The 57,671-nt window shown below is 38.6% G+C and carries 58 protein-coding genes and 1 riboswitch (1 of these 59 running past the window's edge); of the genes, 35 read left to right on the top strand and 23 right to left on the bottom strand.

Annotated elements, in window-relative coordinates:
* Nucleotides 1–75: the 3' end of a hypothetical protein gene (locus tag KMW37_RS21740; protein ID WP_215226750.1), read on the top strand. Its footprint begins 81 nt before the window's first position; the window shows 75 of its 156 coding nt (coding positions 82–156); its start codon lies beyond the left edge, outside the window; it ends in the stop codon at nucleotides 73–75.
* Nucleotides 76–300: 225 nt separating this feature from the next.
* Here KMW37_RS21740 and rplT read toward each other — a convergent pair whose 3' ends face one another.
* From rplT to KMW37_RS21700, 8 genes are all read right to left on the bottom strand, one after another.
* Entirely contained in the window at nucleotides 301–645 is a 345-nt protein-coding gene (gene rplT, locus KMW37_RS21735) for a 50S ribosomal protein L20 (protein ID WP_186757920.1), read from the bottom strand.
* Between the two features lie 106 nt (nucleotides 646–751).
* Nucleotides 752–946 (bottom strand): 50S ribosomal protein L35, encoded by a 195-nt coding sequence (gene rpmI / locus KMW37_RS21730; protein ID WP_192010205.1) that lies wholly within the window; start codon nucleotides 944–946, stop codon nucleotides 752–754.
* A 22-nt stretch (nucleotides 947–968) separates the two neighbouring features.
* Nucleotides 969–1,520 (bottom strand): translation initiation factor IF-3, encoded by a 552-nt coding sequence (gene infC / locus KMW37_RS21725; RefSeq protein WP_186757922.1) that lies wholly within the window; start codon nucleotides 1,518–1,520, stop codon nucleotides 969–971.
* A gap of 88 nt (nucleotides 1,521–1,608) precedes the next feature.
* Entirely contained in the window at nucleotides 1,609–3,558 is a 1,950-nt protein-coding gene (gene thrS / locus KMW37_RS21720; protein WP_215226749.1) for a threonine--tRNA ligase, read from the bottom strand.
* Nucleotides 3,559–3,736: 178 nt separating this feature from the next.
* Nucleotides 3,737–4,435 carry a TrmH family RNA methyltransferase gene (locus KMW37_RS21715; protein WP_215226748.1) on the bottom strand — a complete coding sequence of 233 codons (699 nt, stop codon included), beginning with the start codon at nucleotides 4,433–4,435 and terminating at the stop codon, nucleotides 3,737–3,739.
* A gap of 1 nt (nucleotide 4,436) precedes the next feature.
* Nucleotides 4,437–7,055: a DNA gyrase/topoisomerase IV subunit A gene (locus KMW37_RS21710; RefSeq protein ID WP_215226747.1), complete on the bottom strand. Its 2,619-nt coding sequence runs from the start codon at nucleotides 7,053–7,055 to the stop codon at nucleotides 4,437–4,439.
* 59 nt (nucleotides 7,056–7,114) lie between these two features.
* Nucleotides 7,115–9,019 carry a DNA topoisomerase IV subunit B gene (locus KMW37_RS21705; RefSeq protein ID WP_215226746.1) on the bottom strand — a complete coding sequence of 635 codons (1,905 nt, stop codon included), beginning with the start codon at nucleotides 9,017–9,019 and terminating at the stop codon, nucleotides 7,115–7,117.
* Nucleotides 9,020–9,045: 26 nt separating this feature from the next.
* The gene (locus KMW37_RS21700; protein WP_215226745.1) at nucleotides 9,046–9,540 is read right to left on the bottom strand and encodes a DNA topoisomerase IV; all 495 of its coding nucleotides are present in this window, start codon (nucleotides 9,538–9,540) and stop codon (nucleotides 9,046–9,048) included.
* Between the two features lie 303 nt (nucleotides 9,541–9,843).
* On the opposite strand from KMW37_RS21700, the gene KMW37_RS21695 reads away from it, so the two are divergent.
* Nucleotides 9,844–10,239: a magnesium transporter CorA family protein gene (locus tag KMW37_RS21695; protein ID WP_215226744.1), complete on the top strand. Its 396-nt coding sequence runs from the start codon at nucleotides 9,844–9,846 to the stop codon at nucleotides 10,237–10,239.
* Nucleotides 10,240–10,246: 7 nt separating this feature from the next.
* Here KMW37_RS21695 and KMW37_RS21690 read toward each other — a convergent pair whose 3' ends face one another.
* On the bottom strand, nucleotides 10,247–11,164 hold the full coding sequence (locus KMW37_RS21690; RefSeq protein ID WP_215226743.1) for an ROK family protein: 918 nt from the start codon (nucleotides 11,162–11,164) through the stop codon (nucleotides 10,247–10,249).
* A 49-nt stretch (nucleotides 11,165–11,213) separates the two neighbouring features.
* Nucleotides 11,214–11,702, bottom strand: a complete 489-nt coding sequence (locus tag KMW37_RS21685) for a YkgJ family cysteine cluster protein (protein WP_215226742.1) — start codon at nucleotides 11,700–11,702, stop codon at nucleotides 11,214–11,216.
* Between the two features lie 108 nt (nucleotides 11,703–11,810).
* On the opposite strand from KMW37_RS21685, the gene KMW37_RS21680 reads away from it, so the two are divergent.
* Nucleotides 11,811–12,170, top strand: a complete 360-nt coding sequence (locus tag KMW37_RS21680) for an arsenate reductase family protein (protein ID WP_186757931.1) — start codon at nucleotides 11,811–11,813, stop codon at nucleotides 12,168–12,170.
* On the opposite strand, the gene KMW37_RS21675 is transcribed toward KMW37_RS21680, so the two are convergent.
* Nucleotides 12,167–12,997 carry a CvfB family protein gene (locus tag KMW37_RS21675; protein ID WP_215226763.1) on the bottom strand — a complete coding sequence of 277 codons (831 nt, stop codon included), beginning with the start codon at nucleotides 12,995–12,997 and terminating at the stop codon, nucleotides 12,167–12,169. The two genes, KMW37_RS21680 and KMW37_RS21675, sit on opposite strands and share 4 nt — an antisense overlap.
* A 179-nt stretch (nucleotides 12,998–13,176) precedes the next feature.
* Between KMW37_RS21675 and KMW37_RS21670 the strand changes: the two genes are divergently transcribed.
* Both KMW37_RS21670 and KMW37_RS21665 read left to right on the top strand, forming a co-directional pair.
* Nucleotides 13,177–14,067 (top strand): 3-hydroxyacyl-CoA dehydrogenase family protein, encoded by an 891-nt coding sequence (locus KMW37_RS21670; RefSeq protein WP_215226741.1) that lies wholly within the window; start codon nucleotides 13,177–13,179, stop codon nucleotides 14,065–14,067.
* A 28-nt stretch (nucleotides 14,068–14,095) separates the two neighbouring features.
* The gene (locus KMW37_RS21665; protein WP_215226740.1) at nucleotides 14,096–14,713 is read left to right on the top strand and encodes a deoxynucleoside kinase; all 618 of its coding nucleotides are present in this window, start codon (nucleotides 14,096–14,098) and stop codon (nucleotides 14,711–14,713) included.
* 5 nt (nucleotides 14,714–14,718) lie between these two features.
* Here the strand turns inward: KMW37_RS21665 and KMW37_RS21660 are convergent, their stop codons facing one another.
* Nucleotides 14,719–15,363, bottom strand: coding sequence for a DUF7255 family protein (locus KMW37_RS21660; RefSeq protein ID WP_215226739.1), 645 nt, complete (start codon nucleotides 15,361–15,363; stop codon nucleotides 14,719–14,721).
* 316 nt (nucleotides 15,364–15,679) lie between these two features.
* Between KMW37_RS21660 and KMW37_RS21655 the strand changes: the two genes are divergently transcribed.
* The 3 genes from KMW37_RS21655 to KMW37_RS21645 all read left to right on the top strand — a co-directional run bounded on the left by KMW37_RS21655 (nucleotide 15,680) and on the right by KMW37_RS21645 (nucleotide 19,237).
* Entirely contained in the window at nucleotides 15,680–16,048 is a 369-nt protein-coding gene (locus tag KMW37_RS21655) for an Hpt domain-containing protein (protein WP_246581600.1), read from the top strand.
* 78 nt (nucleotides 16,049–16,126) lie between these two features.
* Nucleotides 16,127–18,490, top strand: coding sequence for a S9 family peptidase (locus KMW37_RS21650; RefSeq protein ID WP_215226738.1), 2,364 nt, complete (start codon nucleotides 16,127–16,129; stop codon nucleotides 18,488–18,490).
* 207 nt (nucleotides 18,491–18,697) lie between these two features.
* On the top strand, nucleotides 18,698–19,237 hold the full coding sequence (locus KMW37_RS21645) for an SRPBCC family protein (RefSeq protein WP_215226737.1): 540 nt from the start codon (nucleotides 18,698–18,700) through the stop codon (nucleotides 19,235–19,237).
* A gap of 48 nt (nucleotides 19,238–19,285) precedes the next feature.
* Here KMW37_RS21645 and KMW37_RS21640 read toward each other — a convergent pair whose 3' ends face one another.
* The 6 genes from KMW37_RS21640 to KMW37_RS21615 form a co-directional block, all read right to left on the bottom strand.
* Nucleotides 19,286–21,091: an OmpA family protein gene (locus KMW37_RS21640; RefSeq protein ID WP_215226736.1), complete on the bottom strand. Its 1,806-nt coding sequence runs from the start codon at nucleotides 21,089–21,091 to the stop codon at nucleotides 19,286–19,288.
* Nucleotide 21,092: 1 nt separating this feature from the next.
* Complete coding sequence (locus tag KMW37_RS21635; protein ID WP_215226735.1) at nucleotides 21,093–22,064, bottom strand: deoxyhypusine synthase family protein; 972 nt, start codon at nucleotides 22,062–22,064, stop codon at nucleotides 21,093–21,095.
* Between the two features lie 104 nt (nucleotides 22,065–22,168).
* Entirely contained in the window at nucleotides 22,169–22,807 is a 639-nt protein-coding gene (locus tag KMW37_RS21630) for an OmpH family outer membrane protein (RefSeq protein ID WP_215226734.1), read from the bottom strand.
* Nucleotides 22,808–22,932: 125 nt separating this feature from the next.
* Nucleotides 22,933–23,835 (bottom strand): histone deacetylase family protein, encoded by a 903-nt coding sequence (locus KMW37_RS21625; protein WP_215226733.1) that lies wholly within the window; start codon nucleotides 23,833–23,835, stop codon nucleotides 22,933–22,935.
* Between the two features lie 72 nt (nucleotides 23,836–23,907).
* Nucleotides 23,908–24,471 carry a hypothetical protein gene (locus tag KMW37_RS21620; protein WP_215226732.1) on the bottom strand — a complete coding sequence of 188 codons (564 nt, stop codon included), beginning with the start codon at nucleotides 24,469–24,471 and terminating at the stop codon, nucleotides 23,908–23,910.
* Nucleotides 24,472–24,667: 196 nt separating this feature from the next.
* Nucleotides 24,668–25,030 carry a phage holin family protein gene (locus KMW37_RS21615; RefSeq protein WP_215226731.1) on the bottom strand — a complete coding sequence of 121 codons (363 nt, stop codon included), beginning with the start codon at nucleotides 25,028–25,030 and terminating at the stop codon, nucleotides 24,668–24,670.
* 378 nt (nucleotides 25,031–25,408) lie between these two features.
* Here KMW37_RS21615 and KMW37_RS21610 point away from each other — a divergent pair, with 378 nt between their 5' ends.
* The 9 genes from KMW37_RS21610 (at nucleotide 25,409) to KMW37_RS21570 (ending at nucleotide 35,384) form a co-directional block, all read left to right on the top strand.
* The gene (locus tag KMW37_RS21610) at nucleotides 25,409–26,158 is read left to right on the top strand and encodes an acyl-CoA desaturase (protein ID WP_215226730.1); all 750 of its coding nucleotides are present in this window, start codon (nucleotides 25,409–25,411) and stop codon (nucleotides 26,156–26,158) included.
* Between the two features lie 198 nt (nucleotides 26,159–26,356).
* Complete coding sequence (locus tag KMW37_RS21605) at nucleotides 26,357–26,725, top strand: BlaI/MecI/CopY family transcriptional regulator (RefSeq protein ID WP_215226729.1); 369 nt, start codon at nucleotides 26,357–26,359, stop codon at nucleotides 26,723–26,725.
* 131 nt (nucleotides 26,726–26,856) lie between these two features.
* On the top strand, nucleotides 26,857–29,178 hold the full coding sequence (locus KMW37_RS21600; RefSeq protein WP_246581599.1) for a M56 family metallopeptidase: 2,322 nt from the start codon (nucleotides 26,857–26,859) through the stop codon (nucleotides 29,176–29,178).
* 101 nt (nucleotides 29,179–29,279) lie between these two features.
* Nucleotides 29,280–29,399 carry a 30S ribosomal protein THX gene (locus KMW37_RS21595; protein WP_215226727.1) on the top strand — a complete coding sequence of 40 codons (120 nt, stop codon included), beginning with the start codon at nucleotides 29,280–29,282 and terminating at the stop codon, nucleotides 29,397–29,399.
* Nucleotides 29,400–29,627: 228 nt separating this feature from the next.
* Nucleotides 29,628–30,653 (top strand): hypothetical protein, encoded by a 1,026-nt coding sequence (locus tag KMW37_RS21590; RefSeq protein WP_215226726.1) that lies wholly within the window; start codon nucleotides 29,628–29,630, stop codon nucleotides 30,651–30,653.
* A gap of 401 nt (nucleotides 30,654–31,054) precedes the next feature.
* Nucleotides 31,055–31,164, top strand: a riboswitch (SAM riboswitch).
* A 199-nt stretch (nucleotides 31,165–31,363) separates the two neighbouring features.
* Nucleotides 31,364–32,671: an O-acetylhomoserine aminocarboxypropyltransferase/cysteine synthase family protein gene (locus KMW37_RS21585; RefSeq protein WP_215226725.1), complete on the top strand. Its 1,308-nt coding sequence runs from the start codon at nucleotides 31,364–31,366 to the stop codon at nucleotides 32,669–32,671.
* A gap of 4 nt (nucleotides 32,672–32,675) precedes the next feature.
* Nucleotides 32,676–33,731, top strand: coding sequence for a homoserine O-acetyltransferase MetX (gene metX / locus KMW37_RS21580; protein WP_215226724.1), 1,056 nt, complete (start codon nucleotides 32,676–32,678; stop codon nucleotides 33,729–33,731).
* On the top strand, nucleotides 33,724–34,950 hold the full coding sequence (locus KMW37_RS21575; RefSeq protein ID WP_215226723.1) for a homoserine dehydrogenase: 1,227 nt from the start codon (nucleotides 33,724–33,726) through the stop codon (nucleotides 34,948–34,950). The genes metX and KMW37_RS21575 overlap by 8 nt, the downstream gene beginning before the upstream one ends.
* 44 nt (nucleotides 34,951–34,994) lie before the next feature.
* A complete protein-coding gene (locus tag KMW37_RS21570) occupies nucleotides 34,995–35,384 on the top strand; it encodes a VOC family protein (protein ID WP_215226722.1) in 390 nt (129 codons plus the stop codon).
* Between the two features lie 598 nt (nucleotides 35,385–35,982).
* Here KMW37_RS21570 and KMW37_RS21565 read toward each other — a convergent pair.
* Nucleotides 35,983–37,413 carry an alanine/glycine:cation symporter family protein gene (locus KMW37_RS21565; RefSeq protein WP_215226721.1) on the bottom strand — a complete coding sequence of 477 codons (1,431 nt, stop codon included), beginning with the start codon at nucleotides 37,411–37,413 and terminating at the stop codon, nucleotides 35,983–35,985.
* Nucleotides 37,414–37,786: 373 nt separating this feature from the next.
* Between KMW37_RS21565 and KMW37_RS21560 the strand changes: the two genes are divergently transcribed.
* The 9 genes from KMW37_RS21560 to KMW37_RS21520 all read left to right on the top strand — a co-directional run bounded on the left by KMW37_RS21560 (nucleotide 37,787) and on the right by KMW37_RS21520 (nucleotide 45,163).
* Nucleotides 37,787–38,680, top strand: a complete 894-nt coding sequence (locus tag KMW37_RS21560) for a cell division protein FtsX (RefSeq protein WP_215226720.1) — start codon at nucleotides 37,787–37,789, stop codon at nucleotides 38,678–38,680.
* A gap of 1 nt (nucleotide 38,681) precedes the next feature.
* On the top strand, nucleotides 38,682–38,888 hold the full coding sequence (locus KMW37_RS21555; RefSeq protein ID WP_215226719.1) for a DUF3098 domain-containing protein: 207 nt from the start codon (nucleotides 38,682–38,684) through the stop codon (nucleotides 38,886–38,888).
* 8 nt (nucleotides 38,889–38,896) lie between these two features.
* The gene (locus KMW37_RS21550) at nucleotides 38,897–39,694 is read left to right on the top strand and encodes an undecaprenyl-diphosphate phosphatase (protein ID WP_215226718.1); all 798 of its coding nucleotides are present in this window, start codon (nucleotides 38,897–38,899) and stop codon (nucleotides 39,692–39,694) included.
* A gap of 1 nt (nucleotide 39,695) precedes the next feature.
* Nucleotides 39,696–40,379, top strand: coding sequence for a tRNA pseudouridine(55) synthase TruB (gene truB, locus KMW37_RS21545; protein ID WP_215226717.1), 684 nt, complete (start codon nucleotides 39,696–39,698; stop codon nucleotides 40,377–40,379).
* Nucleotides 40,376–41,308 (top strand): bifunctional riboflavin kinase/FAD synthetase, encoded by a 933-nt coding sequence (locus KMW37_RS21540; protein ID WP_215226716.1) that lies wholly within the window; start codon nucleotides 40,376–40,378, stop codon nucleotides 41,306–41,308. The genes truB and KMW37_RS21540 overlap by 4 nt, the downstream gene beginning before the upstream one ends.
* Before the next feature lie 12 nt (nucleotides 41,309–41,320).
* Nucleotides 41,321–42,016, top strand: a complete 696-nt coding sequence (locus KMW37_RS21535; RefSeq protein WP_215226715.1) for a CoA transferase subunit A — start codon at nucleotides 41,321–41,323, stop codon at nucleotides 42,014–42,016.
* A 30-nt stretch (nucleotides 42,017–42,046) separates the two neighbouring features.
* Nucleotides 42,047–42,703 (top strand): 3-oxoacid CoA-transferase subunit B, encoded by a 657-nt coding sequence (locus KMW37_RS21530; RefSeq protein WP_215226714.1) that lies wholly within the window; start codon nucleotides 42,047–42,049, stop codon nucleotides 42,701–42,703.
* A 222-nt stretch (nucleotides 42,704–42,925) separates the two neighbouring features.
* Nucleotides 42,926–44,044, top strand: a complete 1,119-nt coding sequence (gene xerA / locus KMW37_RS21525; RefSeq protein ID WP_246581598.1) for a site-specific tyrosine recombinase/integron integrase — start codon at nucleotides 42,926–42,928, stop codon at nucleotides 44,042–44,044.
* A gap of 105 nt (nucleotides 44,045–44,149) precedes the next feature.
* Nucleotides 44,150–45,163 carry a leucine-rich repeat domain-containing protein gene (locus tag KMW37_RS21520; protein WP_215226713.1) on the top strand — a complete coding sequence of 338 codons (1,014 nt, stop codon included), beginning with the start codon at nucleotides 44,150–44,152 and terminating at the stop codon, nucleotides 45,161–45,163.
* A gap of 91 nt (nucleotides 45,164–45,254) precedes the next feature.
* Here KMW37_RS21520 and KMW37_RS21515 read toward each other — a convergent pair whose 3' ends face one another.
* The 3 genes from KMW37_RS21515 to KMW37_RS21510 all read right to left on the bottom strand — a co-directional run bounded on the left by KMW37_RS21515 (nucleotide 45,255) and on the right by KMW37_RS21510 (nucleotide 46,970).
* Complete coding sequence (locus KMW37_RS21515; protein WP_317195599.1) at nucleotides 45,255–46,295, bottom strand: reverse transcriptase domain-containing protein; 1,041 nt, start codon at nucleotides 46,293–46,295, stop codon at nucleotides 45,255–45,257.
* 34 nt (nucleotides 46,296–46,329) lie between these two features.
* Entirely contained in the window at nucleotides 46,330–46,566 is a 237-nt protein-coding gene (locus tag KMW37_RS22490) for a hypothetical protein (RefSeq protein WP_246581597.1), read from the bottom strand.
* Between the two features lie 149 nt (nucleotides 46,567–46,715).
* A complete protein-coding gene (locus KMW37_RS21510; RefSeq protein ID WP_215226712.1) occupies nucleotides 46,716–46,970 on the bottom strand; it encodes a hypothetical protein in 255 nt (84 codons plus the stop codon).
* Between the two features lie 306 nt (nucleotides 46,971–47,276).
* Between KMW37_RS21510 and KMW37_RS21505 the strand changes: the two genes are divergently transcribed.
* The 7 genes from KMW37_RS21505 to KMW37_RS21475 all read left to right on the top strand — a co-directional run bounded on the left by KMW37_RS21505 (nucleotide 47,277) and on the right by KMW37_RS21475 (nucleotide 54,090).
* Nucleotides 47,277–47,738, top strand: coding sequence for a RidA family protein (locus KMW37_RS21505; protein WP_215226711.1), 462 nt, complete (start codon nucleotides 47,277–47,279; stop codon nucleotides 47,736–47,738).
* Nucleotides 47,739–48,357: 619 nt separating this feature from the next.
* A complete protein-coding gene (locus tag KMW37_RS21500; protein ID WP_215226710.1) occupies nucleotides 48,358–49,524 on the top strand; it encodes a hypothetical protein in 1,167 nt (388 codons plus the stop codon).
* A gap of 517 nt (nucleotides 49,525–50,041) precedes the next feature.
* Nucleotides 50,042–50,506, top strand: coding sequence for an SRPBCC family protein (locus tag KMW37_RS21495; protein ID WP_215226709.1), 465 nt, complete (start codon nucleotides 50,042–50,044; stop codon nucleotides 50,504–50,506).
* Nucleotides 50,507–50,670: 164 nt separating this feature from the next.
* Nucleotides 50,671–52,206 (top strand): poly(ethylene terephthalate) hydrolase family protein, encoded by a 1,536-nt coding sequence (locus tag KMW37_RS21490; protein WP_215226708.1) that lies wholly within the window; start codon nucleotides 50,671–50,673, stop codon nucleotides 52,204–52,206.
* Between the two features lie 245 nt (nucleotides 52,207–52,451).
* Nucleotides 52,452–53,027, top strand: coding sequence for a helix-turn-helix domain-containing protein (locus tag KMW37_RS21485; RefSeq protein ID WP_215226707.1), 576 nt, complete (start codon nucleotides 52,452–52,454; stop codon nucleotides 53,025–53,027).
* A gap of 349 nt (nucleotides 53,028–53,376) precedes the next feature.
* The gene (locus KMW37_RS21480; RefSeq protein ID WP_215226706.1) at nucleotides 53,377–53,856 is read left to right on the top strand and encodes a DUF2975 domain-containing protein; all 480 of its coding nucleotides are present in this window, start codon (nucleotides 53,377–53,379) and stop codon (nucleotides 53,854–53,856) included.
* 3 nt (nucleotides 53,857–53,859) lie between these two features.
* Nucleotides 53,860–54,090, top strand: coding sequence for a helix-turn-helix domain-containing protein (locus KMW37_RS21475; RefSeq protein WP_215226705.1), 231 nt, complete (start codon nucleotides 53,860–53,862; stop codon nucleotides 54,088–54,090).
* Between the two features lie 53 nt (nucleotides 54,091–54,143).
* On the opposite strand, the gene KMW37_RS21470 is transcribed toward KMW37_RS21475, so the two are convergent.
* Nucleotides 54,144–54,539, bottom strand: coding sequence for a gamma-glutamylcyclotransferase family protein (locus KMW37_RS21470; RefSeq protein ID WP_215226704.1), 396 nt, complete (start codon nucleotides 54,537–54,539; stop codon nucleotides 54,144–54,146).
* A 465-nt stretch (nucleotides 54,540–55,004) separates the two neighbouring features.
* Here KMW37_RS21470 and KMW37_RS21465 point away from each other — a divergent pair, with 465 nt between their 5' ends.
* Together KMW37_RS21465 and KMW37_RS21460 are read left to right on the top strand one after the other, a co-directional pair.
* Entirely contained in the window at nucleotides 55,005–56,060 is a 1,056-nt protein-coding gene (locus KMW37_RS21465; protein ID WP_215226703.1) for a uroporphyrinogen decarboxylase/cobalamine-independent methonine synthase family protein, read from the top strand.
* A gap of 178 nt (nucleotides 56,061–56,238) precedes the next feature.
* Nucleotides 56,239–57,471, top strand: coding sequence for an FAD binding domain-containing protein (locus tag KMW37_RS21460; protein WP_215226702.1), 1,233 nt, complete (start codon nucleotides 56,239–56,241; stop codon nucleotides 57,469–57,471).
* The last annotated feature ends 200 nt before the right edge of the window (nucleotides 57,472–57,671 follow it).

Raw genomic sequence — 57,671 nt, 5'->3', positions numbered from 1 at the left:
AGTGGCGCTTATTTGGGCAAATTAACAACCAAATACAGCCTTACTCGAACCAGTATAGACAAGCGCACTTCCTAACAACCAGACTTCTAAACAAAAATTAGAAGTACCAAGATAACAAATCCCAATACCTACATCTAAATCCAAAAGAGACCACCCCTCCTGTTTTAGACAAATATTTCACGCTGCGCTTTTTGTAATATAATGAAATTTAAGAAATTGACCTGCTAGTAAACAGAAAATATTAACAAACAAAAAGCCCCTCAAATGAGGGGCTTTTATAATAGAGTAAGTTAGTGCTCCTTACTTTACTTTTTCAACAACAGCTTTGAATGCCTCTGGATGATTCATAGCAAGGTCAGCCAAAACTTTTCTGTTTAGCTCAACTTCTGCTTTCTTGAGCAGACCCATGAATTGTGAATAAGAAATGCCATGTTCTCTGGCACCGGCATTGATACGCTGGATCCAAAGCTTTCTGAATTCTCTCTTCTTAGCTTTTCTATCCCTGTAAGCGTATTGTAAACCTTTTTCGTACTTGTTTTTTGCTACAGTCCATACATTGCTACCTCTTCCGAAATAACCTCTTGTAGCTTTTAATACTTTTTTTCTTCTTGCTCTTGACGCTACCGCGTTTACTGATCTAGGCATAATTAATTAATTTTTTGACTCTTGGTGTCTGTGGACTTTTACCCTCAGAACTTGACAAACCAAGCATCTGGTGAATAAATAACCTTTAAATTGATTTTGTCGAAAATTAAATTCTCAACATGTCTTTTACTCTGTTCACATCTGACTCATGAACTTCACCCATTTTAGTAAGATTTCTCTTTCTTTTGGTTTCCTTCTTAGTCAGGATGTGGCTTTTGTAAGCATGTTTCCTTCTAATTTTTCCAGATCCAGTTAATTTGAATCTCTTTTTTGCACTTGATTTAGTTTTTACTTTAGGCATAACACTGTATTATTTGTTGAAATTATTTCTTACTGGTTTTGGGAGCAACAAACATATTCATTCTTTTACCTTCCATTTTAGGAAGTTGCTCCACATGACCGTATTCTTCCAAAGCCTGCGCGAATTTCAATAACAGCATCTCTCCTCTTTCCTTAAAGACGATTGACCTACCCACAAAGTGTACATAGGCTTTCACCTTCGCTCCATCTTTTAAGAAATTGATGGCATGCTTTAATTTAAAGGCGAAATCATGATCGTCCGTATTAGGTCCGAATCGAATCTCTTTCAGAACAGTTTTAGCAGCATTGGCTTTAATTTCCTTCTGCTTCTTTTTCTGCTCGTATTTGAACTTCGCATAATCAATCACCTTACATACAGGTGGATTAGCATTAGGAGAAATTTCTACGAGATCAAGGTCCTGCTCCTTGGCGATCTTAATAGCTGCATCCGTAGGAAGGACGGCATTTCCTCCTTCTACAAAGTCCCCAACTACCCTCACTTCTCGCGCTCGGATTTTTTGATTTACTTTATAAGGTTCCTCTTGTCTCGGTCTAAACGGTTTTCTTCCTCTCAAAATAGTTATATTGATTAAATGAATTTGACTGCAAATATCGGATATTTTTTTAATTATTAAAACACCCCATCTTTTTTAGCTTTTATTTTTATTTACTCAGGGATTCCGAAATAATATTTTTGAAGTACTTCACAAACTCTTCCGGAGTAAAACTACCCAAGTCACCTTCACCGTGCTTACGCACAGAAACTTTGCCTTCTGCTTCTTCTTTTTCACCTACAATAAGCATAAAAGGCACTTTTTTAACTTCTGAGTCTCTAATCTTTCTACCAATTTTCTCATCTCTGTTATCAATAGAGCCAGAGATATCATTCTCATCAAGTAACTGATGAATCGTATTGGCATACTCAATAAATTTCTCGGAAATCGGTAAAATATTAATTTGCTCTGGTGACAACCACAGTGGAAAATTACCCGCACAGTGCTCAATAAGCACCGCTACAAATCTTTCCAAGGAGCCAAAAGGAGCCCTGTGGATCATCACTGGACGGTGCTTCTGGTTATCTGAACCTACATATTCCAACTGGAATCTATCAGGCAATTGATAATCTACCTGAATAGTCCCCAACTGCCAACTTCTTCCCAAGGCATCTTTTACCATAAAGTCCAGCTTTGGACCATAAAAAGCCGCCTCACCTAGTTCAGTCACTGTATCAAGGCCTTTCTCTTCAGCAGCTTCTACAATGGCAGCTTCTGCTTTGTTCCAAGCATCATCACCACCGATATATTTCTCTTTGTTCTCAGGATCTCTTAGTGAAATTTGAGCAGTATAGTCATCAAAGCCCAAAGCCTTAAATACATAAAGTACCAAGTCAATAACCTTGATGAACTCTTCTTTCACCTGATCTGGACGACAGAAAATATGCGCATCATCCTGAGTAAATCCTCTTACCCTAGTCAAACCATGCAATTCACCACTTTGCTCATACCTATATACTGTACCAAACTCTGCATAACGAATTGGCAAGTCTTTATAAGATCTAGGCTTATGCTTATATATCTCACAATGGTGAGGACAGTTCATTGGTTTCAGTAGGAATTCCTCTCCCTCATGAGGAGTAGCTATTGGCTGGAAGGAATCCTTACCATATTTTTCATAATGCCCAGAAGTTTCATAAAGAGCCTTATGGCCAATATGCGGTGTCACCACTTGTTGATATCCTGATTTGTCCTGGGCTTTCTTCAAAAAGCTCACCAAACGCTCTCTCAACAAAGTACCTTTTGGCAACCAAAGAGGTAAGCCCATACCTACTTTCTCGGAGAAAGTAAATAATTCCAGCTCCCTACCAAGCTTTCTATGGTCACGCTTTTTTGCTTCTTCAAGCATCTTAAGGTACTCTGTAAGCTCCTTGGCTTTTGGAAAAGAAACTCCATATATCCTGGTGAGCATTTTATTCTTCTCATCTCCTTTCCAATAGGCTCCAGCTACATTAAGCAGCTTAACAGCTTTGATAAAACCAGTGTTAGGAATATGAGGTCCACGACAAAGGTCTACAAAGTTCCCTTGCTCATAGAATGTAATTGTACCATCTTCTAACCTATCGATTAGATCTAGCTTATATTCATCACCTTTTTCTTCGAAATAGGCAATGGCATCGCTTTTGGATATATCCTTTCTAATATATTCATTTTTTTGGCGGGCAAGCTCAACCATTTTTTTCTCAATGGTTTCCAACTCTGTACCATCTATCTGCTTGTCACCAAAATCCACATCGTAGTAAAAACCCGTTTCAATGGATGGCCCGATTCCAAATTTCACGCCTGGATACAATGCCTCTAGCGCTTCTGCCAAAAGGTGGGCAGATGAATGCCAAAAAGTAGATTTTCCATCTTTGTCATTCCAAGTCAATAATGCTACCTCTGCATCATTGTTAATCGGTCTGATGGCATCCCAAACCTCTCCATTTACTTTAGCTGCAAGGACGTTCCTAGCTAATCCCTCACTGATACTAAGCGCGATTTGTAAGCCGGTAGTTCCTTTTTCGTACTCTCTCACTGACCCATCAGGCAGTGTAATGTTAATTAAGTTATTAGACATTTAACTCTTCTAAAATTGAATTGAACATAGCACCTTTACAAACAGGTGCTTTAAGTATGCAAATATGCAAATTCAGCATGGGATTGAAAAATTTTCAACTTAAAGAATAGGATATTTGGTTACAATACAAATAATAGCCTTTATCTCCCACTTAGTCAATCAAAAACACACTACCTTTTCACCTCTTTTCATCGGATTGATAAAATTGTTTTATATGAATATCAGAATTCTTCACCACGCTTTTATACCACTCCAACCTCAAAACTTCTTTTTCAGCTTCATCAAGATAAAAATCAGATGGGCGGTCTTTGGCTATCTTTTGGTGCAAATCATAAAGGCAAACAGAAGCACTAACGGAAATATTAAAACTTTCTGTAAAACCGGTCATGGGAATATGGACCAAACCGTCACTTTTCTCAATAACTTCATCACTCACCCCGGCATGCTCATTCCCAAATACCAAGGCAATTTTTTCATCCGTTTTCACCTTACTTAAAGGCGTGCTCTTGCCATGTGGAGAAGTGGCCAAAATTTTATATCCCTTTTCTCTCAATGCTGAAAAACAGCTATCCACAGCTGAAATGGAAGGGCTTTCCTCATAACGATGGAGGTCTACCCATTGGGAGGCCCCTCTCACCACATAGGGATTTATATTATAAGTATTTTCCTTTTCTATGATATGGATATCCTGCACACCAAAACAATCACAGGTTCTAATCACAGCACTTGCATTGTGAGGTTTGTAAATGTCCTCCAATACAATAGTAAAAAACCTAGACCTTAAGGCCAAGACTTCTTCCATCTTGGCCTTTTTATGGTCTGTTATATATTGTTCCAAATAGGCCATCAATGCCTTATCAGGATGCTCAGTCCCCATATTAAAATAAACCTAATTGCTCCTTATCATCATTCTCCTCATCCCCTTTTACGTTTAAATCAACTGTAGAACCTACCTCTAACCCCTCGTCCTCATTCGACTTTTCAACTTTTTCCTCTGCTTTTTTTACAGGAACCAATAATTTAATATCCTTGATCGGATGAGAAGAAAGCTTATTTCCCACAGACTTCCATCCTTTTACATCAATCAACATATCCAAATCATATTCCACCTGCTCTACTTCATTGCCCTTCTTAAGACTTACTTTTACCTGTGGTTGCTTATCCAGAGAAACTACTTTGAGATAGGACTTTTTATGATCTGATATAAAGACAAATTTCTTATTGACCGTACTGGTCTCTATCAAAAATCGCTTTACATAGTAATTCTTACTTGCTCCATCATAATAAATGGCGGAAACTACTTTTTCTGGATCAAATTTCTCAATTGACAATAGTGTGTTGGTATCGTACCTATTGGTCAACTCATAGGAAGTCACTTCATAACTACCATCATTATAAAAAGCAATGATCTTATCATCACCAAGGAAATTACCAATCAGCTTACCTCTCTCATCTGTATTCAATCTGCCTACTGCTTCATCAAAATAAACATCAAGGCCGCCCAAGGTCGACACCCCTTCCATTTTCAACTGGATTTTTCTTACAGGGTATCTGGTCAGGATATTCCCTCCAGCTCCCCTTCCCTTGATATCTATATCTTTAAAGTCAAAATCAAATACCTTCACCCTTGCCTTGCTGCCTTGCGTCAAATAAGCTGTAATGATTTCAGCCTCTCCATTGCTGTTGGCAGTAAAGTATAGCACTTTGGATCCTTTGGTCCCTTTGGTAAGCACGTATTCTCTATCCCTGGTAACACTTAATATTTGGAATCGCTTCACCATTGCCCTTCCTGAACCACCATCTAGATAGATCATATTATAGACCATCCTTTCATCTCCCTTTCTGAAGACACCAACATGGATGATATCCTTTCCAACAAACACCTTATCCTGTATTTTGGTCACTACACAGGTGCCATCCTTTTTGAAGGCTATAATATCGTCAAGATCGGAACAGTCACATACAAATTCATCCTTTTTAAGGCCATGTCCTATAAAACCATCTTGTCTATTTACATACAGCTTGGCATTATTTGCAGCTACTACAGTCGCCTCGATGGTATCGAAAGTTCGAATTTCAGTTTTTCTCTCTCTTCCTTTACCATACTTCTTCAACAGGTTCTTATAATATTCAATGGCAAATTCAGTCAAGTGCTCCAAGTTATGGTTCACCTCTTTAAGCTCTTCTTCCAACTTCCTCATTAACTCATCGGCCTTGAAGGTATCAAACTTAGAAATTCGCTTGATTTTGATCTCCGTAAGCCTTATAATATCCTCCTGGGTGATATCTCTATAAAATTCAGGCTTATATGGATCCAGCCCTCTGTCTATGGTTTCCAAAACAGAATCCCAGGTCTCGCACTCTTCAATATCCCTATAGATCCTATTTTCGATAAATATTTTTTCAAGAGAAGAGAACAGTAATTTCTCCATCAATTCTCCCCTACGGATCTCCAGTTCTTGCTTAAGCAAATCCTTGGTTTGAATGGTATTCGTTTTCAGGATATCATTGACAGTCAAGAACACTGGTTTATCATCAATGATCACACAGGCATTTGGAGAAATGGACACTTCACAATCCGTAAATGCATACAATGCATCAATGGTCATGTCTGGAGATTGTCCGGAAGCCAAGAAAACTTGTATTTCTACATCTTTAGCGGTGTTATCCACCACCTTTTTGATCTTTATCTTTCCCTTATCATTGGCCTTAATGATAGAGTCAATGATAGAATTGGTGGTTGTACCAAAAGGAATATCTTTTATCAAAAGGCTCTTGCCATCTCCTTCTTCAATCTTAGCCCTAACTTTAATCTTCCCCCCCCTTAAACCTTCATTATATTCCGAAAAATCAGCTAAACCACCAGTTGGGAAATCTGGCAGAACATTGGTTTTCTTACCCTTCAATACATCTATGGATGCATGAATAAGTTCACAAAAGTTATGAGGCAAAATCTTGGTAGACAAACCTACTGCAATCCCTTCAACCCCCTGAGCAAGCAATAAAGGGAACTTAACGGGCAAGGTCAATGGCTCCCTTTTTCTTCCATCATAAGAAAGTTGCCAATCTGTGGTCTGCGGATTAAAGACTACCTCCAGTGCAAACTTAGAAAGCCTTGCCTCAATATACCTGGCAGCTGCAGCACCATCACCTGTCCTGATATCTCCCCAGTTTCCCTGAGTCTCTATCAATAGGTCCTTTTGTCCCAAATTGACAATGGCATCACTGATGGATGCATCCCCATGAGGGTGGTATTGCATGGTTTGACCGATAATATTGGCTACTTTATTGAAGCGGCCATCATCCATTTCTTTCATCGCATGTAGGATCCTACGCTGTACTGGCTTAAAACCATCTTCAATTGCAGGTACTGCACGCTCCAAAATCACATAAGAAGCATAATCGAGAAACCATTCTTTGTACATTCCGGTCACTGGAACCGAATTGTGAAGGGCTTCTCCATTTTCTTCCTGACCATTATTTTCTATATCACTCATATTCTAATCTAGCAATTTAGTAAAAGGGTGTTTTAACAGATTTAGTTGAAAAATGCCAATCAGGCCGCTTCTATCTCCTTCTCATCAACAGGCTTAGGACTGTCTTTTTCATCAACCACATCCTTTTCCACCTTCAAATTATCAATGATAAATGTCTGTCTTTTCGGGGTATTCTTGCCCATAAAGAAAGATAGCAAATCTGCTATTTTGGTTTCTTTCCTGAGGATAATAGGTTCCAAACGAATATCCTCACCTATAAATCCACCGAACTCTTCCGGTGAAATCTCCCCTAATCCCTTAAATCGGGTGATTTCTGGTTTATTGCCTAATTTGGCTATGGCATTCCTACGCTCTTCATCTGAATAGCAATAAATAGTCTCTTTTTTGTTCCTAACCCTGAAAAGAGGCGTTTCCAGAATATACAAATGCCCATTCTTCACCAAATCAGGGAAAAACTGTAGAAAATAAGTCATGATCAGCAACCTGATGTGCATTCCATCCACATCGGCATCTGTAGCTATCACAATTTTCCTGTAGCGAAGCCCTTCTATACTATCTTCAATATTAAGGGCGTGCTGAAGCAGGTTGAATTCCTCGTTTTCATATACCACCTTCTTGGTCATTCCGTAACAGTTCAGCGGCTTACCTCTAAGTGAAAATACGGCTTGCGTCTGTACGTCTCTTGATTTTGTTATGGAACCCGAAGCTGAATCACCCTCGGTGATGAAAAGCATGGTATCATTTTTGGCTTCCTCGTTCGCCTTCTTATCATCATAATGGACACGGCAATCCCTCAATTTCTTATTATGAAGATTTGCTTTTTTTGCCCGCTCATTGGCCAATTTCTTAATACCGGAAATTTCTTTTCTTTCCCTTTCTGACTGCAATATCCTTTTAAGTAGTGCATTGGCAGTATCAGGGTTTTTATGCAGATAATTATCAAGTTCTACCTTGATAAAGTCATTGACAAAAGTCCTTAATGTAGGTCCGTCAGGTCCCACACTTTGAGAGCCCAACTTGGTTTTGGTTTGGGATTCAAAAACTGGTTCCTGCACCCTTACTGCAATTGCACCTACAATACTCTGCCTGATATCCGATGCATCGTAATCCTTTTTGAAAAACTCTCTAATGGCTTTTACCAAGGCCTCTCTGAAGGCAGCCAAGTGTGTACCACCTTGGGTAGTAAATTGCCCGTTTACAAATGAATAGTACTCCTCCCCATATTGATTGGAATGGGTCAAAGCCATTTCTATATCATTTCCTTTTAAATGGATAATTGGATACCTGCTGCTATCTTCATCAATCTTTCTGTCTAATAGATCATGAAGTCCTCTGTCAGAAAAATATTTCTTTCCGTTATAATTGATATTTAAACCGGCATTAAGAAAGGCATAGTTCCAAATCTGGTTTTCGAGATATTCAGGAATGAAATGGTAATTTTTAAATACGGTAGGGTCAGGAGAAAAAACGATTTTTGTACCATTCCTCTCAGATGTTTTCACCACTTCTCTATCTTCAACCAGTTCCCCTTTATTGAATTCAGCCACTTTGGTTTGGCCATCCCTATAGGATTGCACTTTAAAATATTCAGACAAGGCATTCACGGCCTTGGTACCCACACCATTTAGTCCAACTGACTTCTGGAACGCCCCAGAATCATACTTACCTCCTGTATTAATTTTGGAAACGCAGTCTATCACCTTGCCCAATGGTATTCCTCGACCATAATCCCTTACCTCTACCCTATGCTCACTGATCTTGATATCAATGGTCCTTCCATGGCCCATCATATGTTCATCGATACTGTTATCAAGGATTTCTTTTACCAAAACGTAAATCCCATCATCCTGAGCACTACCATCTCCTAACTTACCAATATACATCCCCGGACGGAGTCTGATATGCTCTTTCCAATCAAGAGACTTGATGCTATCTTCGGTGTATTGTACGTTTTTTTCTGCCATTGATATTTTAAATTTCTAGGGTACTTTTAAGCTTCTGATTTAAGGTTGTTCATCTTTTTAGAAACATTTACAAACAACCAAACAATCCATATTACAAAAAATACTGGAATTAAATACAAGCCATATCCAGATCTGTCACCAATTGTCTCAGTCATTCCATTTATTCCATGTACATAAAAGGCAATTATGATAATAGAGATATTTAGTACAGATGCAAAGGAATAAAACCAGGTCAACATATTATCCTTAAATGGATCTCCATTTCTAAACAGCTTTTTGATATTCACAGTGGACTTGTTTTCTATCATTTTTGCCGGAGTAATCAAGACCATGTTAAGAAGGATAAACAAGGCTATACCTACATAAAAGAAGGTATTCTTATCAATCACCTTTAAGGTTTCACCACTTTCTCCAAGCTCATAATTGACCTGCTGTGGCAGGGCTGAGTAGATATACAAGAAAATGGCAATGAAGAAGAATACTGAAAGCAAATGGAATGCTTTGGCAAATCGATAGTTCATAAATTCGTAATTTAAACTGCTAATATAAGGTTTAAGATCATAGAATACCTTGATGGAAGTGGTAGATTTTTTCTCCTTGCCCTAACACATATTTACATATATCCTTTAATTTCCTGACAATAAGAGCCATTTAAGCTCATCCTCCTCTTTATAATTTATCAAAATAAGAAAGTACCAGGGTCAAGAATTTATTTAACTAAAACAGCCTATTTAAAACTTCATTATTCTAATGGTCATGTTTTACTTTACCTTATCTTATTGTACCTTCGTTGCTAAATTTCAATTGCTACTGATTATTTGTCTATGAACAAGTCTCTTTTTTCATCATTATGCTTACTTTGTTTTGCCCTCATTTTCAGTGCTTGCTCAAGTAAGCTGGATGCAGGAAAAATAAACTTGGAAAACTGGAAAAATGATCGATATGGCTGTAAGGGGCTTAGAATACAAGACCTTGAGGAACTAAGGAAAATAAAAAACACATTTTTAGAGGCCAATAACCAAGAGCTCATTCTTACTTTTGGCAGACCAGACAGGGTTGAATTGTTGGACAAGAGTCAAAGTTTCTTTTTCTACTTTTTGGAGCCTTCGGAGAATTGTGATGAAGGCCATAAAGCAGAAAAAGAACCCCTAAAGGTTCTCTTTCGATTAAATGCTATCAATAAAGTGAGTGAGGTGACCATCACCACTTTAAATCCTTAATCTGAAATCAAAAACAAAGGGCTGCGGCTCCAAGTGTTCCTGCATTATTTCCTAAGGTGGCTTTAGAAAGCTTCAACTCATTGACATAATAGGGTGTAAGATACTGTCTCACCGTCTTATCCAAAGCTGGCATCATAAACTCCAAGCCTGCAGATATTCCTCCTCCAAAGTAAATCTCTGTTACATCAAGTATTCTAACCGTTGAGACAATCGCTTCTCCCAAGATATCACCGACTTCTTCAAAAGTCATCAGGGAAACCTCATTGCCTGCAAGAGCTGTATCTACCAATAAATGCGTTCCCAATTCCTTGTCACGAAGCACTCCTGCCTTCTCTGGATAAGCATGGATCATTCTTTCCAAAATCGTCAAAATGCCATTCCTTCCTATTAAGGTCTCCAAACGGGCATTACCACGGGACATCATATGTCCCATTTCCATGGCATTTCCCCTTGCTCCCTTAAAGATTTTTCCATCGATCACTGCAGCACTACCGATACCTGTTCCCATCGTTATAAAGAGAAAGTTGGGAGATGGTTTGGAAGATGCAAATTTAAATTCACCCACTGCAGCAGCACTGGCATCATTCTCTAAGAAAAAGGACTTAGTTGGATATTTATCCAAAAGAGATTGCTTTAGGTTAAATCCATCCAAATTTGGGATCGCCGGGATTTCAAGCGTGGTGGTTCTCTCCTTATTGATCAGGCCGGGTAAGCCAATACCCACTCTTTGGATATCTGGATATTTGGAAAGATACTTTCCAATTACATCTACGAAACAAGCATTGAACCCTTTTGGGTCATTTTTATATGGACTGGTATCTTCTTTATCAAAGGAAACAATTTCTCCTTCCAAGTTTACCTTGCCAATTTTAAGGTGTGTTCCACCCACATCTACACCCAGAAAGTGTTCTTGTTGATTATTCATGGTTTATGGATTAATAGGTTTTGGCTCCTAAATTAGTAAAGAGTTCAAGTTACTTCCTAAAATCTTTTAAAAAGACTTGAAAGATTTCATGAACTGCGGGACAAATCATCGTATTCTTTAATGTCAGGTTCAATATCCCGTGCATATTTTTTCGATTGGTATGGGGATATTCCCTACATGCTTTGGGTCTGGATTCATACACAAAGCATTTGTTGTCTTCTCCTAAAAAAGGACATGGAGAACTATTCAGCACAAAATCCCCTTCTTCATCTCGATGCAAATACACATCAATAAATTCAGAAGATTTCATTCTGAATACTTTGGCTAGTCTGTCAATATCAGTTTGAATAAAAATGGGACTAGTCGTCTTGCAACAATTGGCACATTCCAAGCAATCCATTTTTTCAAACTGCTCATCATGGGCCTCAGAAAATTTTTGGTCAAGGACTTTGGGTTTTATTTTTCGTAATCTTTCCTTTAGTTTTTTGTGATTAGCATATTCACTTTTGGCCTTATTTTTAAAATTTTCTAAACCCATAACTACAAATGACAAGTTTATTACCCTGTTGTCATTAAATTAATCAATAATTTATTTGGAATTCTAGCCTTTTTTCGTATTTTTAGAGGTACCTCAAACCAAACTGACATGAAAATGCACCCTAGCGAATTATTCTTCTATTTTATCCCCTCTCATCCTATTGACAAACAGGCCAGGGCTTATGCGCGCTCTGTATCCAAATATGTCAATGAAATTGATATTGAGAAGGAACGTATCACCACCACTGGCTGGAGAACCATTTTGGAAAAGCTGAAGCTCCGTCCAAAAGACTTACTCAATAGGGCCCACCCAGATTACCAAAGTCTAATAGCGGGTAAAACCTGGGACGATGAAAGTTGGCTGAACATTTTGGTTAAATACCCTTATTTGATCAAGGCCCCCATTGCCATCAAAAGAGAAAAGGCCGTGCTTTGTACCAAACCCATGGAGGTTTTGAAATTAAGTTAATTTACAATTTCAATACCGTCATTTAGAATCCTGATTTTCTTACTCTTATACAACTGTCCGATAGATTGCTTAAAGTGCTTTTTACTCATCCCTAGACTTATTTTAATATCTTCGGGAGATGATTTGTCATGTAGTGGCAAGAATTTTTTCTCAGTCAAAACAGCTAGTATCTTTTCTGCACCTTCTTCATATTTTTGCCTGCCGATTGGTGTCAGTTGAAGATCCAACTTCCCATCATCCCGCTTCTTCTTGATATATGCTGTAATTTCCTCTCCAACCATAATGGGCTTAAAAACCTCATTGCCATATACCAGTCCTTCATAATGCTGGTCTATCAATATCTTATAGCCAAGATCTGTTTTATCAAACACCAAGCCCTTAATTTCCTGCCCTTCTTCAAAACCACCGGTATCAGAAAGCATGAAATCCTGGTACTTAGAAACTCCTATCAATCGATTGGTTTTATAATCCACACAAACCATTACCAAATATTTTTGTCCTTCAGTAATTGGTTTTCCCATTTCTGATTTAGGAACAAAAAGGTCTTTTGGCAAGCCCCAATCCATAAATGCACCAAACTGAGTAACTTCCTTCACATCCATCACCGCAAATTCATCCACCAAAGCCACTGGTCGATCAGTTATGGCTACAGGTCGATCTTCACTATCTGTATAAACAAAAACCTCTTTTTCATCCCCTTCCTTTTCATCTCCATTAAGGTATCCCTGCGGAAGTAATACTTCTTCGCCATCAGATAATTGTAGATATGCACCGTTACTAGTAAATCGATTAATTGGTAATGTGGAAATTCTGCCCAGTTCTTTCATATTCTTCATTTTCCCAAAGTTACAGAAATATGATCAAAACTGATTTTTGCAGAAGAAAAACTATTTTATTTCTCCCTGCTGATTGGAATAACAAGCTTTAAAAATTAGATTTAAATAAGAATAACAAACACAAAACGATCCCTTTCCTCCCATCTGTGGGGAAATTAAATTGAATTTTTATGGTTAAAGTTGCAGTAGTAGGATCTGGCACAATGGGCAATGGTATTGCGCATGTTTTTGCCCAATTCGGACATAATGTGTCACTTATAGACATCAATGCAAAGGCGCTTGAAAAGGCGATGAATACCATTGCAAAAAACCTGGACAGACAAATTGCCAAGGAAAAAATAGATCCTAAGGAAAAAGAAGAGATACTATCAAGGATAAGTACTCACACAGAATTGGAATCAGGGGTACATAAATCCGATTTGGTAGTGGAAGCAGCCACTGAAAACCAATCGATAAAATTGGATCTTTTTAAAAAACTGGACCAATATTGTCCCAAAGAGACCATCCTTGCCTCAAATACTTCCTCTATATCTATTACCCAAATCGCTTCTGCAACGGCCAGGCCAAGCAAGGTAATAGGGATGCACTTCATGAACCCTGTTCCTGTTATGCCTTTGGTAGAAGTAATAAGGGGCTACAGTACCTCTAATGAAACCACTCATCAAATCATGTCGCTTTCCAAAAGTCTAGAAAAAACACCAGTTGAGGTCAATGACTACCCGGGCTTTGTTTCCAATAGGATATTGATGCCAATGATCAATGAAGCGATTTATTCCCTTTATGAAGGCGTTGCAGGAGTTAAAGAAATTGACACTGTTCTAAAAATGGGCATGGCCCATCCAATGGGGCCCTTGCAATTAGCAGATTTTATTGGTTTAGATGTATGTCTATCTATTCTGAAGGTGCTTTATGAAGGCTTAGGGAATCCAAAATATGCCCCTTGTCCGCTTCTTGTCAATATGGTAGCCGCAGGTCATAAAGGTGTGAAAAGTGGGGTGGGTTTTTATAATCACGAATTAGGCTCCAAAGAAATTCACGTTGCCGATCGCTTTATAAAATAAATAGATCTAGTGTAAATTTGAATCCAGCATGCATATCGCAATTTCAGGAAATATAGGTAGCGGTAAATCCAGCCTAGCTGAAATGCTGGGCAAGCACTTCAACTGGAAGGTCAATCAGGAGGATGTTGAAGACAATCCCTATTTACTTGACTTCTATGAGGATATGCACAAATGGGCCTTCCATCTACAGGTTTATTTTCTCAATAGCCGTTTCAAGCAGATCAAAGAGATACTCTCACATAAGGAAACAACCATTCAGGACAGAACCATTTATGAGGATGCCTATATTTTTGCTGCCAACCTTAACCACTCTGGATACATGAATAACAGAGATCACCAGAATTACCTGCAACTTTTTCATTCTATGATGGACTATATCCAAGCGCCTGATTTATTGATTTATTTAAAGACTGATATCCCCAAACTGGTCAGTCAAATACAAAAAAGAGGCCGATCGTATGAAGATAATATGAGTATCAAATACCTCAAAAATCTTAATACTCACTATGAAAACTGGATAACTGGTTACAACAAGGGCAAATTATTAGTTATCGATGTCAATAACCTAGATTTTGTATCGAGGAAGGAGGATTTTAGCTTTATCGTCAATTTAGTTGACCGGGAAATTAATGGCCTGTTTGCCTAGAAGGATTAAACCATCTTTCGCATAAACCAATTATAAATCCCTTTAGAATACTCTTCATTTGGATTTATCAAAAGCTGGTCCAACTTTTTCAAACTCCCGCCCAGCATAATATTTTCATACATAGGCAAACGAATGATCTTATAGCCATGTAGCCGGCTCAGTAAATCATATTGAGCATCATTATAGGCGTTCAACTTCCAACCGGCTGAACCATTACTGCTAAGCTCTCCCGCCTCTTCAGAATCGCCAAAACACTTATTTGCTATTGGTGGTCCCTCCCAAATTCTCTCCTGTAGTCCTGCCTTGAGACACTCTCTTTCAAATGTCCTGCACAGTCGCTTATAAGCATCTACCCAACTAAAAGTAAAGACATCATAAATAGCCGACTTAAAAGAAGTTAATCTATACCGATTAAAATGAACTGCATCATCATAAAGAAACAGAAAACGATCTATCTTAAAGTCAAACTTTAAATTATCCAAATAGATAAATTCCCCTTCCCCTCCTAACCTATTATAAAGATCCTGGAACATGAATTTGGCTCTTTCATCAAGCAGATTTGGATTCGTCTCCAATAAAAAAGGATCTTCCAGTTTAAGGTCTTGCTCAAGAAGCAACTTAATAAGGTTATTTACTTTTAGTTGGTGCAAAATTCAAAGTGTTTAGGCCAATTTTTATTCGTTTTCAGCGGCTAGTTGGATTCTTTTATTCTTTCCTTAAGGTTTCCTTTAGAACCTGGAAATGTTGTTTTTGTGGAAATATCAATACCAATCAAAACCATTAAAATCAGAAAGATGATACTTAGAATAAGAAATATTATTTTCTTTGTTTTCATTTTTGAATCTTTTCCTCAATTTTACAAAAAGGATGGTTCGGCAAAAGTAAGGCAATCTTTTCTTTTATGAAAACCTTGGAATAAAAGCCTTCTGACTAAAAAATGACTTTATTTAATAGTTGTTACATTAAATGAATACACTGTTTACCACTACTACCATGTATAAGCTGATCAATAAGGACGTGATTTTTCAATTTTTAGGTGATAACCCAGAACTCATCAAACCCATGATGGAAATGGTCCTGAACAATAATATATTAGACCTCAAAGACTTAGATCAATTCTATGACAAAGGAAATTTTGATGAAGTAAAATTAAAATGTCATAAAGCAAAATCAGCAATGGGCTATGTCGGTTCCTCTCAGACAAAAAAACTCCTTCAATCCATTGAAGTGGATGTCAAAGAGAATTACCCCAATTACAAGGATGAATTGAAAGAGCACATTACTATTTTGGAAGAAGAACTAAAACAATTTCTGGGTGAACTAAAGGATGGTTAAAACCTATCACTTGCCATTCACAACTTTTTGTTTGTTTTAAACAAATTGCATGCTCATATTCGAGCAAAACTTTCGAATATGAAAAAAGCACACTTACTAATTCTTTTAATTTTCCTTAGTTTGGGCTTTGTCCAAGCTCAAAACAGTGAATTAACTGTTGAAAAAATCATGCAGGATCCCCAATGGATGGGCACATTTCCATCTAATGTTCATTGGGATGAAAGCAGTTCCGCTATTTATTTTCAGTATAACCCAGAGCAAAACCTTTCTGATTCCCTGTATCAAATTCCTGTTGCGGATTTAAATAAAATCAAAAAGGTAAATTGGAAAGAATCCGATAAGCTCATCCCAACATATGGGCACTATAATAAGGATAAAAACCAAAAGGTATACACTAGAGATGGCAAGCTTTTTCTTTACAATTCTTCCAAAAAACAGGAAATAAAACTTTTAGAACTAAACGGTAGAATTTCCAATCCAATCTTCCTCAAAGATGAAAATATTATCGCTTTTGAGATGGAAAACAACATCTTTACCTATAACCTTTCCCAAGGTACCATCAATAAAATCACCGATATAAGAAACGGAAATGAACCTACAAAAAATAACAATGAACTGTCCAAAAAAGACAATTGGTTGAAAAAAGAAAACACTGAGCTTTTACAGGTTATTAAAGAAAGGGAAAGCAAGAAAAAGCTAAGCAAAGCGTATAGAGAGGCAACTAACAATAATGAACATTATACTTTTTTCTCAGGCAAAGACCGTGTTTCAAATTTACAGATTTCTCCAAATGGTAATTACGTTATATTTAATCTGATCAGTCCAAACGAAAAAAGAAAAAACACCTTTGTTCCCGACTTTACCGATGTGTCAGGTTATACCACTGAACTCAATACAAGACCAAAAGTAGGTAACGAACCTACCGAAGCCAAAATGGTCATCTATAATATCGAAAAAGATACTGCTTACGCAGTTATCACAGATAATCTTCCTGGAATTACCGACCTTCCAGATTATGTCAGCGATTATCCTGAAAAGGAATGGAAGGAAGAAATCAGACCTGTAATTCCTGGCAATCCCATCTTTTCAGATGAAAGCCAAGCAGTAATCAATATTAGATCATCCGACAACAAAGATCGTTGGATCGCTCTTTTGGACCTTGAATCTGGCGAGTTAAAATCTTTGGACCGACAGAGAGACGAAGCATGGATCGCAGGCCCTGGAATAGGGTATAGTTTTGGAGGTGGCACCTTTGGTTGGTTACCTGACAATGAACATATTTATTTTCAATCTGAGGAAAGTGGATATTCCCATCTATACCTTTTAAATATTAAAACAGGCAAGAAGAAAGCCCTGACCACTGGTAAATTTGAGGTGTTTTCCCCAAAACTTTCCAATGATAAGAAACATTGGTACCTGACTACATCTGAAATTCACCCTGGAGAAAGACATTTTTACAAAATGCCTGTAATGGGCGGAAAAATGACCCAGCTAACTTCCATGACTGGAAACAATCAAGTTAGCCTATCCCCTGACGAGAAGCATTTGGCCATATTATTCAGCAACAGCAACCAACCTTGGGAACTTTACTATAAAGCGAATAACACAAAGGACAAAGCAGTAAAATTAACTTCAGGTCAATCAGCTGAATTTCAAGGTTATCAATGGAAAGCCCCTGAATTAATACAATTTGACGCAAATGATGGAGCCAAGGTTCATGCAAGGCTGTACAAACCAAAGCAGGAAAACAGCAATAAAGCAGCCATTATCTTTGTCCATGGAGCCGGATACCTTCAGAATGCACACAAATGGTGGTCTAGCTATTTCCGCGAATATATGTTCCACAACTTGTTATCTGATCTTGGTTACACAGTATTAGATATGGATTATAGGGGCAGTGCCGGTTACGGACGCGATTGGAGAACAGGAATTTACAGGCATATGGGTGGAAAGGATCTTTCCGATCAAGTGGATGGAGCAAAATACTTGATAGAAAATGAAGATATAGACCCCGAAAAAATTGGTATCTATGGAGGAAGCTACGGAGGATTTATCACCCTAATGGCACTGTTCAATGAGGCGGATATGTTCAAATCAGGTGCAGCCTTAAGATCAGTTACTGACTGGGCCCATTATAACCATGGCTACACTTCAAATATCCTGAATGAACCTTTCAATGATCCTATCTCCTATAAGAGATCATCTCCTATTTACTTCGCAGAGGGCCTAAAAGGGCATCTACTGATGGCTCACGGCATGATTGACACCAATGTCCATTTCCAGGATGTTGTTAGATTGTCCCAAAGATTAATAGAATTAGAAAAGGACAATTGGGAAATGGCCATCTTCCCTGTTGAAGACCATGGTTTTGTAGAACCAAGTAGCTGGACAGATGAATATAAAAGAATCTTAAAACTGTTTAACGAAACCTTACTGGACTGAGCCAGACAAAAAATATATCAAGCCTCCTGATTAGTTATATAGTCAGGAGGCTTTTTTATGCAAAAAACGAAATCAAGATGTTTTTTGGCAATAGCCAAATTTTATACTAATTTATATCAATTAACTGAATCTATATGTTGCCGGAATTATTATCTATACACCAATTCACCACTTAAACCCCACACTAAACCCTTAATTGTCAACAACATGAAAATACTAAAAGGTATACTATTTAGCATACTGGGCATTATTGTCCTAGCTTTAATCTCAGCCCTTTTTATTCAAAAAGAGTTTTCTGTAGAAAAAACAGTAGTTATTGAAAGGCCTGTTGATGAAGTTTTTGAATATGTCAAAATGCTAAAGAATCAGGATAAATTTTCTGTCTGGATGCAAATGGATCCTAATATGAAGAAAACCTATATGGGAATGGATGGTACTGTCGGAGCTGTTGCAGCATGGGACAGCCAAAATTCTGATGTAGGCAAAGGAGAACAGGAAATTATAGGTATCGAAGAAAACAAGCGTATTGATTATGAGCTACGATTTATCGAACCTTTTGAGGCTACTGACAAAGCCTATATGCTTACTGAGAAAGTTTCGGACAATCAAACCAAAGTTATCTGGGGATTTAATAGTATAGCTGATTATCCAATGAATTTGGTAATGAAATTAATGGGAATGGAGCAAATGCTAGGAGACCAACTTCAAGAAGGGCTCAACACCTTAAAATATCAAATGGAAGATTAAAAAAAGGGGCTTTTGAAAAGCCCCTTTTCATCTAGAATTAATATTTTTCTAATCAATAATAACCATTTCTACCCTACGGTTTTGCTCCCTTCCACTTAGGGTATTATTATCAGCTATAGGTTTAGACCCTCCAAAACCCCTAAGCCTAATTCTTTCAAAGTCTACTCCGTTTTCCACCATAATATCTCGAATAGCAGCAGCTCTGTCCATTGATAATTCTTTATTCAATCTAACATTACCCACATTATCGGTATGTCCCTCCAATCTCACCTTTAAGCTTGGATTATCATTTAAAAAATCTACCAATTGATTGATATAAACCAATGAATTTTCATCAGCCAATTCAGATGTTCCCTTTTGGAATAGCACCTCTTCCAATACCATGCTAACTCCTTTTTCAGCTGAGATTAACAAAATAGGCTCTTCCCTATTTTCCAATCCACCTAGGCCTATCGATTCAGGTAAATAATTAGGCGATGATATAGTAAGTTGAGTGGTTCCTTCTCTCAAGGCAAATACATCATCCGAACCCAAATTACTTTCAGATCCTAGCTGCTTTCCCTGATCATCCTTGAAAATCACTTTAAAGGGAATTGTCTCCCTCGTTTTCTTATCCAATACATTGAGTGCATATTGGGAATTGGGAATTATAGCTGCAGAGAAATCTTCTTTTTCCTCCTCTGATTTATTTATGGTAATCTCTACTATCTTTTCCTTAACAGGTTTCTCTGAAATCTCTTCAGGCTTGGAAGAAGTTATAGGCGAAGTTTCGAAGACTTCAATACTTCTATCTACATCAGACTGATTACTGGATATTTCTTCATTTACTATGATTTCATTAACCTTAATGATTTCAGCTTCTTTTGGGTCCATATCTACCTTTTCAGTTCTACTAATGAAATTTGCAGCCAAATAAGGCTTGGGGTTAAAACTCTGATTAGCTGGTTCTTCTAGAACTATTTCCTCTTTCCTTTGCATCAAAATATCCCCATACCCCTCACTATTTTGTGTGGTAGTTACAAAAGCAGTATATGGGCTATTGGGATCAATAAAATAGGAAAGCTCTACTCCCTTGCTGTTGATTTCTTCTTTGAGTCTTTTGGGCTTGGTCCATTTTTCCCATGAGCCATCCAGCCTTTGGGCATAATAAATGTCTCTACCTTCTGTCGTTCCATGACCATTAGTGGAAAAATAAATGACCTGTTTATCATCTGAGATAAAAGGAGTCATTTCCTGCTCATAGGAATTCACATCAGGGCCAATATTTTTAGGTACTGACCAACTTCCATTGGCCTGTTTGAAGCTGACATAAATATCCTCATTCCCATAGGTTCCAAAGGAATTCATGGACATTACCAGGATATCTCCTGAAGGATGTAATCTAGCACTGAAGCTTTTGCCATTATTCCTAAAACTCCCAAAATCCAGTTGGCTTTCATATTTCCATTCTGTTTCTCCTATTCTCCTGTATTGGTGGATCCCATGTGGTTTCTTTTTTCCATCATGGTACACCAGAGCAGTTTCATCATCTGGAAAACCGATCAAAAGATCATAACCAGAAGTGCTCAGGCTTTTCACTGCCTTAGGGGCTTCCCACTGATTAAAATCATTCTTTTTACTATACCAAACATCTCCAAAATCCTTACTTCCACCAGTATTGTCTGGATGAAATGCCACACTCAGAAAGAGTTCTTCTTTTGAAGAAATTACTGGTTGTTGCTCATCATAGGGGGTATTTACCTGCTTCAGGGCATAAACACCTTGCCCCATGGTGTCGGTAAAAGCACAAAAAGCAAGCACAGGAATAGTGCTTGCTTTAAGAATAGTTGACTTTAATTTTTCTGTTACTTTCATGTCATTGATCTAATACAATCGCGAATACTAATGGAGCCACAATGGTCGCATCAGATTCTATGATGTATTTTGGTGTGTCAATGCCCAGTTTCCCCCAAGTTATCTTTTCATTAGGCACTGCCCCTGAATAAGACCCGTAAGAGGTAGTTGAATCAGAAATCTGGCAGAAATAACCCCATAAAGGCACTCCATCCCTTTGCAAATCCTGATGCAACATCGGTACTACACAAATAGGGAAGTCTCCGGCTATCCCTCCTCCTATTTGGAAGAAACCTACAGTACTGTCTTCTGTAGCATTTTCAGTATACCAATCTGCCAAATACATCATGTACTGAATACCGCTTTTTACGGTATGTACATTCTTCACATCTCCTGTGATACAATGTCCTGCGAACATGTTTCCCAATGTTGAATCTTCCCAACCCGGAACGATAATGGGAAGATTTTTCTTAGCGGCTTCTAACAGCCAGCTATCTTTGGGATCAATCTGATAGGACTGCTCCAGTTTGCCTGAAAGCAAAATCTTATAGAAGAATTCATGAGGAAAGTAGCTTTCACCAGCTTTATCGGCCTTAACCCATTCCTCCAGAATCACATCTTCGATTCTTCTCATGGCCTCCATTTCTGGAATACAGGTATCAGTAACCCTGTTCATATGTCTTTCTAGCAAATCCTGTTCCTCTTCTGGCGAAAGTTGGCGATAATGTGGAACTCTTTCATAATAATCATGCGCAACCAGGTTAAAAACATCCTCTTCCAGGTTGGCTCCAGTACAGGTAATAATCTGTACTTTATCCTGACGGATCATTTCAGCCAATGAAATCCCCAATTCTGCGGTGGACATGGCACCTGCCAAAGTAACCATCATCTTACCATTATTGTCCAAGTGGGCTTTGTAGCCCTCTGCAGCATCGATCAACGCAGCTGCATTAAAATGCCTATAATTGTGCTTGAGAAATTCTGTAATTTTCATCTGGTATAGCTTTTAAATAATTGCTAAAATTACTGATATATTTGACACAAAAAAAGCCCGGATCAAACCGGGCTTTTTCATTCTATATTTTTGATAACGATCTGTTACTTGCCTTCTTCTTTGGTAGAATCAGTAGTAGTTGTAGCAGGCTTGTCTGCATTTCCATAAGCATCATTCAATCCTTTTGTAACTGAAGTGGTTACATCAAGGGCATCATGTGCGTACCATACCCCACCACCTCTGGTGTAAGAAAGAATCATTTCAAGGTTATTTTCTTCAGCATATCCTTTCAAAAACTCCTGGATTTTGTCATAAACCTCATTGTATAGGTTTGCTTCATCCGCAGAAAGTTCCTGCATCAAATTATCTCTATAGGTCACCAAGTTTCTCTCCTTCTTCATCAAGTCTTCTTGCTTGGCTCTAGACTGGTTCGGGGTCATGTTTTGAGCAGTCTGCTGGAAGTTGCTTACCTCTTGCTCAAACCCTTTGGCTCTATTAGAAAGCTCACTCTCATATCGCTTGCCTTTCTCAGAAATTTCAGCTGACTTATCCTTGAAGTACTGGTAGTTGTTGATTACACTGTCCGTGTTGATATAAGCAATATTCAAATCACTCAAATCCACAGTACTTTCTGATGAAGCTCCTGCTCCAGCAGTTGCATTTTCATTTCCCTTATTATCACAAGCAGACAAAAGCGCTCCTGCAATACCTAAAATTCCTAGTGCTTTACTAATTTTTCTCACGTTACTGGTTTATTAATTCAACTTGTCGCAAATATAAACAAAGTTCTCATTCTACAAATCGAAATCTAAATTGTTCATATTTTTTAACATTAATCCCTAAAGATATATTTTCAATTAAAACTTACTCAAAAGAAGATTTCCTGAGCCAGGCGAAAAGTATTGGCATGAGCCTCAACGATATGGCTGATTTTCTCAGAATATCCACCTCCCATACAACACATAATTGGAATTTGGTAGCGATGTGCAGCACTCAAAACCAACTGGTCCCTTTCCTTACACCCAGCTATACTTAGCCCCAATCTCCCCAATTTATCAGTTGCCAATACATCAACACCACTTTGAAAGATAATAAAATCAGGTGCCACCCTTTTTATGAGAGGTTCTAGGTATTTCTTTAATAGATTCATGTAGAATTCATCCCCCACTTTGTCGGGCAATGCCACATCCAAATCTGATTTTTCTTTATGCATAGGATAATTGGATGCACCATGCATACTGAAGGTAAACACCTCTGGAACATTTTGAAAAATTTCAGCAGTGCCGTTTCCTTGATGCACATCAAGATCTATTACAAGCACCTTACTTACCAGCTGGTTATCCAGCAGATAATTGGCTGATATAGCGATATCATTTAGCAAACAAAACCCTTCTCCTTTATCCGAAAATGCGTGATGGGTTCCTCCTGCAATATTCATGGCAATCCCATATTGTAGGGCAAAAAGACATGCTTGGACAGATCCATGCATGATATTGATTTCCCTTTCCACCAAAGACTTACTAAGAGGAAACCCTGTTTTCCTTATTTCTGATTTGGAAAGGGTCAAATTCTGAAGTTTATTTACATAAACAGAATGATGGGTATTTAGGATCCATTTGCTTTCCAGACTCTCTGGGGTAAAAAGGTTGTCCTCCGTAATCGTTCCTTCATAAATCAACTGTTCGGGCAATAACTCGTATTTCTCCATGGGGAACCTATGCCCAGGAGGAAGGGAATGAGCATATTTTGATGACCAGGCAATTTTCAACATAGTTGGCAAAATAAAACCGTTTGCTGAATATCAACAAACGGCAAAAGCAAATGGTTGTATTTTTCTTACGATTTATTCTTCTACATCTTCATCCTCGGACTGGAAGGCGTACATCGTGTCATCCAATACTATATTATCATCATTAAAATCCTTTATAAATTTGCTGATCACCTTTTCATCTATGTGTTCGACATTCAAGGCTACATCCAAGCCAATTCCATAATCATGATTGGTATCTTCGTCTATAAACTCCTGAACCTTTACAGATTCATCTTCTTCAATCTCCATGATGATTTCTGTGATAAACCATCCTATTTCTTCCTCATCACTGTTTAGGGGCTTCAGATTTCCATTCTCATCCTCTTCGTAATTAATCCCCTTGAAATTCGGGAATTTTTTTGCCGCCTTGTGCTCTGCCAATTCATAAACCTCGCTGGAATGATGAAGTCGCAAGGTGTACATTGCGGCATCATAAATCACTTCCCTACCCTCATACATCCCAATAAAGTAGAAATTCACATACTCATCACTATTATCGGGAGAAGGCACTACTTTAAAGTTTTTTCCAGAAGCTTTCAACTCAGCCTTAAGAGCATTTACTATCTCGGGCTTAAAACCATCATTCTTGTATTGCATATTATAATTCGAAAAGGGTGTTAGTAAGTAGATATTATGCCTAGCATAATATAATGTAGGTAAAAATATAAAACAGTTACAGCCTAATTGTAACTACCTTTTATCAAAATCAAATTACAATTATTTGACATAAATAAAAAATCGTTACTTGCAAAAACTGATTTCATATTTTTAATTATTAGGCTAGAAATTTTAATTAATTATTATCAAACAAAGAAACGCCAAAAATGGTGTTTATTATAGATAATATTAAACTAAATAATAAAGCCCACCAAAATCCATCCACCTCAAATCCCGGAACTATATTGGCTGCCAGTAGGATAATCAAAGCATTAATGACCAATAAAAACAATCCTAATGTTACTATGGTAATAGGTATGGTAAGAATAATCAATAAAGGTTTTACTGTATAATTCAATAAACTCAATACAGCCGCAATAATGACAGCCACCCAAAAATCCTCTACACTTACACCCGGTAATAGGTAACTTGCTATGATTACAGCAAGACCTGCTATCACCAATTGTACTAATGCATTTCCACACCCTTGTTTTGCCATAGGAATTATTGTTTTTTAACCACCACTAAGCGCTCCATGACAATAATTATTGACTAAGAGCATTTTAAATTTTACACCTATCCCGACATTATACAATCCGAGACAGTTTAACTATCCTAAAACAGTGCTCACATAAATCTTTATAATTCAAACTAATTTCAATATTCAAATTAGCAGAACCATATCGCCTTGAACTTGTAAACATTTATAATTTTTACCTTAATTTCCTGTAATTCCAGTTAAAAAAAATGATTTAATTTCAAAAACCTAGGCTTAAAAACATGAGTTAAGTCATAATATATTAAAAATATCAAGAACACTTTTATATTTTCTCTGATAAGGGATTATCTTTGTAATCTTAAATCAATTCTAAATTACGTGATTCTAATAGTATTCTTCCTACTTCATTGGTATTTCTCCCTGTTCTGCCAAAGTTTCTTTCTGCACCGTTACGCAGCCCATCAAATGTTCGTAATGAACAAGTTTTGGGAGAAATTCTTCTATGTGTTTACATGGGCTTGCCAGGGAAGTTCTTACCTATCTCCCCGTGCCTATGCTATCCTTCACAGGATGCACCACGCCTATAGCGACACTCCTAAAGATCCGCACAGCCCACATCATACAGAAAACCTGTTTACCATGATGTGGAAGACAAAAAATATTTACAACGAATATTTCTCATTCAGGCTAAAGCCTGAAGAAAGATTTTCCAAGGACGTTCCTGATTGGAATAAATTCGACCGCATGGCAGATAATATGATGGTCAGAGTAGCCTGGGGTTTGTTGTATGTGGCTATTTATGTACTTAGCATCAGTGTATTTGAACTTCCAGGAACGCATTGGTGGATGTATTTCTTACTTCCTATACATTTCTTGATGGGACCAGTACATGGTGCTATAGTAAACTGGAGTGGTCATAAGTATGGATATGCCAATTTTGACAATAACGACCAATCTAAAAACAGTCTTTTGCTGGACGTTTTGATGCTTGGTGAGTTATTTCAAAACAACCACCACAAACTTCCAAACAGACCTAACTTCGCGGTAAAATGGTATGAGTTTGACCCCACCTACCCTGTTGTAAAATTGTTACATTTTACCCGCATAATAAAGTTGAGAACGCAATAAAGAATCTTAATAGGACACTGCTTAATCAGTGTCCTATTTTTTTTCATGCATTAACTAATCATTTAATTAAAACTACTGATATAGTTGTAAAACTAAACCATTCTCTTTATTATTGTTCAGCCAATAAGAAGATCAAGTTCCTGCTTGTTATTTACAAACTAAATGCTTAAGTTGACAAATAAAAAACAACTAGATAAGATGAGAGAGTTAACAAGAGCCGAAGAACAAGTCATGCAAATTTTATGGGATATCGAGAAAGGATTTGTCAAAGATATTCTTGCAAAAATGTCTGAACCAAAACCAGCCTATAATACGGTTTCAACGATAATCCGTATTCTAGAAAGAAAAGGTTTTGTCAAGCACAAAGCCTATGGTAAATCACATGAATATTACCCTATAGTAACCAAAGATCAATACAGAAGTTTCTCAATAAAAAACTTACTATCCGGTTATTTTGGAGGTTCATTTTCCAAGCTCGCTTCATTCTTCGCCAAGGATGAGAACATGGATATTAAAGAACTTGAAAAATTGATGAATGAAGTCAAGGACGATGTAAACCCTGAGTAATGGCACATTTGGTGAACTATATATGGCAGAGTACCTTCTGCCTGTTATTTTTTTTCGGGATCTATTGGTGTTTTCTCAGAGGGGAGAAAGTTTTTACGCTTACCAGAGTTTTTCTCTTGATCTCCCCTGCTTTGGCACTTTTGTTCCCACTGATCGAAATTCCTGTTGCATTTACAAAGCCTACAATATCATTAGAAAACACTGATTTTCTACAGGCCTTGACTTCCCTAAATGCACAAGAAGAAGTGGTGGGAACATTCGGCCTTCCAGAAGTGACGGTAAGAAGTACCAAGCTGCCCATTTTATTAGAATGGAAAGACTATTTATTTTTGGGGTATTTGGTTATATCGTCTCTACTAGCAGCAAGGCTTTTATGGCAATTACTGCAATTAAGGCTTCTAAAGGAAAAGGGCTGGTACCAAACTGTTTATAACCTCAAACACCAATACTTTTATATCCCTACTTTTGGGCTGGCTCCCGTATTTTCATTTTTCAACAAGCTTTTTTGGGATGATACCCAAGAACTTAATGAAAATGAAAAAGCACATATCATCAAGCATGAAATTGAACATATCAGGCAAGGACACTCTTGGGACATGATTTATTATCAAGTCTTGAGTATTTTATTCTGGTTCAACCCAGCCATTCACCTCATGCGCATAGCGCTGATAGACACCCATGAATATTCGGCAGATGCCAATGTCCTGAGACAAACTGAGAATAAAGAAACTTACAGTAAGTTAATTGTCAAAATTGCATTTAAGGGACTAGATCTTCCTATTGGCAACCATTTTATAAGATCTACAACTTTAAAAAGAATTATGATGATGAAAAAAGCAGAAAAGACCAATTGGTTCAAATTGCTGATGGTAATTCCATTAACCGCTATGTTATTGGGCTTGGTTTCCATGAAAACTACACATTCAAATGGATTACTTTCAGAATTCACCAACTTAAGTATCAATTCCATCAGGAATCAAATTGTATCTGCGCAGGATTCGATTAATGTCAACACCCGTGTAGTTAAGATCAAATCACCCAAACACTATGAATATGTTTCATCTTTAGAAGATGGGAAAATCACTGCTCAATTTGGTGATTTACAATATGAAATTAGCAATATCTCAGATAATGATGAATACAGCAAAGTCTTGGAAATGCTTAGTATTTTCAAACAAAACTCTTCTTTTACCAAAGATTACGGAATAGAAAACCTCAAGCAAACGGCTGACTCTATGCCTTCTCCCAAAGGTGGAATGGAGGCCTGGAACATGTTTTTGTCCAAAAACCTAAAATTCCCGCAAGAAGCCAGACAGTTAGGTGCCATAGGAACCGTTTATATCGAGTTTGTGGTCGATAAAGAAGGTCATATCCTCTCACCCAGCATCAAAAAATCTATGGGAATGGGAATAGATGATGAGGTATTGAGAATGTTCAGTCTAGAGAGCATGCCAGAGTGGAACCCTGGAATGGACAATGGACAAGCCATCAACACCTTAATGGTATTGCCAGTAAAATTCAAAGTCTCAGGAGGTGAAATGGCCCAAAGAAGTCCCTTCTTTAATAAGCATAGTCAGAAGGGTAACAATGAAGTTTTCGATGTAGTGGAAGACATGCCTGCTCCTTATGGAGGTATGGATGCTTGGCTTGATTACTTGGCAAGCAACCTCAAATATCCAGAGCAAGCCAAAGAAAAGGGTGTTGAAGGTACAGTCTATGTAACATTTGTTGTCGACAAAAGCGGTGAACTAAAAGATCCTCAAATCCTCAGGGGAATTGGTAGCGGTGCTGATGAAGAAGCTTTAAGGGTCATTAAAAATGCAGACAAATGGAAACCTGGTAAACAAAATGGAAATGTTGTCAACGTTAAAATGCGAGTGCCTATTAAATTTGCTCTTAACAATCAAAACAAGAAAAAGTCAAATCGCTTGAACGAAGTAGTAGTCGTAGGCTATGGTGCCCAAGCAAAAAAATCTCCTACTGATGGGGTTTCGGTTGATAAAGAAGGGTCAAAAACAAAAAATCTCAACCAAGCAATCTATTTTATCAATGGAGAAGAGTATGATAAAGAAATAATCAGTCAGATTTCTCCTGTAAACATTGCGAACATCAATGTACTTAAGGATGAAAAGGCCACTGATAAATATGATACTAAGGGCAAAAACGGTGTGATAGAAATCACCTTAAAAGAAGGCGTTCCGCTTCCCAAAAAAACACCAAAAGGCTCCTCAAGCGTGGAAGAGGCAAGTCCAAAAATAGAAGTTACTGAAAAACTAGCTGTTGATCAAAATCCGCTTTATGTGGTTAATGGAGTTGTTCAAACCGATAAAGAAATGAAGAAAATGGACCCTAAAAATATTGCATCCATTACGGTTCTTAAAAACGGAGATGCCACCAATTTATATGGTTCAAAAGCTCAGGACGGTGTGATTTTGATTACTACTAAGGAATAATCATATCTCCGGAAAGCTGCCCTTCTCTTTGGTCTTCCAAGACCTGTTCCTTAATTTAGGGTTTAGGCATTAATAAATTCTTAAACCAAAAAACAAAAACTATGGGAAAAGGAGATATGAAAACCAAAAGAGGTAAGATCAACAGGGGAACCTTTGGGGCAAGCAGGCCTCACAAAAATCAAAATGTAAAGACCAGAAAAGAAAAACTGGATAACAAATAAACCACAACCACCAATTTAACACTAGCAAAAGCCTGAACTCAAGTTTCAGGCTTTTGTTTTTTACTCGAATACCTATCCATCTTTCCTTTTAAAGGGAACCTTCACTTTCCAGATCATTATTATCCTCCCCCTATTAGAAAAGTCTTATTCATTTTCTAATTAGCACAAGCCTGATCCAAACCTAGAGCATAGTGCGTAAATAGCTGAAATGATCAACTAATTACTACTATGAAAACACAAACGAATAAATTTCTAGCAACTGGACTACTTATAGCCACTTCTCTTTTTCATATCTCTTGCGACAATGATGACGATATGGACATGCCAGACAATAATGTAGCCTCTCTTTTTGTTTCCTCCAATACTAGCGGAGAAGTCTCTATTATAGATTTTTCTGACGAAAACAATATTACCACGACAACTACCGCTTCAGCAGGAACAGATGCAGACGGGATATATTACGATGCCAGTTCTGATGAAATCATACAACTTGTGCGTTCTGATAACTCCCTTAATGTCTATGGAAATATAATGTCATCAATGATCAATACTGGGCTTAATATTTCCTTGGGAATCAATTCAACAGGAGACTTTGTGAGCGGTAGGGAAATCGCTGTCAGCAATGATATGGTCATTGTGGCGGAATCACCTGTTGAAGCCAATGGCAACCAAAGCAGCCTTTATGTTTACCAAAAAACCTCTTCAGGCTTTTCTTTACAAAAGACCTTTGAGGTAGACTTTGCACTTTGGGGAATCCACCTAGAAGGCAATACGCTCTATGCTATTGTGGATAAGGACAGTGACCTGGCAGTATTTACCAATTTCTTTTCCAATTCAAGCGGGATGATCAGTCCAAGCAAAAGAGTAACTATCGAGGGCATAGTAAGAACTCATGGACTTACCTACTCTATGGAAGATGATTTAATGGTATTGACAGATATTGGTGATGCTGGATCTGATAATGATGGAGCGATTACCATCATCACAGACTTTAGTAATAAATTGAATGCTACCTCCAATGGCGGCACAATATCAATGAGTCAACAAGCGAGAATAGAAGGGAATAATACCGCTTTAGGAAATCCGGTAGATGTAGCCTATAGCGCACAATCTCAAATGGTATTTGTCGCAGAACGGGCCAATGGAGGGGGAAAGGTCCTCGCATATAATTATTTCAACAGCAATGGTAATCCCACTCCGGCCTTTAGCCAAAATGTTGCTGGAGCCTCTGCAGTATATTTTTATGAAGATTAATCTATAACCACTCATATTACTACTCAGGCAAGAGGCTGTTTCATAATTTTATCATAGTTAAATAGGGCACCATTCCTGACATAGCTCATTGATTAGGGAACTGAACTAATGAAACAGCCTCTTTTCACCCTTCTTGTTATTCAGCAGTAAAAGAATTTCACAATGCCTCTTTCTTGAAACAAGGCCAGTAAGACAATCTTTCAAATTCTTTCGTTTTAAAAACACTTTTTAAAGTTCATATAAGGACTTTCTTTAGCAAAAACACCTACCTTCCTATTTCCCTATTGGTTTTATAGGGATTGTACTATTACATAAAATTACCAAAAAGTCTTTTTCGAAAGCTTGCAAATTCAAAATTTGAATAGTTACTTTGTGATATCCTTTACTTTTTAAAAGTTCAGGATTTATACAGAAGAGGTGAGAGACAGGCTCATAGACCCTCTGGCAACCTGGAAAATCCAAGGTGCCAATTCCTGCCAAATGTGAATATCCGCATTTGGAAATATAAATTCTTAAGATATGAATTTTACAAAAGGGACAACACCAAAGACAAAGCAACAAGCAAAATTTTCTGAGTTCAACTTTTATATGTGCCATAAATCAATGCACAAGAATAATTTTATGCCCTTTAATTTCTAATTCAGGCAGACTATTATTTAATACCATTTCTTTAAAAATTTCTTTGTCAATTTAACTAACAAGTTACCAACATGTCACAACCTTATCATTATGAAACCCTCCAGCTTCATGCTGGACAGGAACCGGATCCAACAACAAACTCAAGAGCAGTACCTATTTATCAAACCACTTCATATGTGTTTAATTCTGCAGAACATGGTGCCAACCTTTTTGGTCTGAAAGAATTTGGAAACATCTATACAAGGATCATGAATCCCACTACAGATGTTTTTGAGAAAAGAATAGCAGCGCTGGAAGGTGGAGTTGCGGCCTTAGCAACTGCCTCGGGTCAAGCAGCACAGTTTATTGCACTTAATAATATTTTACAAGCGGGTGACAATTTCGTCTCCTCCCCTTTCCTATATGGCGGAACTTATAACCAGTTCAAAGTAGCCTTCAAGAGAATTGGAGTGGATGCAAGATTTGCCAAAAGTGATAAGGCTGCCGATCTAGCAGCACTTATTGACGATAATACCAAAGCCATTTATGTCGAGACCATTGGTAACCCTGAATTCAATATCCCAGATTTTGAAAGCGTTGCCAAATTGGCCAAGGATAAAGACCTCCCTCTAGTGGTGGACAATACCTTTGGAGCAGCTGGTTTTCTTTTCAGACCTATTGCCCATGGTGCCAACATCGTCGTTCAGTCTGCTACCAAATGGATAGGTGGACATGGAACTTCTATTGGTGGGGTGATCGTAGATGCAGGAAATTACAACTGGGGAAATGGAAAATTCACGCAGTTTTCTGAGCCATCTGAAGGATACCACGGTCTGAATTTCTGGGAGACTTTTGGCGACAACAATCCATTGGGATTGCCAAACATTGCCTTTGCCATTAGAGCGCGAGTAGAAGGCCTGAGAGACTTCGGTCCAGCACTTAGCCCTTTCAATGCTTTTCAACTTATTCAGGGATTAGAAACCCTTTCACTAAGGGTGCAAAGAACAGTGGACAATGCACTGGCAATAGCCAAGTGGCTCGAAAGCCATCCAAAAGTGCAAAAGGTAAATTACCCAGGTTTGGAAAGTAGCCCTTACCATACCTTGGCCCAAAAATACCTTACCAATGGTTTTGGCGGTGTATTGAGCTTTGAATTGAAAGCGGATAAAGAAGCAGCTGCTGACTTTATCAACAATCTCTCATTAGTATCACACCTGGCCAATGTGGGCGATGCGAAGACCTTGATTATTCAACCTTCTGCAACCACCCACCAACAGCTCAGCGATGAAGAACAGTTAGCAGCAGGGGTTACTCCTTCATTGCTACGCCTATCCTTGGGCATAGAACACATTGATGATATCAAGGCTGACTTAAGTGCAGCTTTCGAAAAAATAAAATAGTAAAATGAACTTACAATCACCGTATCTGATTACCGATATGAGCCAAGAAGTTTTCCATTGTGAGGAAGAATTGAAGTTGGATTCAGGAGAAACCCTACAAGAGTTTCAATTGAGCTATACTACCCAAGGACACCTTACCCCAAAAAAGGACAATGTAATTTGGGTCCTACATGCACTCACTGGAGATGCCAATGTCCATGAGTGGTGGAGTGGATTAGTGGGAGAAGACAAATTCTTCGACCCTACCAAATACTTCATTGTCTGTGCCAACCTGTTAGGATCTTGTTACGGTTCCACTCAGCCATTAAGTGAGGACCCAAAAACTGGAAAGCCATACTACTATGACTTTCCAAACCTTTCTACCAGGGATATGGCAAACGCTTTTGACAAGCTTCGGGAGCACCTTGGCATTCAGCAAATAGATACGGTGATTGGCGGTTCACTTGGCGGCCAAGTAGCCTTGGAATGGTCCTACAAACTAGCGGAAAAGGTTAAAAACACAGTCATCGTCGCTTCCAATGCAAAAACCTCTCCTTGGACAATCGGCTTCAATGAAGCGCAAAGAATGTCCATTGAATCTGATAGCACCTGGGGACAAAACAATCCAGATGCTGGCAAAAAGGGGCTTGAAGCTGCCCGAGCTATCGGAATGCTGAGTTACAGGCACCAAGATATCTTCCAAGCAAGCCAAGGAGAAACAGAAGAAAAAATTGACCATTTTAAAGTCAGCTCATACCTTAGATACCAAGGCCAAAAGCTGGCCAACAGGTTCAATGCCCTCTCTTACTGGGTATTGACCAAAGCGATGGACAGTCATGATCTAGGAAGAGGCCGAGGAGGCACTGCAGCTGCACTTTCTCAGATAAAATCCAAGGTTCTATCCATTGGCATCAATACTGACCTCTTGTTTACTAAGGAAGAATCCCAATTTATCAGTAAAAATGTACCTAACGGTACCTATAGAGAAATCAGCTCCATATATGGCCATGATGCTTTTTTGGTCGAAAATGAGCAGTTAAATTATATATTAAAATCTTTTTATCTGGAAAATAATGGCTAAACAGATTGGCTTATTTGGCTTTGGCGTAGTTGGTCAAGGGTATTATGAAATTGCCCAAAAGCACCAACAAGGCCTTGAGCCCGACACCATAGTTGTACAAAACCCTAGTAAAAACAGAAACAGTGAAATTTCCTTTTCCTTTGAACCAAATGATATTTTGGAAAAGGAGATTGAAACTGGAATAGAACTGATTTCTGATGCTGACAAAGCCTATGATTATGTAAGTACACTGCTCAAAAAGGGGAAAAAGGTGATCTCTGCCAATAAAAAAATGTTGGCCACTCACCTGCCTGAGCTTATCCAATTGGAAAAAGACTTTGGAGGCAGCTTATTGTATGAAGCCTCTGCTGCTGCAGGCATTCCAGTAATTACCACATTGGACACCCAATTTGCCGGAGATCAAATTGAATCATTAGAGGGCATACTCAACGGCTCCTCTAACTATATCCTTACCCGTCTTTTTGAAGACGGGCTAAGTATTGCTGATGCCATTAGCTTAGCGCAGGAAAATGGATTTGCCGAAGCTGACCCTAGTCTGGACCTTAATGGAAGCGATGTAAAGAGCAAACTTTCCATTTTGGCACTGCATGCCTTTGGGCAGTATATTGAAGAGAAAAACATTGCTACACTGGGTATTCAGCACATTAGCCTGGAAGAAGTCAATCTAGCAAAGGAGTTTGGTTTAAAGATCAAATTGGTAGCAAAGGCTTACAGAAACGAAGATGGAATAGCCGCCTATATTCTGCCATCATTGGTCAACCCCAAGGATGCACTATTTATGGTGGAGAATGAATACAATGCCATAAAGGTGAATTCCATCAATCTAGGTGAACAGTTTTATTTGGGGAAAGGGGCAGGAAGCTATCCTACTGGAGCTTCAGTATATGCCGACCTATGCAAATTGGAAAACGGATATGCCTATGGCTATGATAAACTGAATGGAAAAAATCCAGTTACCATTGTTCCTAAAGCAGTCCATGAGAAAGTACTTTTAAGAGCTAAACAGCGATCAATTTTAGAAAAGTTTACGGATGTTGAATCAATCATTTTCAGAAATGATCAGTACTGGGCCATCACGCCGCTAAATACTGCTAGTATATTGGAACATGAATCAAGCATCAGTCAGGAAGAATTATCCATATTGGCAATTAATGATAGCCTTGCCTTGGATTTGCTTGAAGACTTCCTCAAATCAAGAGTAGCAACTAGTATAAGCTAAAAACTATCCATGTGAATTCCCCAATAGATTGATTAAATTAAATCATGGAATTCACACAGATCAAAGAAACTTGCCTTTATATCAATGATTTAGATAAGGCTGAAGAATTTTACCACAACAACTTAGGTATGCCGATTATTTCCAAGGAGATGAATCGGCATATTTTTTTCAGGTGTGGCAGCTCAGTATTGCTTTGTTTTATCCCTGAGACCACCGAAAAAGAAAGCAATCTTCCCGCACATTATGCAAGTGGGAAACAGCATATCGCTTTTGAGGTACAGGCAAAGGACTATGAAATCAGGAAAAATGAGCTGATTGACTCAGGAATTAAAATCACCCATGAGCAAGAATGGAAAGATGGGCTGAAAAGCTGTTATTTTGAGGATCCCTTCGGGCATGTTTTGGAAATTGTACCCAAAGGGATCTGGGAATAGTTTTACTGCATCATTGGGAAAAGGTATAGGTATGAGTATTAAATTTTAGTATGTTTTTTTTCATTATCCCTTTTTTCACCACAGATATACACAGGTGTGATTATCAGTCCACCAAAAGTCTGCGTTCATTCTTTTCATCCCAACACTCAGAGCCATTACTATTGTTTAAAATAATTTTATACTTCTGTCTGAACTTTGCTCATCCACTTGGAGAAACGAAATATTCAAAGAAAATCCATTATTTGAATTTGGCCTTTGGAGCATTCGTTTTTGGGACAGTTGATTGAGGCGTAAAGAAAATGAGCTAGCTCGCGTCGTGGAACAGCGAGATCCGCTCATTTTTAGCCTACAGCAAATGGCACAAAATCAAATTGATACAAAAGGCTTCTAATCGGAAACGAAATTACCTCAATTTGAAGAAGACTCCATAGCCTAGATTTTTGGTTCTTTTCATCAATGGAAAAGAACAGAAAACAATAAGATTCCTGCAATGCCTGATTTTGTCCAACATTACGGGAACACCTACAATTTTTGTTGATATGGATCAATATAGGTTATTACTGATTTACCTATCTCCCAGAAATATGCTTGATCTGTTTTACTTATTATCCTCCCAAAACTCAGCATTCTTAATACCCACTTCTTTGGAATTAAAGACAGGATCTTTGCCTTCTTTTAATTGCTTGGTGTAATCATTGAATACTTTTAGGGCCGGCTTTCTCAATAATAAAATGGCAATAACGTTTAACCAGGCCATTATCCCCACTCCAATATCCCCCATGGTCCAAGCCAGCTGAGCTGTACGGATGGCACCATAAAAAGTAGTGATTAAGAACAATAAGCGCAGTCCCCATAAAGCCCAAGCTCTATGCTTATTTCTATTGAGATAACTCAAGTTAGTCTCTGCTATATAGTAATAGGCCATAATGGTAGTAAAGGCAAAAAACAATAATGAAACCGCTACAAATCCGCTTCCCAAATCAGGAAAATGCGTTGCCACTGCATACTGGGTATATTCAGGGCCTATTTCCACACCAGGTAAATTCTCAACGAGAAAGCCTCCCTCAGGATTGATCACATTATATTGCCCGGTAAATAGGATCATCAGGGCTGTGGCTGTACAAACGAACAAAGTATCCACATATACTGAAAAGGCCTGCACCAATCCTTGTTTGGCTGGATGGCTGACCTCAGCAGCAGCTGCAGCATGAGGGGCCGATCCCTGCCCTGCTTCGTTGGAATAAATACCTCTTTTAACACCCCAAGCAATGGCCATACCGAAAACGCCACTAAAAGCCGATTCCAGATTAAATGCAGCACCTATGATCATGCTTAAAACCCCTGGTACCTCCTCGATATTTATAAAGATGATCACTACTGCCATCAATATATAGGCAGCAGCCATAAATGGAATAACCACTTCAGCCACTTTACTGATACGCTTCACCCCACCGATAATGATCAAGCCCAATAATATGGTCACTCCTATTCCGGTGATTTCAGCAGGAATGTCAAATGCATTTTTCATGCTGAGGGCTATACTGTTACTTTGTACCCCTGGCATAAATACCGCCATACTCAAAATGGTAGCAAAGGCAAATAATAGCCCATACCATTTAATGCCAAGTCCTTTTTCTATATAATAGGCCGGACCACCGCGGTATTCTCCATCATTAACTTCCTTATAGAGCTGGCCTAAAGTAGATTCTATAAATGCAGATGCGGAACCCAGAAAGGCAATTACCCACATCCAAAAAATAGCTCCTGGTCCCCCCATGGCTATGGCCGTGGCCACGCCAGCAATATTTCCTGTACCTACCCTACCAGAGATGGCCAAGGCAAAGGCCTGAAATGAAGAAACTCCTTTTTCCGAAGGCTTACCCTTAAACAAAAGCCGAAGCATTTCCTTGATATACCTTACTTGAAGAAACTTGGTCACCACAGAAAAATAAACTCCTGCCACCAAACACAAAACGATCAAGGCATTGCTCCAAACTACATTATTTACAGCTTCTACGATTTCCTTCATGACAACTTATTACGACTCCTAATATCAAACTAAACTTTCCTCACTGGTCCAATCAGCAAACAAAGCCCAAATAAAAGAAAATTATTTAATAAAATTCAAAATTATATTTCAAAAACACCCTAAACCTATCCTTCAAAAAAACATTTTAAGATTATCCAATTTCATATCAGTGGACTAATTTCCAACAGTCTGACAATTTGTGTCGGAGATGCTTAGAATCTATCAATTAATTACTATGCTAAAAATATTCAATAAGTGAAATGCGTTTAAACCAATATCAAAAAAACCAATCCACAAATTCACCTTGGCATTTTATTCAATAAGATTGGTTTAATACAGATAGCTGATTAATTTTGGAGGAATTCATAGCAACATGAGCAAATCTCTAAGGAAAAAGACAAGACTAGGAAGTTTTAAGTTTATGAGTGTGCTGTTCAGCACCACCCTATCACTTTTTATTGTAGGGCTCTTTGGGGTAATTGTCATCCAAGCACGGACCCTTACCTCCATTATCAGGGAAAATATAGAAATACAGGTTTTCCTCAACAAGAATATTTCAGATGCGGACAATGCCAAAATCGGTAAGACACTGGAAGCACAAGCTTATGTGTTGAGCAAAGAAGGCGAAGGTCCACAGATCAATTATATATCTGCAGATGAGGCTGCAGCATCATTCTTGAAGGACACTGGAGAGGATTTTGGAAAATTCCTAGAAGACAACCCACTAAGACATAGCTATGTACTTTCTGTCAAGGAAGAGTTTCAGACTTCTGATCAGATGGAAAAAATCGTAGCAGAAATAGAAGACCTAAACGGAGTTTTTGAGGTCACTTATATGAATGATCTCGTGGAATCCATCAACAATAACCTGGTCAAGGTCAGCATGGTTTTAGGGGCATTTATCCTTATCCTCATCTTTACCGTGATCATTTTGATCAATAATACCATCAGGCTGGCGCTCTTTTCACAACGTTTCCTTATTCGAAGCATGCAGTTGGTCGGAGCAACCAAAGGCTTTATCAGAAAACCATTCCTAAACAGGTCCTTCTTTTACGGGGCAATGGCAGGTGTTTTGGCTTCAGCCATCCTTTATGGTTTGATAGAATACACCAAAGCCAATATTGATGGTTTTGCCTTATTACAAAATGAAGAAATGCTGTTGATGCTCTTTGGAGGATTGATACTCCTAGGTGCTATATTATCCTTTTTCAGTACCCTCAGAGCAGTCAACAAATACTTAAACATGACATTGGACGAATTATATTAAAATGGATCAAAACAACTTACCTTTTTCAAAGAAGAACTATACACTGATGTTGATAGGCATTGCCATTATTGTGGTAGGATTTATCATCATGGGACTGGACAGCGAACCGCATGGATTCGGATTCCTAGGCCTTACTCTGGGCCCATTGGTCACCCTTTTTGGATTTATTTTCGAGTTTTACGCGATTTTTCACAAGTCAGACAATTAAATTGATCAATGAGTATTATTGAAGCCATTATCCTGGGCATTATCCAGGGGCTAACAGAGTTTTTGCCTGTTTCCAGTAGTGGGCATATTGAATTGGGGTCATTCCTTTTGGGCGTTGAAGCCGCCGACAATCTTTTATTCACTGTAGTGGTTCATGCCGCTACCGCCTTAAGTACCATCATCGTCTTTCGTAAGGATATTATCAATATCATCCGGGATTTATTGAAATTCCAGTGGAACGGAGGGACTAAATTCGCGGCTAAAATCGTTCTTTCCATGATTCCTATTGGAATTGTTGGAGTGCTCTTTGAAGAACAAATAGAAGCCCTGTTTGGCGGAAAAATCCTCTTGGTGGGTGCCATGTTGATATTGACGGCCATATTACTGGCCTTCTCTCACTTTGCTGCCAAAAGAGACGGAATAGTCACTTTCCCCAAGGCCATTGTAATAGGCATCGCCCAAACCATTGCCATTATGCCCGGCATCAGTCGGTCAGGATCGACCATTGCGACAGCCTTATTGATCGGTGTGGAAAAGGAAAAAGCCACCAGATTTTCCTTTCTGATGGTCTTGATTCCGATCTTGGGCGCTTCCGCTATCAAGCTTCTAAAGTTTTTCAAAGACCCAAGCATAGCCGAAGGCATTTCAGCCATCAGCCTGACGGCCGGATTTCTGGCAGCATTTATTGCAGGCTTGGCAGCATGTATCTGGATGATTAATATTGTAAAACGGGGAAAGCTTATTTACTTTGCCATTTATTGCGCCATCGTAGGTACTATTGCCGTAATGGGTGGCTTATTAATGTAGCATGGACGAGAAACCTTACGGAGAAGTATTTTTGATCAATAAACCTTATCAATGGACCTCATTTGATGTGGTTAAAAAGGTGAGAAATGCCCTAAAGATAAAAAAAGTGGGCCACGCAGGAACTTTGGATCCGCTGGCCACTGGATTATTGATCATTTGTGCCGGGAAAAAGACCAAGAGCATCAATGATTTTATGGGCCAGGAAAAAGAGTATACCGGTACTTTTGTATTGGGAAAAACTACCGAATCCTTTGATTTGGAGCAAGAGGTAAAAGAAGTGGCTGATCCATCCCACCTGAGCCTTGAAGACATCCAAGTAGCCTGTAAGAAATTCTCTGGGGATATCATGCAGGTTCCCCCTACCCATTCGGCCATCAAAAAGGACGGGAAAAGGGTATATGAATCAGCCAGAAAGGGTATTGATGTAAAATTGGAGCCAAGACCTGTACAAGTTTCGACTTTTGAAATCACCCGATGTGAACTGCCTGAAATAGACTTCCGGATCGTATGTTCCAAAGGAACCTATATCAGGAGTTTGGCCAGGGACTTAGGAGAAGAACTAAAAGTCGGTGCCTATATGTCTGCCCTTACCCGTACACGCATCGGAGACTTCCACCTTAAGGATGCAGAAGAGGTATTGGACTTAGTAGAAAAGATCAAAGCGGAAAAAGAAGCCAAGGGATGAAAATTTACGAAGGACTTGATCACTTCCTACCTATAAAGAATGCCGTAGTGACCAGTGGGACCTTTGACGGTGTCCACTTGGGACATCAAAAAATATTGGCCAGAATCAGGGATATTGCCGACCAAATGGACGGCGAGACCGTGTTAATCACCTTTTGGCCACATCCAAGGTTAGTTTTACACCCTGAGGAGCACAATTTACGCTTATTGACCACTTTTGAGGAAAAGGCCAAGCTCCTGGAAAAAGCAGGAATAGATCATTTGATCACCATCCCCTTTACCAAGGAATTTTCCCAGTTGACAGGTGAAGAGTTCATCCAGAAAGTCTTAATAGATAAAATCCATACCAAAAAACTGGTCATTGGCTATGACCACCGCTTTGGCAAAAACCGTGAAGGCAGCTTCGATCACCTGAAAGCCAATATTGACCGATATGGCTTTGAACTGGAGGAGATTTCAAGGGAAGATGTGGACAATGTAGGCATCTCCAGTACCAAGATCAGAAAAGCCCTACTGGCTGGCCATGTGGCAGAGGCCAATGAATTTTTGGGCAGGGAATATGAACTGAACGGCATAGTGATCAAGGGACAGCAGATCGGCCGGTCCATTGATTTTCCCACGGCCAATATCCATGTACCGAGCAATTATAAGCTGATCCCCGGAGATGGTGCCTATGTGGTAGAGGTAGCCGTGGAACAAAGGATTTACCAAGCCATGCTCAATATCGGCAACCGCCCTACAGTGGATGGCGTAGAAAAGACGGTAGAAGCCCATCTTTTTGATTATAATGACAATTTATACGACAAACAAATCACAGTTTATTTCAAAGATTTTTTGAGAGCGGAGAGAAAATTTGCAAATTTAGAAGAGCTTAAAGCTCAGCTAAAAAGGGACAAGGAAAAAGCCCGGCAAATTTTTAATGAATCCTAGCTTGATAAACCCATGATCAATAAAACTGTAAAAGATGCAGAGGAAGCCACCGCAGATATCAAAAGCCATGCTGTATTGATGTTAGGTGGCTTTGGTCTTTGTGGCATTCCAGAAAACAGCATCAAAGCCCTACTCAAAAAGGATATTTCCGGCCTGACCTGTATTTCCAATAATGCGGGGGTGGATGATTTTGGCATTGGCCTGATGCTGCAAAAGAAAATGGTCAAAAAGATGATCTCCTCTTATGTGGGTGAAAATGCTGAATTTGAGCGGCAATTACTCAGTGGGGAATTGGAAGTAGAACTGATCCCCCAAGGGACCTTGGCAGAGAGAACCCGGGCTGGAGGTGCTGGTATTCCTGCTTTTTTCACCCCTGCAGGTGTGGGCACCGAAGTGGCCGAAGGCAAGGAAATCAGGGAATTTGATGGCAAGCTCTATATTTTGGAAAGTTGGCTAAAGGCTGATTTTTCACTGGTAAAGGCCTGGAAGGGAGATACAGCCGGCAACCTTATCTATAAGGGAACGGCCAGGAACTTCAATCCCATGATGGCCGCAGCAGGCGCCATTACCATAGCCGAGGTGGAAGAGCTGGTACCTGCCGGAGCATTGGATCCCAATCAAATCCATACCCCTGGAATCTATGTGCAGCGGATATTCCAAGGCAAGGATTATGAAAAAAGAATAGAAAAAAGAACCATAAGAGAATAGTTCATTTCCAAGGCTTTAAACTCCAATAGCATGCTTAGCAAAACCCAAATAGCACAACGCATTGCCAAAGAAATCAAAGACGGACAATATATCAATCTGGGAATAGGCATTCCTACCCTAGTGGCTAACTACATCCCAGACAACCTTGATGTAGTCCTGCAATCAGAAAATGGCCTGTTGGGCATTGGGCCCTTCCCTACTGAGGAAAATGTCGATGCCGACCTGATCAATGCCGGCAAACAGACCATCAGCATGGTGGATGGCTCAGTACTTTTTAATTCTGCCGAATCCTTTGCCATGATCCGCGGTGGACATGTACACCTGACCATCCTTGGGGCCATGGAGGTTTCCGAAAATGGGGATATTGCCAACTGGAAGATTCCCGGCAAAATGGTCAAAGGCATGGGCGGTGCCATGGACCTGGTGGCTTCCGCCGAAAATATCATCGTGGCCATGCAGCATTGCAGCAAAGATGGCAAATCCAAATTATTGAAAAACTGCAGCCTGCCCATAACAGGCATCAACTGTGTGAAGAAAATCGTCACCGACCTGGCCTATCTAAAGGTCTTGCCCGAGGGTGGTTTCAAGCTGATAGAAAGGGCCCCAGAAGTCACTGTAGAAGAAATTCGATCCAAAACCGAAGGTAGATTGGTGGTAGAGGGTGATATTCCGGAGATGTTTTTTTAAGCGACTTTAGTTTAGGCATAGGATCACTTTTGCTTGCCCGGAGATTAACAGGAGTGATTTTTGGAATAATTGGCTTCATAAAGGGATGCCTTATCATGTTTAGGAGATGGGTAAAACCTGACAGGTTTTTACAGCCTATGAAGTCCTTTTAGTTTTTTTGAAACCTGTCAGGTTTCAATCTTCTAATACAAACTGATCAAATTTGAATCAAGAACTTTTTGTATGATGAAAAAAATTATTTTATCTAATGGCTTTTTTGGGAAAAAGCCAATGGTCAAACTGGAATTCCCCTACGATTTTGAACTGAAGGAACTGGTAAAAACCTTTCCCAATTGTGTATGGAGCAGGCATGAAAAGGCCTGGTGGGTTCCCTACACTGATGATATTCTTGATCGCTTGATCCTATTTTTCAAAGGAAAGGTGTGGTTGGATTATTCCTCATTTAGAAAAGCCAATTATTCCAAAAATTTCCCCGAACTACCTCCTTTAGCGCTTGAGATTTTTAAAGAAATAGAAGCATTTCAGGATTGGATGAGAAATAAGCGGTACAGTGAAAGTACCATAAAGACATATACTGAATGTATTCAAGTATTTTTCAGATTTTTAAATAACAAAAGTGTTAGGGCAATTGAAAATGGTGACGTGGAAAAATTCAACAAGGATTATATCATTGATAGAGGTTATTCAGCATCCTTCCAAAATCAGATGGTCAATTCCATCAAATTGTTTTTCCAAAACCGCCAACTAAGAAAACTGGATCCTGAATTGATTTATAGACCTAAAAGAAACAGGTCGCTACCCAATGTACTGAGCAAGGAAGAAATCAACAGAATACTCAATGTTACGACCAACCAAAAGCATAAGCTTTTAATTATGATGCTCTATTCATGTGGTCTCCGAAGAAGCGAAGTTCTATCCCTTAAATTTGAACATATTCAAAGGGAACGAGGGGTAATATTAATTAAACAAAGTAAAGGAAAGAAAGACAGAATAGTCACCTTGTCCAAAATATTGATTAAGCACTTAGAGGAATATTACAAGGCCTATAAACCTCAATCTTATATTTTTGAAGGACAAAAGGGAGGGAAATACAGTGAAAAAAGTTTGGCGGAAGTATTAAAAAAAGCAGTTAAAAAAGCTAAGATCAATAAACCTGTGACACCACACTGGTTAAGACATAGTTATGCTACCCACTTGCTAGAAAGAGGGACAGATATAAGGCATATACAGGAATTATTGGGGCATAATAGTAGTAAAACAACTGAAATCTATACTCATGTCAGCGCGAAATCATTGAAAGAAATAACTAGTCCATTAGACGATTTGGATCTAGGGGAATAAGAAGAAATAAAAGGTAATTAAAACCAGACTTATTCTGCTATATTAGCAGGATATGTCTGGAAAAACCAGACATATAAACAAGTTGTGGTGCATTAGAAGAAAAGAATGGGACTTTTTAAGAAAGAAAAGAAATGGGGAAACTTTGGCGGAAACATTAACGTGTATTCTGACTTGAAGGAATCTGATATTGAAAGACTTATTAATGAGCCTAATATTCATTCTCTTCAGTTTTATGAGTTTAAAACTCCATCGACTAGGACATGGAATGTACTGGAAAAGTTCTTTAATAAGTATCCACAAATTAGATTACATATATTTTGGTATGAAGAAGTCGATTTTAAATTTCTCGAACACCTTCCATCAATAAAAAGGTTTGCCGTTTCATCATATTTGACAACAGATTTCTCAGCAATTAGTAAATATTTAGATTTAGAGGATCTTAGTCTTGGGGAAACAAAATCTACTTCTATAAATGTTGATTTTATTTCCACTTTCAAAAACCTAAAAAGATTCTACAACGATGGAATGAAAAAGGGTTTAGAAGCTTTATCCAGTTTAACTCAATTAGAAGTATTAACTCTGAGAGGTGTGAAAATGGCTGACTTAAAATTTGTCGAAAATCTGCAAAATCTTAAAGAGCTTAACCTATTATTTGGTAGCTACAAGGATTTGTCATCCATTTCGAAACTGAAGCAATTAGAAGAACTGGAGATTAGCAGAACACGCCAAATTCCAGACTATGATTTCTTATCTGGATTAATAAACCTTAAGACACTATGCTTTGAAGGAATGTCAAAAATGGAAGTACTTCCAAATCTCAGTTCGCTTAAGAATTTAAACAAGATTCAAATCGAAAACAACAGTAGATTAGTTGATATACGTTCAATTGAACAACTTGAAAGCCTGAAAACCTTTTTACTTTTCTTCCCTGAAAATTTTAAGGCTGCCTCGAGAAAAGAACTTATGATACAAGCTACGGACATTCTTAAAACGAGTCAAACTATAAAGTCTACAAACTTGTGGCGACTTATGGATGAAACAGATAGAAGTACTTTAAAACAGAAGGGTATAGAATTTTGGGGATATAACCCTGAAGTAGAAAAGATATTTAATAAATAAAACGACACCACAATCGTGTAGACGGCCGTGAGCTATAAGCCCACGGTGCGCCTCACACACCACCGTACGTACGGGTCTCGTATACGGCGGTTCACTGGATTATAGGTTGTGTTTTGAGGTAGTAGGAGAGCATCGATTCATACCCTTTTCTTCTCAGGCATGACAAAGTGATAGTAGTGATCAGAATAGGGCTTTGAGCCACTGCCCATCCTCCTTTTCTGGTTCTACTCCATGCGTAGGCATGGTCTTGGTCCACTCCCAGTCTGATCAGGTTTTTGCGTTTCCGCTCAGGCTTCTTCCAGTCGTGCCATATACAGTATCTGAGTCGGTTTCTGAGCCATTCATCAATGGCTTTTAGCTTTGCGTGGATACTGGCAAGGCGGTAATTGTTTACCCATCCCCGCCAGACCTCTGTCAACTTTTTCAGCCGTTCCTCAAAACTGTATGGTCTGGTTTTCTTGGTGATCTGCTTGAGCTTGCGTTTGAGTGATTCCCAACTGTTTTGCTTCACCACCAACTGGTATTTTCCTTTTACTCCTTTCTGGTAAGTTGGGACAAATGCATGTCCCAGCATTTCGAAATTAGAGGGTCTTCGGATGCCGCTTTTCTCCCTGTTGATGGGAAGTCGGAGTTTATCCTTTAGAAAAAGGTAAATCTCGTTGCCCACTTTTCTGGCTTCCTTCTTTGACTTGGTGTAGATGCTGAAATCATCAGCATAACGGACGTATTTAAGGTTTCTCCTATCCAGCTCCTTGTCCAGAACATCCAGTAGGATGTTGGAGAGAAGTGGACTGATCGGAGAGCCCTGTGGAACGCCTTTTCTACGTTTGTGCAGTTTTCCGTTGATCTGGATGGGTGCACGTAGCCATTTCCGAATAAGCCGTAGGGTGGTCGGACATTTAACCCGCTGGTAAATAAATTGAAGCAGTACCGAATGGTCAACTTCGTCAAAGAACCCTTTCAGGTCGATGTCCACTATGTCCTGATAGCCATCATTGATGTATTTCAGGGCTTGTGTCACTGACTTGTGGATGTTCTTCTGCGGTCGAAAGCCATAGCTGTATTCCTCGAACGTAAGTTCATACTTGGTCATCAGCACTTGGCTTACGGCTTGTTGGAGCCATCTGTCCACTACGGTGGGAACCCCCAGTAATCTTGTCTTTCCGTTACTCTTGGGTATCCACCCGCAGCCTGGCCCGAAGCTCCCGCTTCGTCCTCCCCTTGATAGGTCTCGGTACGTACGTATGGTTCAGAATGGACGTGCCAATACTATCCCTGTTGCTTTCCAGATAGGAGAACAGTTCGGTGACCTTCTTGCCGTCCACCCCTGCCGAACCTTTGTTCCGCACCACCTGTCGGTAGGCTTTGTAGAGGTTCTTACGGTTGAGTACTTTTTCTATCATGATTAATCTGTTAACCCTGTCCGCTTAGGATAAGGCTGCCCCAAATGGTGCTCCCTATCGAATTTGGACGTAATCCAATGTTCAGTCCTTCGCTAACTTGTGAGTCCTCCGATGTTATGCTTGCGGTATCGGCTCGTTGCTGTTAACTACTATGACCTCGGCTGACTTCTCTTGAATGTTCCCGACATCCAGAGATCTCCCTCGGTAAGATGAATATCCCTGCCTGCGGCAGGCAGGCTTCTGCCTGTCGCTGCCACATCTACTATTTTGGTACTTCCTCCCTTTCGGGAAGTTGGGACTTCGGCAGCATGTGTTACCTCATCCGACCTCATAGCCTCAGTATGTGGCACTGCGTGCGCCCCCTTCGCACTCTCGTGCTCGAGCGTATTCTTCAGTACAGACACCGCAGTCTGGCTTACCTGCCCTCCGGGAGGCGGGCTTCAGTGCATGGATCACTCCAAACCACCTTGCCACTTGCTTTGCTTCGGGTAACGACTCCCGCGCATCGGGGACTTCCACCCGTTGGAACGGTCAACTTTTTGACCTATATTCACCATTCAAGGCACACACATGGGTTTTGCGTCAGGCGGGCTGAAGTGCAAAATTCAACAGTAGTTTTTCAATTGAACTTTAGTAATAATATTGGCTTTTGTGCTTCGATTTCCCGCACGAACGCAAAGCCCCGAAACAGTTGGCTATAATGAGAGATTATGACACCAAAAGAAAACTTAGACAAACTCGGATATGAACTGCCGAACGTATCAACACCGGGCGGAAGCTACGTCTCGGTCAATATCAGAGAGAATATTGCATACGTTGCGATTCAATTTCCGATTTTGAACGAAGAGTATCTTTACCTCGGACGTTTAGGTAATGACCTAAGCACAGAAGATGGATATAAAGCAATGGAACTTTGTGCTTTGAATGTTTTGGCACAAATTGATAAGAAAGTTGGATTCGACAAGCTTGTAGGACTTAACCACATAGACGCCTACTTTCAATCAGGGAATAATTGGGACGATTCACCAAAAGTGGTTAATGGAGCATCCGACTTATTCATGAAAATATTAGATGATAAAGGCCAACATTCGAGAGCAATTTTTGGAGTTGACAAGCTTCCAAGAAATTTTAGCGTTGGATTGACAGCATCATTCACGGTAAAAAAAGAATGAAAAAACTACTCTCAATAATGGTTTCCATGAATAACCTTTAGCTCTCACCTACTTCGGAGTAACCTCTCGGATTTTCAGTTTGGTGGGTACATACAAAGTCAAGCAATAAACCACACAACTACTTTTATACGAGATCTTTAGCGATAAGAAAAAAGAATAGCGTAACGAAATATTTTTTTTAGTCGCATTTTTCACTTATTTCCTGATATTATCATTTTTGGCATTAGATAAACCTAAAAGGACTATATAAAATGTTATATAAAGTTTATCTTGATAATACAGAAGCCAAAACAGGAAAGCCCCTTGTTTGTAACCCTGAATAAGCGTTATGAATCATAGAGAGGACTGAAAGCACAAGAAAACTATAACCAATCGACCGATTTTAAAACACTTTCAGACGACAATAGGTAGGCGAATGCATGTTTTGCGCGTAAGGAATTGATCAAAACAAAGGGATTTACAGAAGGTGGTCAACTAAAAGTTGGTGTAAAACTAAGTCAAATTACCCATTGGTTTAAAAAAGGAATTTGAATCGGGACAAGGATAAACAATGGTCGCACAGCCTTTTATAAAGGCAAAGTACCTAATTGAAAGACAAAAGATAGTTAAACGCAATATCATGGTACCTCCACATTCGAATAGCACCATAACTTTCTTTCAGAGCAAGGCTTTGATTTATTGGACATGCTTTCTACTCCTAATAATCAGCCAGGTAAGCATTGGCCAACAAAGGAAAAAAAAATCGGTCGGTCCAGGAGGTGGAAGTCTAGAAATATCACCTCTTGAGTTGAGAGTGACCATGAACGATTTCTTTTATAAGTTTGAGCGGACCATAACTGAGACAGCAGACAGTATCATAATGCTTTCTTCAAATCCGTCCGTTGATAAGGAAGCCTTAATTTGGAAAATGAACGCTATTCCTGTCGCAAACAGTGCCATATACAACAGTGACCCTTTTCTTGGATATATAGATATAGCCGTCTTTACTTACCAGATGAAATTGTATTTTGAAAAGGGTACTGGCAAAGAATTATTTGGTGATCATCAGCCGATTGCTCTACAAGCGCTGGATTTTCTTTGGGAAGACTTACTGGATATTGGACGGAATTTGGTACCCGATAATGATATTTCCGAGGGAACTAAGCTTGTTATAGATTTTGCCGAACAACATCCCATTACAAGCTCCTATTTTGTCAGGCAATCTACGATCCCACTTATGATTAAAATTCAAACTGTGGAGAAAGTTACCTTTAAGAAACTTGCCGAAGACATGTCGCAAAGTCTTGATGCCTTGCGTTCCCAGCTCAGTTCGTTTATGGAAATCTTGCCAAAACAGATGCGCTGGGAAACCGAATTTTTGATCAATAATACATTGACCAAACCAGAGTTAACCAGTCGCTACGATTCTTTAGCTCACTTATTGGAGAGAACGGTATTATTGATAGAATCAAGTCCCGAATTAATTGAAAACCAACGCAAGGCTTCCTTTAAGGATATAAGCAGCGAACGCATGGCCATATTACAGGCCTTGCGTCAAGAGCGAGAAATTGTTTTGGAGGAGATCAAAAAGGAAAGGATGATTGTATTAGCGGAGCTCATCGAACAGTTAACCAAGCAGCGGGAAGCAAGTTTTCAGGATTTAACCACCATGACCAATCAAAGCATTGAAATGACTTTTAACAATATGGAGAAAATAGTGGATAAACTCTTTTGGAGAACTGTTATAATGATTTCGGTTTTGCTAGTCCTGGTCTTTATTGGATCTGTGATTTACAAAAAGATTTGAACTTGATATCAATAAATCGTTCTATATGAGTGCTGGATAAATGCTTTCATTATAATCAATTCGTTTTTCCCTTTGATGAATTTTCAGCAAGGAAAGCCCATGCCCCCCTATAGATACTCCCAGTCCTAGTATACCCCTAGTATACTATGCGTTTACTTTTGGATAAATTCCAAGAAATCATGGTACTTTTTAAAGCAAGAAAAAATACCATAATTTTTTTCATTTAGAAATGAGACTAATATTCAATGAGGAGCATATCCGGAAAAGATGCTCCTAGCCGACTTTCGCTTGTTTACATCAATCACTATGAATAACTTAGGTAAAGTTTCCATTTCCATGATTCATGGACTTTGATTCTCATCCTGAAATGAGCCGGTTAAATCAAAGGAAATATTAAATCATAGTCTCCAATCGGCAGGCTACCTTAAATATCCCAAGCATTGGGACGCTTAGTAAAAAGGTAATCCCCCAATGTACCAGGAAGACAAAAACAAAGTTTTTAACCAATACGCAAATCATGAAAAAAATACAATTCAAAAAAGACATCAAGGCTTCCGCTGAGAAGGTTTACAACACCATGCTTGGTATTGATAATATTAAAACCTACGAGCAATGGACATCAGAATTTAATCCAACCTCCACATATGAAGGAAGCTGGGAAAAGGGAGCAAAAATCTACTTTGTCGGAACAGATGAAAACGGTAAAAAGGGGGGTATGGTATCTGAAATTGCGGACAATATTCCATTCCAGTTTGTTTCCATCCGTCATTACGGGATGTTAGATGGTGAAAATGAAATTACAGAAGGTGCTGAGGTTGATAAATGGGCTGGCGGATTGGAAAATTATTCATTTCATGAGAATAAGGGTTTAACAACGGTAACAGTGGACATCGACATAACAGAAGACTATCTTGATTATTTTAACACGACTTGGCCAAAGGCCTTGAACAAGCTCAAAGACCTTGCAGAAAAACAGACCTAAGACCCAAGAAACCATGCCTTTAATTGTTAGGGGCTGTCTAAACAGCAAAATATTAATTTTAAGTCCTTAAAGAGTTATATATGGCCATCACTGGAAAGCTAAAACATAAGCTTTACCCCTAAGAGCTAATAGCATCTTGAAAGTGTATACTAACTGATTTTATAATGCGATCGGCCGTCCTACAAATTGTAATGCTTTTACAGGCTAATTTTTTATTGGCGCAAACTTCTCTTAAGCAAATTGACCTCGAAAATGGAAAATATAATATAGGATTTCGACATTATATAGTTGCTGACAGTACAAGAACATACAGCAGAATCTTTGACTACACCAACAAAAAACTGGCAAGGCCAATTCCTGTCAGTATATGGTACCCTTCTGAGCAAAATATAGTTAATAGAGAACCTCTGGCTGTTATAGATTACCTCAAAATACTAAAAGAGGAGATGGAATGGGAACATTTACCCAATGAGCAAATATTGAACTGGTTTTATTATCCCAACACACCTTCAAAACAAAAACACCTTGCAGAACAAACTACAGCATACTTAGAAGCAGAATTCGCAAAAGGGAAATTTCCTATTGTTATTTATGCCCCCAGTTATCAAGCATCCTCAATAGAGAACTTTGCACTCTGCGAATATTTGGCCAGCCATGGTTTCGTAGTGATAGCCAGTCCAAGTAGGGGAACTGAAACCCACCAGTTTAGCAATAACAATGCAAAGGAAATGGAAACACAGGCCAGAGATGTGGAATTTTTGATGAAAGAAGCTGGCAAACTACCTGATGTGGATTATGAAAAAATGGCAATCATGGGTTTTAGCTTTGGTGGTTTATCAAATATTATCGTGCAAAACCGCAATGATAATGTAAAAGCGATTGTTAGCCTAGATGGTACAGAAAGATACCAATATGGACTATTAAACCAATCACCGTTTTTCAATGCTGAAAAAATTGATGTTCCATATATTCATATGGCCCAAAAAGACATTCCTGAAATAGTCTTGGAAGAAGACAAAATGGATGCTGAACTCAACACGAAATTCCAATTATATGATAGCATAACAAATAATAAGTCCTATTCACTGAAATTTCATCACCTAACTCATAGTTATTTCAGTACACTAGGTATTCTATTTGCCAATAGAGACAAAAGACAAGACAAAAGCGATTCGGAAATAATGGAATCCTATAAATTGCTTGCCGTTTACACATTGAATTTTTTAGATACCTTTCTCAATAAAGACGTTAAAGCATCAAAATTTATTGAAAATGATCCTTCTGATAATACAGTCACAAATGGCCTCATCAGCATAAAATCCAAACAAACGGAAAAAGATGACTTCACATTTCAGGACTTTAATGATTTGGCATCCAAGCGAAACTATGAAAACATATTACAGCTTCATGACTCAATAGCAAAAACACATCCTTCCTTTGAAATTCTAGAAGGCAATCTAAACACCCTAGGATTACAGCTTGTTTTCAATCCAACTACATCTTCGCAAGGGATTGATGTATTTTTATTGGCAACAAAGCTTTATCCAAATTCAGCTAATATTTACGACAGTTTAGCTGAGGGTTATTTGTTTACTGGAGATAAGGAAAAGGCTAAAGAAAGTTTTAAAAAGTCCTTAGAGTTAAATACCCAAAATCAAAACGCAATTGACCGATTGAAACAATTAGATGCATTAAAATGAAGGCATTAAATAAATTACGGCATACGGAAAAGAAACCGTCTTTAAAAATCCACTCTGTTTAAAGTCAGTCATTCAATCTATAAGACCAGCCTAACCAAACCTCCTAACAATCTGAAAAACTGCATTTTAACGCAATAAAATACAGTAAAATGGCGCTAAATGGCGCTAAAATGACAGGATAAATTCACAAAAAAAGGCTTCTAATTTTTAAGTTAATTGTAATATTGGTTTACAAAACTAAAATTATGAAACAACCAGATTTAGGATTAAAGATTATTGAATTAAGACAAAACAAAGGGTTAACCCAGGAAGAATTGATAAATCAATGTAATATAAGTGTAAGGACCTTACAACGCATTGAATCTGGAGAAGTGGAACCAAGAGGACATACCTTAAGATTAATTTCTAAAGCATTGGATTTTGACCTTTTCAGCTTATCACAAAATACCTCTTATAATGATTTGAAAGCAAATAAATCTTTTGAATCAGACAGTAATAGTAATTTAGACAAAGCCAGAGAAATTTTGATTCGGAGATATGCTAAATTAAGCAATTCATCATTTGATAAAATAAACTCCAAACTAGAAACCAAGCCCATAGGAGAAGTTATAGAAAAGCATAAGAACATAATTACTTTGTCAAAAGCTTGTGTAATTATTATTAGTATTTGTTTAATCCTTCAATTTCTCTATCTGAACCCATCAAAAAACATCTCAATAGTATCATTGTTTACAAATGTCATAATGCTAATTATTTTTCTAAAGGGATTACAAGACAACTTTGAAATTAGACATATCCTAAAAACCCTTAAAGAAATTTGATAAGTAAGACCGTAATGCCTTTTATTTATCTCATCATGAATTAGCACCATCACAAAAAAGCTCATGGAGCTCTTCAAAATTTACTTGAAATTGCGAAGTAATGGAATACTGCTGCTTATCACCAAACCCTTGTTAGTAACCCATAAAACCAATTTACTCTACAATCCCATTTTTTCAAAAATACTCTTCACATTTCTATTTCGGAAATTAATCGGCTGATTTACAAATCCCCCTTCAATATTGATTACAACTTAATCAATATATTATTTTTGTATTACATCAAATATTTATTGATAAACAATAAATACTAACTATATTTAGGTGGCAACAGAAAACGCACTATTTAACTATGAAAAGAATTTCAATAACCTTCCTGCAGATAGTCATTTTGATTATCGGTATCGTGGCGCTTATCATCTTAATTCGCTTTCCATTATTGGAGGGAAGAGCCCAAAACTTAGACCTGTTCAGTATTTACGCTGACCCTTTTATCTTATATGCCTATGCATCGTCCATTGCATTTTTTGTGGCCTTGTACAAAGTATTCAAATTACTTGGATATATCGCCCAAAATAAATTGTTCTCAACAAACTCAATTAGGACTTTAAGAAGCATAAAGCACTGTGCAATCATTCTAAGCATTCTTATTGTGTTAGCAGGAATATATATAAGGATATTTCATGCTGAAGACGACGATCCCGCTGGCTTTCTTGCCCTGTGTATCGTAACTACTTTTATTTCTGTCGCGATTGCAACAGCGGTGGCAGTGCTTGAAAAAATCTTGCAAAATGCCGTAGATATGAAAACTGAAAACGACTTAACAATTTAAGCTATGTCTATTATTGTAAACTTAGATGTAATGATGGCAAAGCGAAAGATTTCTCTGAATGAACTTTCGGAGAAAGTCGAATTGACATTGTCCAACCTTTCTATCTTAAAGACGGGGAAAGCAAAAGCAATTCGTTTTAGCACCTTGGAAGCAATTTGCAAAGCTTTAGACTGTCAGCCAGGTGATATTTTGGAATATGTAAGTGATGAACATGAAGTAACGAACCATCAGTAATAATCTCGCTGAACATTCAAAATCTCGGATAGTCATATTATTTTCTCACCATTTCAATACTGTTTAAACTTTCCAGAAACTATTGGTCTCAAGCTATCCGTAGGTAAATTAAAAAGGTATGCCCAGCATTTCATTGGTTTTGAGGCGTGCAGATTATAAACTGTAATGATAGTACGCTTAAATTCCTGAGGTGATGGAAATGAAGACCCCACCTCTTCATATTTATCCAAAGCACCCAATACCCTTTCCGTATCCGAAATGCAGAAAACCTGCCCATAAACTTTCTCTTGAGTAGAAGGGGGTAGGACTAGTCCTGGATAATAGGACTCCTGAAATAATTTCCCATAGGTAAACGCTTCTGCCACAAAAGCACTTTTTTGATGAAAAAGCTGGGGTACAGCATGTTTGGTTTTCTTCAAAAGCGTTCCATAAACAAATATCAAATTCATATTCAAACTGAGAATAAAGGCCTTAAGATACTTTAAAATCAATTTAGGCCACAATAAAAGGGATAAGTCCTCAACCTTTGATCCCCATAAACACAATTGCAAATAAAACTGAACATCAACTCGTATTAAAAAAGGACTGCCAATTGACAGTCCTTTTTTTTTATATTGTTTTCATCAAAGTTCATAAGCAAAGTAAACTCCTCCCCTTTTATTAGATCTTGACACACATTTTACATTCTTCTTTAAGGAATTGATGATTTTTAAGGCTGCTTCTTGTTGAACTAATATGACTGATGAACTGCGCTTTTTGCTGAGATACAAAAGGAGATCGTACTTAGGAAGATGAAAGAAAAAAACACCGCATTAAAAAGTAATTTATAATGAATTTCAGTAAGTTAGTTTGATGTTAGGCCTATTGCCACAATCAATAGGACTGGTATTTTCACTAACAATAAACTCATAAAAATGAAAATTGCAACAGAACCTATTGGAAGTATTCCAAGGCCAGTGGAATTGATAACAGCCATCACTTCTTCCACCCAAGAACAGAACTTGGAAGCACTCTATGACAAAGCCATCGTGGACACTTTAAAAGAGTTTGAAAAGACAGGTTCATTGGTGATCACTGATGGGGAACAAACCAAGTCCAGCTTTGCCACTTACCCTTTGGATGGTGCCCTGAATATTGCTCCTGAAGGAATGAGAATTGACTTTGCCGATGGGCATTTCAGACAACTTCCGCTATTGACCAAAGGTCCCTTCCGTTACAGTAAATATGCGGTACAGTACCTTAAATATGCCCAAGAAAGGACAAATCTACCCATAAAGCAGGCCGTCATTTCGGCATCAGCACTTAGCTTAATCTATCCACCGGAAGGCATAGAAGGCTATTCCCAAGAAACATTTATCGCTGACCTAGTCAATGAATGCGAAAAGGATATCAGGCAATGTCTCGAACAAGGAGCGGCTAAAGTCCAAATGGATTTTACGGAAGGAAGGTTATCCCTGAAACTAGATCCTTCGGGAGGAGTTTTGCAGCATTTTATTAACCTGAACAATCAAGTCTTCAACCGCTTCTCTGATGCCTATAGGGAGCGACTTGGGGTGCATGTTTGCCCAGGTGGCGATCATGATTCCACCCATAGTGCAGATGTGGATTATACCGCTTTTCTTCCTGCACTTTTTGATTTGAATGTGGGAAACTTTTACCTGCAGCTGGCGAGCGAATCCGATAAGAAAAAAGTTTTAAAAACGGTTAAGGAATATCTTAAGCCTTATCAAAAAGTATTTATAGGGGTTACTGATGTAAACAATCCAAAAGTGGAAACCAAAGAGGAAGTGATGGAGCGTGTCTTGGAGGCTGCAGAGTTTATCCCTGTTGCCCAATTGGGCACAACGGACGATTGTGGCTTTTCCCCTTTTTGCGATGATGTATCCACCACGAGGGAAATCGCCTTTGCCAAGATCAAGGCCCGAGTGGAAGGCACCAAACTGGCCGAGGAAAAATTGTCCAAGACCTAATAACAATCATTGAAAGTAGGGATTAAAATAATCCTCCTTGCAAACAAGGTCCTTTATAGGAATTATTTACCAAAAATATAAGTGAATAAAATCGGCTATATCCCTCATTATATGGGGAGTAAGGTAAATTCAGTTAACTATATATAAAGAAAGTTGGCGGTAATAAAACCTAATGCACATGAAAATTGGAATTGTTGGTGGATCTATTGCGGGGTGTTCCGCTGCTATACTTTTAAAAAAAGTAGGGCATCAAATAACCGTCTTTGAGCGCTCCAATAAGCCCTTGGTTAGCCGTGGAGGAGGAATAGGAACCACACCAATTCTAATGGAACAGATCAGAAAAGATGGTCTTATACAAGGTGATTTTGCCTACTTTAATATCAATAGGATGCCATTCGTTGGCAAAAGTAATACCTCAGAACCATTTGGGAAGACTGCCGGGGCAATACCAATCAGCTTTCATGTTTTCCAATGGAATGAACTTTGGAAAAATCTTCGGGCCAATATTCCTAATGAATGTTATAAGGAAGGCACCATGATAACTGATGCCAGATGCTTACCTGATGGCAAGGTGGAACTAACAGCAGCGTCATCTGACAAGGTAGAATTCGATCTTGTATTGTTTGCAGATGGATATAATTCATTAGGCCGTAGAATTCTTTTTCCTGATAAGAAACTGAAATATAGGGGATATGTACTTTGGAGAGGACTGCTCCCAGAATCTTACATGGAAGAGGCTTCTCCTCTATCGGATGAAATTCTTCGATTGTCTTATAATAATGAGCCTGGTCATAATGTGGTCTACTTCATACCAAATCAAAATGGGTCTGTTAAAGAAGGAGAACGGATATTCAATTGGGCAGCTTACGTACCTATTCCAGATGCTGAACTAAACGAACTGATGACGGATAGGCAAGGAAATGTCAGGTTCGGAACACTGCCTCCAGGAAACCTGACAGAAGAAAATGAAACTCGGATGAAAAGATTTCTTACCAAGAACATTCCTGCCCATTATGCTAAATTGGTTAACAAGACCACCGATAGCTACATACAAGTCATTTACACACTGGATCTGGAGAGTTACCGAAAAGACAGGGTGTGTCTGATTGGAGATGCCGGAATAGTTGTTCAACCTTTCACAGGTTCGGGAGTATTCAAAGGTTATAATAATGTTAAAGACCTGATCAATTGTATGAAAGAGAACAGCGATATGGAAGATACACTGGAACAATGGAATAAGTTGCAACTTCAAAGGGGCAAGCAGCTTTTGGCTTTGGGAGAGCAAATGGAGAACGCTTTCATTTGGGAACAACCGGACTTTGCGAAAGTGGACGAAGTGACCACCAAGAAATGGTGGAAAGCATCAATAACTTTTCCTGAAAGTTTCAATTTTGAAAAAGGTGGAGACTAAAAGCTTCCGCCAATTATTTGCATTCACTATGTACCGTGCTAACAATAAGCGTTTCTAGCCATATGACCTAAATTACCAATGACGTAAAGAACTAGGCATGAATTTGTTCGAGTTCATAACCTAGTTCTTTAGCTGTTTTTTGTAGCCACCTTTCTCTGTGAAGCTGCATTTTTTCTTCATAGGCCTTGATACCTTTTTCA

Source organism: Echinicola shivajiensis (assembly GCF_018642165.1).
Taxonomy (GTDB): domain Bacteria; phylum Bacteroidota; class Bacteroidia; order Cytophagales; family Cyclobacteriaceae; genus Echinicola; species Echinicola shivajiensis.
Note: the sequence above shows the minus strand (reverse complement) of the source record. Positions and strands in the feature narration are given on the sequence as shown.

Coding starts and splice junctions, on each gene's coding strand:
- KMW37_RS21665 (WP_215226740.1), top strand. CDS start 14,096: ATGCATATCGCAATTTCAGGAAATATAGGTAGCGGTAAATCCAGCCTA.
- KMW37_RS21490 (WP_215226708.1), top strand. CDS start 50,671: ATGCGATCGGCCGTCCTACAAATTGTAATGCTTTTACAGGCTAATTTT.
- KMW37_RS21465 (WP_215226703.1), top strand. CDS start 55,005: ATGAAAATTGCAACAGAACCTATTGGAAGTATTCCAAGGCCAGTGGAA.
- KMW37_RS21615 (WP_215226731.1), bottom strand. CDS start 25,030: ATGGCAAAACAAGGGTGTGGAAATGCATTAGTACAATTGGTGATAGCA.
- KMW37_RS21685 (WP_215226742.1), bottom strand. CDS start 11,702: ATGGGTTTAGAAAATTTTAAAAATAAGGCCAAAAGTGAATATGCTAAT.
- KMW37_RS21475 (WP_215226705.1), top strand. CDS start 53,860: ATGTCTATTATTGTAAACTTAGATGTAATGATGGCAAAGCGAAAGATT.
- KMW37_RS21550 (WP_215226718.1), top strand. CDS start 38,897: ATGAGTATTATTGAAGCCATTATCCTGGGCATTATCCAGGGGCTAACA.
- KMW37_RS21655 (WP_246581600.1), top strand. CDS start 15,680: ATGAATACACTGTTTACCACTACTACCATGTATAAGCTGATCAATAAG.
- KMW37_RS21700 (WP_215226745.1), bottom strand. CDS start 9,540: ATGAACTATCGATTTGCCAAAGCATTCCATTTGCTTTCAGTATTCTTC.
- KMW37_RS21565 (WP_215226721.1), bottom strand. CDS start 37,413: ATGAAGGAAATCGTAGAAGCTGTAAATAATGTAGTTTGGAGCAATGCC.
- KMW37_RS21670 (WP_215226741.1), top strand. CDS start 13,177: ATGGTTAAAGTTGCAGTAGTAGGATCTGGCACAATGGGCAATGGTATT.
- KMW37_RS21485 (WP_215226707.1), top strand. CDS start 52,452: ATGAAACAACCAGATTTAGGATTAAAGATTATTGAATTAAGACAAAAC.
- truB (WP_215226717.1), top strand. CDS start 39,696: ATGGACGAGAAACCTTACGGAGAAGTATTTTTGATCAATAAACCTTAT.
- KMW37_RS21505 (WP_215226711.1), top strand. CDS start 47,277: ATGACACCAAAAGAAAACTTAGACAAACTCGGATATGAACTGCCGAAC.
- KMW37_RS21460 (WP_215226702.1), top strand. CDS start 56,239: ATGAAAATTGGAATTGTTGGTGGATCTATTGCGGGGTGTTCCGCTGCT.
- KMW37_RS21470 (WP_215226704.1), bottom strand. CDS start 54,539: ATGAATTTGATATTTGTTTATGGAACGCTTTTGAAGAAAACCAAACAT.
- KMW37_RS21635 (WP_215226735.1), bottom strand. CDS start 22,064: ATGAAAATTACAGAATTTCTCAAGCACAATTATAGGCATTTTAATGCA.
- KMW37_RS21625 (WP_215226733.1), bottom strand. CDS start 23,835: ATGTTGAAAATTGCCTGGTCATCAAAATATGCTCATTCCCTTCCTCCT.
- KMW37_RS21555 (WP_215226719.1), top strand. CDS start 38,682: ATGGATCAAAACAACTTACCTTTTTCAAAGAAGAACTATACACTGATG.
- KMW37_RS21500 (WP_215226710.1), top strand. CDS start 48,358: ATGGTACCTCCACATTCGAATAGCACCATAACTTTCTTTCAGAGCAAG.
- KMW37_RS21695 (WP_215226744.1), top strand. CDS start 9,844: ATGAACAAGTCTCTTTTTTCATCATTATGCTTACTTTGTTTTGCCCTC.
- KMW37_RS21680 (WP_186757931.1), top strand. CDS start 11,811: ATGAAAATGCACCCTAGCGAATTATTCTTCTATTTTATCCCCTCTCAT.
- KMW37_RS21495 (WP_215226709.1), top strand. CDS start 50,042: ATGAAAAAAATACAATTCAAAAAAGACATCAAGGCTTCCGCTGAGAAG.
- KMW37_RS21675 (WP_215226763.1), bottom strand. CDS start 12,997: ATGAAAGAACTGGGCAGAATTTCCACATTACCAATTAATCGATTTACT.
- rpmI (WP_192010205.1), bottom strand. CDS start 946: ATGCCTAAAGTAAAAACTAAATCAAGTGCAAAAAAGAGATTCAAATTA.
- KMW37_RS21715 (WP_215226748.1), bottom strand. CDS start 4,435: ATGGGGACTGAGCATCCTGATAAGGCATTGATGGCCTATTTGGAACAA.
- KMW37_RS21690 (WP_215226743.1), bottom strand. CDS start 11,164: ATGAATAATCAACAAGAACACTTTCTGGGTGTAGATGTGGGTGGAACA.
- KMW37_RS21620 (WP_215226732.1), bottom strand. CDS start 24,471: ATGCAATACAAGAATGATGGTTTTAAGCCCGAGATAGTAAATGCTCTT.
- KMW37_RS21535 (WP_215226715.1), top strand. CDS start 41,321: ATGATCAATAAAACTGTAAAAGATGCAGAGGAAGCCACCGCAGATATC.
- thrS (WP_215226749.1), bottom strand. CDS start 3,558: ATGTCTAATAACTTAATTAACATTACACTGCCTGATGGGTCAGTGAGA.
- KMW37_RS21590 (WP_215226726.1), top strand. CDS start 29,628: ATGAAAACACAAACGAATAAATTTCTAGCAACTGGACTACTTATAGCC.
- KMW37_RS21585 (WP_215226725.1), top strand. CDS start 31,364: ATGTCACAACCTTATCATTATGAAACCCTCCAGCTTCATGCTGGACAG.
- KMW37_RS21605 (WP_215226729.1), top strand. CDS start 26,357: ATGAGAGAGTTAACAAGAGCCGAAGAACAAGTCATGCAAATTTTATGG.
- KMW37_RS21540 (WP_215226716.1), top strand. CDS start 40,376: ATGAAAATTTACGAAGGACTTGATCACTTCCTACCTATAAAGAATGCC.
- KMW37_RS21705 (WP_215226746.1), bottom strand. CDS start 9,019: ATGGCAGAAAAAAACGTACAATACACCGAAGATAGCATCAAGTCTCTT.
- KMW37_RS22490 (WP_246581597.1), bottom strand. CDS start 46,566: ATGATAGAAAAAGTACTCAACCGTAAGAACCTCTACAAAGCCTACCGA.
- KMW37_RS21595 (WP_215226727.1), top strand. CDS start 29,280: ATGGGAAAAGGAGATATGAAAACCAAAAGAGGTAAGATCAACAGGGGA.
- xerA (WP_246581598.1), top strand. CDS start 42,926: ATGATGAAAAAAATTATTTTATCTAATGGCTTTTTTGGGAAAAAGCCA.
- KMW37_RS21645 (WP_215226737.1), top strand. CDS start 18,698: ATGAAAATACTAAAAGGTATACTATTTAGCATACTGGGCATTATTGTC.
- metX (WP_215226724.1), top strand. CDS start 32,676: ATGAACTTACAATCACCGTATCTGATTACCGATATGAGCCAAGAAGTT.
- KMW37_RS21575 (WP_215226723.1), top strand. CDS start 33,724: ATGGCTAAACAGATTGGCTTATTTGGCTTTGGCGTAGTTGGTCAAGGG.
- rplT (WP_186757920.1), bottom strand. CDS start 645: ATGCCTAGATCAGTAAACGCGGTAGCGTCAAGAGCAAGAAGAAAAAAA.
- KMW37_RS21560 (WP_215226720.1), top strand. CDS start 37,787: ATGAGCAAATCTCTAAGGAAAAAGACAAGACTAGGAAGTTTTAAGTTT.
- KMW37_RS21530 (WP_215226714.1), top strand. CDS start 42,047: ATGCTTAGCAAAACCCAAATAGCACAACGCATTGCCAAAGAAATCAAA.
- KMW37_RS21480 (WP_215226706.1), top strand. CDS start 53,377: ATGAAAAGAATTTCAATAACCTTCCTGCAGATAGTCATTTTGATTATC.
- KMW37_RS21570 (WP_215226722.1), top strand. CDS start 34,995: ATGGAATTCACACAGATCAAAGAAACTTGCCTTTATATCAATGATTTA.
- KMW37_RS21520 (WP_215226713.1), top strand. CDS start 44,150: ATGGGACTTTTTAAGAAAGAAAAGAAATGGGGAAACTTTGGCGGAAAC.
- KMW37_RS21640 (WP_215226736.1), bottom strand. CDS start 21,091: ATGAAAGTAACAGAAAAATTAAAGTCAACTATTCTTAAAGCAAGCACT.
- KMW37_RS21650 (WP_215226738.1), top strand. CDS start 16,127: ATGAAAAAAGCACACTTACTAATTCTTTTAATTTTCCTTAGTTTGGGC.
- KMW37_RS21710 (WP_215226747.1), bottom strand. CDS start 7,055: ATGAGTGATATAGAAAATAATGGTCAGGAAGAAAATGGAGAAGCCCTT.